Annotated in this window: 53 protein-coding genes; 13 read left to right on the forward strand and 40 right to left on the reverse strand. The window is 57.9% G+C overall.

Going from position 1 to position 55150, the window contains the following annotated elements; all coding sequences use genetic code 11:
* Nucleotides 1-749 precede the first annotated feature (749 nt).
* Both CL546_RS03090 and CL546_RS03095 read right to left on the reverse strand, forming a co-directional pair.
* Nucleotides 750-1394, reverse strand: coding sequence for an esterase/lipase family protein (locus CL546_RS03090; RefSeq protein ID WP_290492970.1), 645 nt, complete (start codon nucleotides 1392-1394; stop codon nucleotides 750-752).
* A gap of 82 nt (nucleotides 1395-1476) precedes the next feature.
* Entirely contained in the window at nucleotides 1477-2604 is a 1128-nt protein-coding gene (locus CL546_RS03095) for an aminotransferase class V-fold PLP-dependent enzyme (RefSeq protein ID WP_290492971.1), read from the reverse strand.
* Between the two features lie 285 nt (nucleotides 2605-2889).
* On the opposite strand from CL546_RS03095, the gene rsxA reads away from it, so the two are divergent.
* The 6 genes from rsxA to CL546_RS03125 all read left to right on the forward strand — a co-directional run bounded on the left by rsxA (nucleotide 2890) and on the right by CL546_RS03125 (nucleotide 9642).
* Entirely contained in the window at nucleotides 2890-3474 is a 585-nt protein-coding gene (rsxA, locus tag CL546_RS03100) for an electron transport complex subunit RsxA (protein WP_007150071.1), read from the forward strand.
* Between the two features lie 58 nt (nucleotides 3475-3532).
* Nucleotides 3533-4117 (forward strand): electron transport complex subunit RsxB, encoded by a 585-nt coding sequence (gene rsxB / locus CL546_RS03105; protein WP_290492972.1) that lies wholly within the window; start codon nucleotides 3533-3535, stop codon nucleotides 4115-4117.
* A gap of 82 nt (nucleotides 4118-4199) precedes the next feature.
* Nucleotides 4200-7166 (forward strand): electron transport complex subunit RsxC, encoded by a 2967-nt coding sequence (gene rsxC, locus CL546_RS03110; protein ID WP_290492973.1) that lies wholly within the window; start codon nucleotides 4200-4202, stop codon nucleotides 7164-7166.
* Nucleotides 7167-7260: 94 nt separating this feature from the next.
* Nucleotides 7261-8289, forward strand: a complete 1029-nt coding sequence (gene rsxD / locus CL546_RS03115; protein WP_290492974.1) for an electron transport complex subunit RsxD — start codon at nucleotides 7261-7263, stop codon at nucleotides 8287-8289.
* Nucleotides 8289-8936, forward strand: coding sequence for an electron transport complex subunit RsxG (gene rsxG, locus CL546_RS03120; RefSeq protein WP_290492975.1), 648 nt, complete (start codon nucleotides 8289-8291; stop codon nucleotides 8934-8936). Before rsxD ends, rsxG begins: the two co-directional genes overlap by 1 nt.
* Entirely contained in the window at nucleotides 8929-9642 is a 714-nt protein-coding gene (locus CL546_RS03125; RefSeq protein ID WP_290492976.1) for an electron transport complex subunit E, read from the forward strand. The genes rsxG and CL546_RS03125 overlap by 8 nt, the downstream gene beginning before the upstream one ends.
* A gap of 189 nt (nucleotides 9643-9831) precedes the next feature.
* Here CL546_RS03125 and CL546_RS03130 read toward each other — a convergent pair whose 3' ends face one another.
* The gene (locus CL546_RS03130) at nucleotides 9832-10296 is read right to left on the reverse strand and encodes a hypothetical protein (protein ID WP_290492977.1); all 465 of its coding nucleotides are present in this window, start codon (nucleotides 10294-10296) and stop codon (nucleotides 9832-9834) included.
* 264 nt (nucleotides 10297-10560) lie between these two features.
* On the opposite strand from CL546_RS03130, the gene CL546_RS03135 reads away from it, so the two are divergent.
* Complete coding sequence (locus CL546_RS03135) at nucleotides 10561-11091, forward strand: glycine zipper 2TM domain-containing protein (RefSeq protein ID WP_290492978.1); 531 nt, start codon at nucleotides 10561-10563, stop codon at nucleotides 11089-11091.
* Between the two features lie 83 nt (nucleotides 11092-11174).
* Here the strand turns inward: CL546_RS03135 and gltS are convergent, their stop codons facing one another.
* Nucleotides 11175-12359, reverse strand: a complete 1185-nt coding sequence (gene gltS / locus CL546_RS03140; protein ID WP_290492979.1) for a sodium/glutamate symporter — start codon at nucleotides 12357-12359, stop codon at nucleotides 11175-11177.
* Nucleotides 12360-12475: 116 nt separating this feature from the next.
* Between gltS and nth the strand changes: the two genes are divergently transcribed.
* Complete coding sequence (gene nth, locus CL546_RS03145) at nucleotides 12476-13114, forward strand: endonuclease III (RefSeq protein WP_290492980.1); 639 nt, start codon at nucleotides 12476-12478, stop codon at nucleotides 13112-13114.
* A 59-nt stretch (nucleotides 13115-13173) separates the two neighbouring features.
* On the forward strand, nucleotides 13174-13617 hold the full coding sequence (locus CL546_RS03150) for a DUF3617 domain-containing protein (RefSeq protein WP_290492981.1): 444 nt from the start codon (nucleotides 13174-13176) through the stop codon (nucleotides 13615-13617).
* Nucleotides 13618-13728: 111 nt separating this feature from the next.
* On the opposite strand, the gene CL546_RS03155 is transcribed toward CL546_RS03150, so the two are convergent.
* The 3 genes from CL546_RS03155 to CL546_RS03165 all read right to left on the reverse strand — a co-directional run bounded on the left by CL546_RS03155 (nucleotide 13729) and on the right by CL546_RS03165 (nucleotide 15725).
* The gene (locus CL546_RS03155; protein ID WP_290492982.1) at nucleotides 13729-14478 is read right to left on the reverse strand and encodes a dienelactone hydrolase family protein; all 750 of its coding nucleotides are present in this window, start codon (nucleotides 14476-14478) and stop codon (nucleotides 13729-13731) included.
* Nucleotides 14479-14604: 126 nt separating this feature from the next.
* Nucleotides 14605-15012, reverse strand: a complete 408-nt coding sequence (locus CL546_RS03160; protein ID WP_290492983.1) for a DUF1330 domain-containing protein — start codon at nucleotides 15010-15012, stop codon at nucleotides 14605-14607.
* Nucleotides 15013-15101: 89 nt separating this feature from the next.
* Nucleotides 15102-15725, reverse strand: coding sequence for an IMPACT family protein (locus CL546_RS03165; RefSeq protein ID WP_290492984.1), 624 nt, complete (start codon nucleotides 15723-15725; stop codon nucleotides 15102-15104).
* Nucleotides 15726-15753: 28 nt separating this feature from the next.
* On the opposite strand from CL546_RS03165, the gene CL546_RS03170 reads away from it, so the two are divergent.
* Entirely contained in the window at nucleotides 15754-16047 is a 294-nt protein-coding gene (locus tag CL546_RS03170; protein ID WP_290492985.1) for a hypothetical protein, read from the forward strand.
* On the opposite strand, the gene CL546_RS03175 is transcribed toward CL546_RS03170, so the two are convergent.
* The 11 genes from CL546_RS03175 to cysM form a co-directional block, all read right to left on the reverse strand.
* On the reverse strand, nucleotides 16041-17168 hold the full coding sequence (locus CL546_RS03175) for an HlyD family secretion protein (RefSeq protein ID WP_290492986.1): 1128 nt from the start codon (nucleotides 17166-17168) through the stop codon (nucleotides 16041-16043). The two genes, CL546_RS03170 and CL546_RS03175, sit on opposite strands and share 7 nt — an antisense overlap.
* Nucleotides 17168-17539 (reverse strand): DUF3302 domain-containing protein, encoded by a 372-nt coding sequence (locus tag CL546_RS16525; protein ID WP_366603467.1) that lies wholly within the window; start codon nucleotides 17537-17539, stop codon nucleotides 17168-17170. The genes CL546_RS03175 and CL546_RS16525 overlap by 1 nt, the downstream gene beginning before the upstream one ends.
* A gap of 72 nt (nucleotides 17540-17611) precedes the next feature.
* Nucleotides 17612-18427 (reverse strand): YbaY family lipoprotein, encoded by an 816-nt coding sequence (locus CL546_RS03185; protein ID WP_290492987.1) that lies wholly within the window; start codon nucleotides 18425-18427, stop codon nucleotides 17612-17614.
* Nucleotides 18428-18593: 166 nt separating this feature from the next.
* Nucleotides 18594-19022 carry an organic hydroperoxide resistance protein gene (locus CL546_RS03190; RefSeq protein ID WP_290492988.1) on the reverse strand — a complete coding sequence of 143 codons (429 nt, stop codon included), beginning with the start codon at nucleotides 19020-19022 and terminating at the stop codon, nucleotides 18594-18596.
* 99 nt (nucleotides 19023-19121) lie between these two features.
* Nucleotides 19122-19583 (reverse strand): MarR family winged helix-turn-helix transcriptional regulator, encoded by a 462-nt coding sequence (locus CL546_RS03195; RefSeq protein WP_290492989.1) that lies wholly within the window; start codon nucleotides 19581-19583, stop codon nucleotides 19122-19124.
* A 421-nt stretch (nucleotides 19584-20004) separates the two neighbouring features.
* On the reverse strand, nucleotides 20005-21009 hold the full coding sequence (locus CL546_RS03200) for a porin (protein ID WP_290492990.1): 1005 nt from the start codon (nucleotides 21007-21009) through the stop codon (nucleotides 20005-20007).
* Between the two features lie 177 nt (nucleotides 21010-21186).
* Nucleotides 21187-21969 (reverse strand): nucleoside triphosphate pyrophosphohydrolase, encoded by a 783-nt coding sequence (gene mazG / locus CL546_RS03205; protein ID WP_290492991.1) that lies wholly within the window; start codon nucleotides 21967-21969, stop codon nucleotides 21187-21189.
* 138 nt (nucleotides 21970-22107) lie between these two features.
* Entirely contained in the window at nucleotides 22108-24348 is a 2241-nt protein-coding gene (relA, locus tag CL546_RS03210) for a GTP diphosphokinase (protein ID WP_290492992.1), read from the reverse strand.
* A gap of 11 nt (nucleotides 24349-24359) precedes the next feature.
* Nucleotides 24360-25697 (reverse strand): 23S rRNA (uracil(1939)-C(5))-methyltransferase RlmD, encoded by a 1338-nt coding sequence (gene rlmD / locus CL546_RS03215; protein WP_290492993.1) that lies wholly within the window; start codon nucleotides 25695-25697, stop codon nucleotides 24360-24362.
* 125 nt (nucleotides 25698-25822) lie between these two features.
* Nucleotides 25823-26605, reverse strand: coding sequence for a 3'-5' exonuclease (locus CL546_RS03220; protein ID WP_290492994.1), 783 nt, complete (start codon nucleotides 26603-26605; stop codon nucleotides 25823-25825).
* Nucleotides 26602-27516: a cysteine synthase CysM gene (gene cysM, locus CL546_RS03225; RefSeq protein ID WP_290492995.1), complete on the reverse strand. Its 915-nt coding sequence runs from the start codon at nucleotides 27514-27516 to the stop codon at nucleotides 26602-26604. Before cysM ends, CL546_RS03220 begins: the two co-directional genes overlap by 4 nt.
* Before the next feature lie 127 nt (nucleotides 27517-27643).
* Here cysM and CL546_RS03230 point away from each other — a divergent pair, with 127 nt between their 5' ends.
* Nucleotides 27644-30370 (forward strand): response regulator, encoded by a 2727-nt coding sequence (locus CL546_RS03230; RefSeq protein WP_290492996.1) that lies wholly within the window; start codon nucleotides 27644-27646, stop codon nucleotides 30368-30370.
* A 7-nt stretch (nucleotides 30371-30377) separates the two neighbouring features.
* On the opposite strand, the gene pdxJ is transcribed toward CL546_RS03230, so the two are convergent.
* From pdxJ to CL546_RS03295, 13 genes are all read right to left on the reverse strand, one after another.
* Nucleotides 30378-31112, reverse strand: a complete 735-nt coding sequence (gene pdxJ, locus CL546_RS03235; protein ID WP_290492997.1) for a pyridoxine 5'-phosphate synthase — start codon at nucleotides 31110-31112, stop codon at nucleotides 30378-30380.
* Nucleotides 31113-31272: 160 nt separating this feature from the next.
* A complete protein-coding gene (gene recO / locus CL546_RS03240; protein WP_290492998.1) occupies nucleotides 31273-31950 on the reverse strand; it encodes a DNA repair protein RecO in 678 nt (225 codons plus the stop codon).
* Nucleotides 31937-32869 carry a GTPase Era gene (era, locus tag CL546_RS03245; RefSeq protein ID WP_290492999.1) on the reverse strand — a complete coding sequence of 311 codons (933 nt, stop codon included), beginning with the start codon at nucleotides 32867-32869 and terminating at the stop codon, nucleotides 31937-31939. Before era ends, recO begins: the two co-directional genes overlap by 14 nt.
* Nucleotides 32862-33548 (reverse strand): ribonuclease III, encoded by a 687-nt coding sequence (gene rnc, locus CL546_RS03250; protein ID WP_007150385.1) that lies wholly within the window; start codon nucleotides 33546-33548, stop codon nucleotides 32862-32864. The genes era and rnc overlap by 8 nt, the downstream gene beginning before the upstream one ends.
* Nucleotides 33545-33895, reverse strand: coding sequence for a DUF4845 domain-containing protein (locus tag CL546_RS03255; protein WP_290493000.1), 351 nt, complete (start codon nucleotides 33893-33895; stop codon nucleotides 33545-33547). The genes rnc and CL546_RS03255 overlap by 4 nt, the downstream gene beginning before the upstream one ends.
* Before the next feature lie 34 nt (nucleotides 33896-33929).
* The gene (lepB, locus tag CL546_RS03260) at nucleotides 33930-34721 is read right to left on the reverse strand and encodes a signal peptidase I (RefSeq protein WP_290493001.1); all 792 of its coding nucleotides are present in this window, start codon (nucleotides 34719-34721) and stop codon (nucleotides 33930-33932) included.
* A 172-nt stretch (nucleotides 34722-34893) separates the two neighbouring features.
* Nucleotides 34894-36693 (reverse strand): translation elongation factor 4, encoded by a 1800-nt coding sequence (gene lepA, locus CL546_RS03265; RefSeq protein ID WP_290493002.1) that lies wholly within the window; start codon nucleotides 36691-36693, stop codon nucleotides 34894-34896.
* Between the two features lie 225 nt (nucleotides 36694-36918).
* Nucleotides 36919-38367, reverse strand: a complete 1449-nt coding sequence (locus CL546_RS03270; protein WP_290493003.1) for a DegQ family serine endoprotease — start codon at nucleotides 38365-38367, stop codon at nucleotides 36919-36921.
* 36 nt (nucleotides 38368-38403) lie between these two features.
* A complete protein-coding gene (locus CL546_RS03275) occupies nucleotides 38404-38853 on the reverse strand; it encodes a SoxR reducing system RseC family protein (protein WP_290493004.1) in 450 nt (149 codons plus the stop codon).
* 23 nt (nucleotides 38854-38876) lie between these two features.
* Nucleotides 38877-39857 (reverse strand): MucB/RseB C-terminal domain-containing protein, encoded by a 981-nt coding sequence (locus CL546_RS03280; RefSeq protein ID WP_290493005.1) that lies wholly within the window; start codon nucleotides 39855-39857, stop codon nucleotides 38877-38879.
* A gap of 3 nt (nucleotides 39858-39860) precedes the next feature.
* On the reverse strand, nucleotides 39861-40445 hold the full coding sequence (locus CL546_RS03285; protein ID WP_007150750.1) for a sigma-E factor negative regulatory protein: 585 nt from the start codon (nucleotides 40443-40445) through the stop codon (nucleotides 39861-39863).
* 4 nt (nucleotides 40446-40449) lie between these two features.
* Nucleotides 40450-41034 (reverse strand): RNA polymerase sigma factor RpoE, encoded by a 585-nt coding sequence (gene rpoE / locus CL546_RS03290; RefSeq protein WP_007150383.1) that lies wholly within the window; start codon nucleotides 41032-41034, stop codon nucleotides 40450-40452.
* A 309-nt stretch (nucleotides 41035-41343) separates the two neighbouring features.
* The gene (locus CL546_RS03295) at nucleotides 41344-42555 is read right to left on the reverse strand and encodes a hypothetical protein (protein WP_290493006.1); all 1212 of its coding nucleotides are present in this window, start codon (nucleotides 42553-42555) and stop codon (nucleotides 41344-41346) included.
* Between the two features lie 272 nt (nucleotides 42556-42827).
* On the opposite strand from CL546_RS03295, the gene nadB reads away from it, so the two are divergent.
* Nucleotides 42828-44450: an L-aspartate oxidase gene (gene nadB, locus CL546_RS03300; protein ID WP_290493007.1), complete on the forward strand. Its 1623-nt coding sequence runs from the start codon at nucleotides 42828-42830 to the stop codon at nucleotides 44448-44450.
* Between the two features lie 145 nt (nucleotides 44451-44595).
* On the opposite strand, the gene CL546_RS03305 is transcribed toward nadB, so the two are convergent.
* Both CL546_RS03305 and CL546_RS03310 read right to left on the reverse strand, forming a co-directional pair.
* A complete protein-coding gene (locus tag CL546_RS03305) occupies nucleotides 44596-44991 on the reverse strand; it encodes a hypothetical protein (protein ID WP_290493008.1) in 396 nt (131 codons plus the stop codon).
* Nucleotides 44957-45217, reverse strand: coding sequence for an FAD assembly factor SdhE (locus tag CL546_RS03310; protein ID WP_007148457.1), 261 nt, complete (start codon nucleotides 45215-45217; stop codon nucleotides 44957-44959). The genes CL546_RS03305 and CL546_RS03310 overlap by 35 nt, the downstream gene beginning before the upstream one ends.
* Before the next feature lie 152 nt (nucleotides 45218-45369).
* Between CL546_RS03310 and ygfZ the strand changes: the two genes are divergently transcribed.
* Entirely contained in the window at nucleotides 45370-46317 is a 948-nt protein-coding gene (ygfZ, locus tag CL546_RS03315; RefSeq protein ID WP_290493009.1) for a CAF17-like 4Fe-4S cluster assembly/insertion protein YgfZ, read from the forward strand.
* 201 nt (nucleotides 46318-46518) lie between these two features.
* On the opposite strand, the gene CL546_RS03320 is transcribed toward ygfZ, so the two are convergent.
* The 7 genes from CL546_RS03320 to recJ all read right to left on the reverse strand — a co-directional run bounded on the left by CL546_RS03320 (nucleotide 46519) and on the right by recJ (nucleotide 54745).
* Entirely contained in the window at nucleotides 46519-47637 is a 1119-nt protein-coding gene (locus CL546_RS03320; RefSeq protein WP_290493010.1) for an enoyl-CoA hydratase/isomerase family protein, read from the reverse strand.
* A 171-nt stretch (nucleotides 47638-47808) separates the two neighbouring features.
* A complete protein-coding gene (ung, locus tag CL546_RS03325) occupies nucleotides 47809-48525 on the reverse strand; it encodes a uracil-DNA glycosylase (RefSeq protein ID WP_290493011.1) in 717 nt (238 codons plus the stop codon).
* Nucleotides 48518-49189, reverse strand: a complete 672-nt coding sequence (locus tag CL546_RS03330; RefSeq protein ID WP_290493012.1) for a TetR/AcrR family transcriptional regulator — start codon at nucleotides 49187-49189, stop codon at nucleotides 48518-48520. Before CL546_RS03330 ends, ung begins: the two co-directional genes overlap by 8 nt.
* 101 nt (nucleotides 49190-49290) lie before the next feature.
* Nucleotides 49291-50805: a lysine--tRNA ligase gene (gene lysS / locus CL546_RS03335; protein ID WP_290493013.1), complete on the reverse strand. Its 1515-nt coding sequence runs from the start codon at nucleotides 50803-50805 to the stop codon at nucleotides 49291-49293.
* A gap of 54 nt (nucleotides 50806-50859) precedes the next feature.
* Nucleotides 50860-51976 (reverse strand): peptide chain release factor 2 gene (prfB, locus tag CL546_RS03340; RefSeq protein ID WP_290493014.1). Its coding sequence is split into 2 segments (ribosomal slippage): nucleotides 50860-51903 and nucleotides 51905-51976, totalling 1116 coding nucleotides; the frame shifts between segments, so codons are not numbered across the junction.
* A 413-nt stretch (nucleotides 51977-52389) separates the two neighbouring features.
* The gene (locus tag CL546_RS03345) at nucleotides 52390-52674 is read right to left on the reverse strand and encodes a DUF7352 domain-containing protein (protein WP_007148998.1); all 285 of its coding nucleotides are present in this window, start codon (nucleotides 52672-52674) and stop codon (nucleotides 52390-52392) included.
* A 346-nt stretch (nucleotides 52675-53020) separates the two neighbouring features.
* Entirely contained in the window at nucleotides 53021-54745 is a 1725-nt protein-coding gene (gene recJ, locus CL546_RS03350) for a single-stranded-DNA-specific exonuclease RecJ (protein ID WP_463671029.1), read from the reverse strand.
* Between the last annotated feature and the right edge of the window lie 405 nt (nucleotides 54746-55150).

Here is a 55150-nt window from a genome sequence, read left to right on the forward strand (position 1 = left end):
CAAACCTAATATCTGGCTTCCAGACTGGACATTGCGCCAGAACCTTAAGCGGCAACAGACAGAGCAGAATAAGCGTGACTGTTTTCATATTCACCTAACGCCCGGCGCAGCGGACAAGTTGTAGCGACGAAGGAGCGGAAACTTGATCCGCCTGCCGCCGCTTGTTATGTGCTCGACCCTTCGAAGAATTCACGAAGCTCCTCGAAGAAACTATTTGTCCCAGACAGAAACCCTGTTTTGGCCTTGACTCCATCTCGCTCCAGTGCAACGGCATTTACCAATAAGAGCCTCCCGTCCACCAGCTTAACGCCCATACGCTGAGGCTGCCCGCCACCGCCGACCACTCTTACGTTCTTTATATCGCTGTGGGTATACCTACTATTTTTATAGTAAAAGCAATCATCTTCGATCGTGACCAGAGGCCTAGAGAAGATGCCTAAATGACGGTGATTATAAGTTATGCCCATAGCCCCTTACCGCACATAACAGCGTATTAGTTAGAACGTTCCACATAACTCGGTTCCTCATAACTCTGAAACCAAGGAGTGCAACCCCGAGGAAAATCCTGCCATAACAATAGGTTAAGATGCTATAGCCAATCTCCTACACGGAGTTATGCGGAACGTTCCTTATAACTCTTTTCCTTTGAACTCTGAGACAGAAAAATCAAAGATCCACCAAATCAACATGTTGGCATTTCCCTTTCCGGGTTCAGCGGAAGCTTCCGCTGAAAAGGGGAATCGCAATCCCTACTTGCTGAACGCACCCGTCGCCAAAAACACCTTCACCTGCTCAATCACGTCCCTATTCCGCATCATGAACGGATGCGTCACCGGCAGGACCAGATGATCCTGCATGCCTTCGACTTTGGTCCTTTCTACGGTGACCTTGCCATCGTTCGGGCCGGGTAATTGTGTGGAGAGCAGGAAGTTGATGGTCTGATTGCCGGCGATGATGCCGACAGGGAAATCCACCGGACCGAGCTGAGTGGGAACGCTGTCCGCGCCGGTGCCCATCTGGCTGCCGGCGGGACCGTTGAACCATTGAAATGGTGCCCAGGCACCCAAACGATCCACCACTTCGCTGCCCTGATTTGGCGGGCCGAGCATCACGGTTCGGCCAAGGCGGGGAATGGTGTGTTCGCTGAGGTACTGGCGCAGCAGGATGCCGCCCATGGAGTGGGTAACGAAATGGACGCTGCCTTCGTCGGGGCATTGCGCTAACGCAGCGGGAAGGGTCTCCGCCGCGAGGGTTTGAATAGGGTGTTTTGTCGAGGGGTAACCCTGGTTCACCACCGTATAACCGGTTTTATCCAGGGCGGTTTCCATTTTCTTCATGGCATGGGCGGTTCTGGCCAGGCCATGAAGCAGCACAACACACTGCGGTTCTTTCATGTTTTCCTCCGCCTGTGCTGCGGGCCAGGCCAGCAGGCACGCAAGCGAAAACGCCAGCGCCCCTGCCCGGCCACTCACGGGTCTAACCTAGCTGTTCCAGCGCAGTCTTGAGGCGGGCAACCGCTGCATCCACATCACCGAGCTTATCCAGGCCGAACAAGCCCACGCGGAAGGTCTTGAAGTCCGCCGGTTCGTCGCACATGAGCGGCACACCGCCGGCGGTCTGCAGGCCTTGCGCGATAAACGCCGCACCGCTTTTGATGCCATCGTCACCGGTGTAGGACACCACCACACCCGGGGCTTCAAAACCCGGGGCGGCCACGCTGGCAAAGCCGTGCTCGGCCATCAGGGCGCGTACGGCCTTGCCCAGCTGCCACTGTTCGGCTTTAACGGTCTCCAGGCCGCGCTCCACGGTTTCCATCATGGTGTCGCGGAAACCGGTCAACGCATCAGTAGGCATGGTGGCGTGGTAGGCGTGGCCACCGTTTTCATAAGCAATCATGATGTCGCGCCATTTGCGTAGGTCGCAGGCGAAGCTGGTGCTGGTGGTTTCGTGCAGGCGCTTTTCTGCGGCCTCACTGAGCATGACCAGGGCGCTGCAGGGCGAGCTGCTCCAGCCTTTTTGTGGCGCGCTGATCAGCACGTCGACGCCACAAGCCTGCATATCCACCCAAATGGTGCCGGAAGCGATACAGTCGAGCACGAACAAGCCACCTACACTATGCACTGCCTCCGCCACTTGCTTGATGTAGTCATCGGGCAAAATGATGCCGGAGGCCGTTTCCACATGGGGCGCAAACACCATGGCCGGCTTTTCAGCCTTAATAGTTGCGACCACCTCTTCAATGGGCGCCGGAGCGAACGCGGCTTGCGGCTGGTCATTGACCGGGGAAGCCTTGAGGACGGTTTCCTTCGAAGGGATCTTGCCCATCTCGAAGATCTGGCTCCAGCGGAAGCTGAAGAAACCATTGCGAATCACCAGGCAGGACTGATCGGTGGCGAACTGACGGGCCACCGCTTCCATGCCATAGCTGCCGCCACCGGGCACCACCGCCACTGAATGCGCGTTATAGACCTGCTTCAGGGTCGACGAGATATCCCGCATCACTTGCTGGAAACGCTGTGACATATGGTTCAGGGAACGGTCGGTGAAAACCACGGAGTATTCGAGCAGACCGTCACGGTCAAAATCGCGGGGTAAAGCGGGCACGGGTCTCTCCCAATCAGCCAGGTTACGGGTACGGGGTTTTTCGTCTGTCTTGGATACTGGATTGACCGGCGCACCGCAACCGTTTGCCCGCCTTCAACCGCAAAATAGTGGCAAAAGCCGGCTCAACTGTTCAAAAGACGGCCAATGACCTGTACTCCCTTGTCTATTAAGCTTATTCGCTATCATTCTTGAGCGTATACAGGCGCTGCCTCATACTATGCGCCCTTGATGACATGTAAACATGGCGTCTACTCCTATTTTTTCGGCAAGCGAGCCTGCGATCACATGACTGAGTACGTCCTGATTCTGATCAGCGCTGTGCTGGTAAACAATTTCGTGCTGGTGCAGTTCCTCGGGCTGTGTCCGTTTATGGGGGTGTCCAATAAAGTGGAAACCGCCATGGGCATGTCCTTGGCCACCACTTTCGTGCTGACGCTGTCCTCGGTGCTTGCCTACCTGACCTGGGCCTACATTCTGGTGCCCTTTGAGCTGGAATACCTGCGCACCATCAGCTTTATTCTGGTGATTGCGGTGGCCGTGCAGTTCACCGAAATGTTCGTGAAAAAAGCCAGCCCGCTGCTCTACCGGGTGCTCGGGGTCTTTTTGCCGCTGATCACTTCCAACTGTGCAGTGCTGGGCGTCGCCCTGCTGAATGTGCGCCAGGAAGATGCCACCTTTATGTCCTCTCTGACCTACGGTTTCGGGGCCGCGCTGGGCTTTTCCCTGGTGCTGATCCTGTTTGCCGCCATGCGCGAACGCATTGCCGTGGCCGATGTACCCGAAGCCTTTCGCGGCCCCAGCATCGGCCTGATCACCGCCGGTCTCATGTCACTGGCATTCATGGGCTTTTCCGGGTTGATCAAGTTATGAGAAGCCGCTTGCATGCAAACACGCATCACGCCTGCACGCAGATAAATGGAGTGCGCCCATGACCGCTGTGTTAATCGCTGTGGCAGCGTTGTTGGCTTTGGCGGCCGTGTTCGGTGCCGTGCTCGGCTTTGCTTCGGAAAAATTCAAGGTAGAAGGCGACCCGATCGTCGAGCAGATTGATTCGCTGCTGCCGCAAACCCAGTGCGGTCAGTGTGGCCACCCGGGCTGCCGCCCCTACGCGGAAGCCATTGCCGAGGGCGAAGAACACAACCGCTGCCCACCCGGCGGGCAGGACACCGTGGTGGCACTATCCGACCTGCTGGGTCGTGAAGAGCTAACCCTGGATGACGAAGGCGCCGAAGATGCCAACGTGGCCAAGGTCGCCTACATCCGCGAAGACGAGTGCATTGGTTGCACCAAATGCATCCAGGCCTGCCCGGTGGATGCCATCGTCGGCGCCGCCAAGTTGATGCACACCGTCATTGTTGATGAATGCACCGGCTGCGACCTCTGTGTGGAACCCTGTCCGGTGGACTGTATCGATATGCTGGAAGTGAAGCCGACCTTGCAAACCTGGGGCTGGCAGCGCCCGGCCGGGATTGGTGAGCGCCCGGACAGCCGCATTGAGGTGGTGAATTTATGAGACGCTTCACGCCACACGCAGCACGCCAGACGCTTGCACCGTGCAGCCTGCGAACGTTGAACGCCAAGGCCGGGGTTCGAAAATGAGCCAAGCGCAAACAAACAAAACCCGAAAAACGCGCTCTGTTTTTGCGCGTCTGACATCGGGCATTCGGCGTCCGGCGAAGATTCATGACTTCCATGGCGGCATCCACCCGCCGGAAATGAAGCACCTGTCCAACGGCACGCCCATCACCGCCGGCCCGCTACCGCAACAGCTGATATTACCGCTGAACATGCACATCGGCGCACCGGCTAAACCGCTGGTGGCACCCGGTGACAAGGTTCTCAAAGGGCAGATGATTGCCGAGCCCATCGGTGCCGTAAGCGCCGCGATCCATGCGCCAACCTCCGGTACGGTCAGCGCCATCGGTCCGCGCCCCATTCAACACCCCTCAGGCATGGATGCGGTCTGTATCGTCATCGACACCGATGGCGAAGATCAGTGGATTGAGCATCAGGGCACCATCGACTACACCGAAAAAAGCCCGGCTGAGCTGGTCGATCTGATTCGCCACGCCGGCATTGCCGGTATGGGCGGCGCAGGCTTTCCTACCAGCATCAAGGTAAACCTTGGCGACCATCAGCGCGTCGAGCAGCTAATCATCAATGCGGTGGAGTGCGAACCCTACATCACCGCCGACGATCGCCTGATGCGCGAGCGCGCCGAGCAAATCATCACCGGCATCCATATTCTTCAGTATTTGCTCAACCCCCGTCGCACCTTAATCGGGATCGAAGACAACAAGCCCGAGGCCATTTCCGCGATCAAGCGGGCCTGCAAGGGCTGCGATATCGAAGTGCGCGTAGTGCCCACCAAATACCCCTCCGGCGGCGAGAAGCAGCTGATTCAGTTGCTCACCGGCAAGGAAGTCGCCAGTGGTCAATTGCCCGCCCAAGTCGGTGTGGTCTGCCAGAACGTGGGCACCGCCTATGCCATCAAGCGGGCCGTATGTGATGGCGAACCATTGATTTCCCGGGTCACCACCCTCACCGGCGACGGCGTCAGCCAGCCCGGTAACTACGAGGTGCTGCTGGGAACCCCGGTGCGCGACTTACTGGCACACGGCAATCTGGCGGGGCTGGACATCGGCCGGCTGGTCATGGGTGGGCCAATGATGGGCTTCACCCTGCACAACCCGGGCGTGCCCGTGGTGAAAACCACAAACTGCATCATCGCCGCCAGCCCGGAAGAACTGCCGGAACCGCCACCGGAGCAACCCTGCATTCGCTGTGGCTCCTGCGCGGAAGTGTGCCCGGCCAACCTGCTACCCCAGCAACTGTACTGGCACGCCAAAAATGACGATCTGGAAAAAGCGCAGCATCACAATCTCATGGACTGCATCGAATGCGGTGCCTGCGCCTATGTCTGCCCCAGCCATATCCCGTTGGTGCAGTACTATCGCTATGCCAAGGCCGAAGTCCGTCAGCAGGCGGCGGATCAGGTAAAAGCCGACAAGGCCCGCCAGCGCTTCGAAGCGCGCCAGGCACGCATTGAACAGGAGCAGGCGGAAAAAGAAGCCCGCCGGCAGGCGCGCCTGGAAGCCAACCGCAAGAAGAAAGAAGCCGGTCCGACGGCGGCCAGCACCGTGGATGTGGCCGCGCTGAAGCAAGCTTCACTGGACGCTTCCAAAGCCTACAAAGCGGCGGTGAAAGCGGCCAAGGCTGCTGAGGCGGAAGGCGCCGACAACCTGGCTGAGCTGAAAGCCGAAGCGGACCGCCTTAAAGCCGTGGCAGACAAGGCCAAAGCGGCTGTGCGTGATGCCAAAGACGGCGCCCCCGTTGCGGCAGCTCCCGCAGAAGATACGGTGGCCAAGCTCAAGAAACAGGTCGGTGATGCCTCCAGCGCTTATAAGGCGGCAGTGAAAGTGGCCAAGGCCGCCGAAGCGGAAGGCGCTGACAATGTGGCTGAGTTGAAAGCCGAAGCAGACCAACTAAAAGCCGCCGCCGATGCACTCAAGGCGGAACTGCGCGAGGCCAAGACCAATGCCCCCGCCTCTGCCGCTCCGGTCACTCAGGCGGATCCGGTAGCCGAGTTGAAGAAACAGGTCGGTGACGCCTCCTCCGCCTACAAGGCCGCCGTCAAAACCGCCAAGCAAGCAGACGAAGACGGCGCTGATAATGCGGCGGACCTGCGTGCCGAAGCGGATCGCCTGAAAGCAGTGGCGGATCAATTGAAAGCCGATCTGCGTGACGCCAAGGCCAACGCACCGGCATCCCCTGCTCCTGTCGCACCCACAGCCTCTACCGCAGCGGCGGCCGAACAACCGGATCCGGTAGCCGCGTTGAAGAAGCAAGTTGGTGATGCCTCACTGGCCTACAAGGCGGCGGTAAAAGCGGCCAAGCAAGCCGACGAAGACGGCGCCGGCAACGCGGCAGACCTGCACAGCGAAGCCGGCCGGCTGAAAGCCATCGCGGATCAGCTAAAGGTAGAGCTGCGCGATGCCAAGGCCGCAGCACCGCCCACGCCGAAAGCGGCGCCGGCAACAACCGCCACCACGGATAGCCCCGCCGTGCCGGAAGAACAGGCACCGCAATCATTGGCCGAGGTGGATCCAGAGCAGGCAGCCAAGCGCCAGAAACGGCTGAAGGGCCTGAAAACCGCCTATAACATGGCGCACAAACAATACAAGGAAGCCCACGCTGCCTACGAGCGCGCCGAGCGTAATGAAACCGCCAGCGCCGACGAACTTCAGGCTATGCAAGGCAAGATCGACAAGCTCAAGGCCAAGGCGGACAACGCCCGCGATGCGCTGGACGCACTCGTCGAAGAAGCCAAGGCGGATATCCGCGCCCACACCGGCAAGGATTTGAAAACCCTGAAGCTGGAAGCTGCGCGTGCAGAAAGCGCCCTGGCCGACAAGCAGCAGGAACTGGAACAACAACGCAGCAGCGCATCAGAAGACACTCTGGAAGCCCTTAGCTCGGAACTCCAGGCCCTTGAAAGCGAAACCCAGATTGCCCGCAAGGCGCTCAAGCAGGCGGTAGAAGAACAAGGATTGGCAGAATGACACAACGCTGGCACGCCATCACGCAACAGGCTTCACGGGGAAAAGCACTAGGGCGAAAATTCTCCGCCGTCAGAACGGCAAGGGCTGAACCGGCATGAGCCTGATTACGTCCACCTCCCCCCATGCCACGGTGAAAAACAACACCGGTGCCTTCATGCGCCAGGTGATCTACGCCACCCTGCCTGGCCTTGCCGTCCTCACCTGGCAGTTCGGCTGGGGTTCGGTGATCAATGTGCTGTGGGCGGTCATCGTTGCGCTGGTCAGCGAGGCACTGTTCCTGAAAGCCCGAGGGCGCAACATCGCCTTCTACCTGAAAGACTACAGTGCCGTGGTCACCGCCGTTTTGCTCGGGCTCGCCCTGCCGCCCACCGCCCCCTGGTGGCTGACCCTGATCGGCGTGAGCTTTGCCATCATCGTGGCCAAGCAACTCTATGGCGGGCTGGGCATGAACCCCTTCAACCCGGCCATGGTCGGTTATGTGCTGCTGCTGATTTCCTTCCCGGTGGCCATGACCCAGTGGCTGGCGCCCGGTGAGCCACTATCGTTTGTGCAAAGCTGGCAGCTGTTCACCGGGCAGCTTCCGGTGGATGGCCTTAGCGGCGCCACTCCCCTGGACACGTTCCGCACGGTCCAGAGTTCTGCCACTGACACCGCAAACGCGCTGGCTAACCAGGGCATTCTGCATGGCCAGTTTGCCGGGCTGGGCTGGGAATGGGTCAATCTGGCGTTTCTGCTGGGCGGCCTGTATCTGATCAGCCGCAAGATCATCACCTGGCACATTCCTGTCGGCTTTCTCGCCGGCCTGGGCCTGCCTGCCCTGCTGGCCTGGCTGATTGATCCGGTGCGCTTTGCGGATCCCCTCTTCCAGCTGTTTTCCGGCGGCGCCATGCTGGGCGCGTTCTTTATCGCCACCGACCCGGTCAGCGCCGCCACCAGCCGCACGGGCCGCCTGATCTATGCACTGCTGATCGGCGTGCTGATCTGGGTGATTCGCAGCTTTGGCGGCTACCCGGACGCGGTGGCGTTTTCGGTATTGCTGTTGAACTTGTCTGCGCCCTTTATTGATTACTACACCCAGCCGCGAACCTACGGGCACAAGTCATCCAATCGAGGGGTCAGCTGATGATGCGCCATGCCATCACCAAGAACGCGGTCATCCTCGGGCTGTTTGCCATCGGTACCGCCGCCACCCTGGCCATTACCAACGAAGCCACGCTGGATCAGGTCCGTTGCAATAAACAACAAGCACTGATGACATCGCTGAACCAGGTCATGCCTCACGACCAGCACGACAACGATTTGCTCACCGACCGCATCACCGTGAGCGACCCGCTGCTGGGCCGCAACGAGCACCACCTCTATCGGGCCCGCCTCAATGGCGAGGACAACGGCGCCGTACTGGAAGCCACCGCGCCAGACGGTTACGGTGGCGCCATTGCCTTGATTGTTGGCGTGGATACGCAAGGGCAGGTCCAGGGCGTTCGTGTGGTGCCGCCACACAATGAAACCCCGGGTCTGGGCGACAGCATCGAAACCAAGAAATCCGACTGGATTCTGGGTTTCAACGGCCATTCTCTGGATAACCCCGGCCCATCGGGCTGGGCCGTGAAAAAAGATGGCGGCAACTTCGACAGCTTTACCGGCGCCACCATTACCCCTCGGGCGGTGGTCGGTGCAGTGCACCGTGCGTTGCAGTATTTTGCGGCCAACCAAAACAATCTCTTCAGTGCCCCTGCGGACACCACCCCGGTGGAGACCTGTGATGAGTGATGTGAACTACAAAAAAATCAGCATGGATGGCTTGTGGAATAACAACCCGGCCACCGTGCAGATTCTTGGCCTGTGTCCATTGCTTGCGGTCACCGGTTCCGTGGTGAATGCCATGGGCCTGGGCTTGGCAACGCTAGTGGTGCTGATGGGCTCCAACGCCTGTGTCTCGCTGATTCGCAATTACGTCACTGATGCGGTGCGTCTACCCGCCTTTGTGATGATTATCGCCGCCATGGTCACGGTGATCGAAATGCTGATGCAGGCCTACACGTTCGAGCTGTACGAAATCCTCGGCATCTTCATTCCGCTGATCGTGACCAACTGCGCCGTGCTCGGCCGCGCCGATGCCTTTGCCAGCAAGAATGCCATCCTGCCCTCCATGGTGGACGGTTTCATGATGGGCTTGGGCTTCCTGGTAATCCTGCTGATTCTGGGCGGCATGCGTGAACTGGTTGGCCAGGGCACCCTGTTCACCAACATGCAGCTGCTGTTCGGGCCCATGGCGGCCAACTGGGAACTCACTGTCATCGACAACTACGGTGGTTTCCTGCTGGCCGTCCTGCCTCCCGGGGCCTTCCTGGGCCTGGGCCTGATCATCGCCGGCAAGAACGTGATCGACAAACACCTGAAAGAAGTCCAAAAACGTAAAGCCAGCGACGAACCCAAAGTCAGCCGCCGGGTACGCACCACCGGTAAAGTCAGTTAAGCGCACCACTGCACCCGCGTAGGAGCGTCGCCGGCGGCGCGATAAAGTCGTTCCGGGTCGCGAAAGCCTGAAACGTCTGCTCTTTGAGATTCTGCTTTTCGAAACTCGCTTCTCGCAACTCGCCGCTGTTGTTATCGCGCCGCCAGCGACACTCCTACGGCAACCGTTTTCGCGGCTCAAGCGCCGCTCCTACAGCACCAACGCTACTACCAATAACGCCACCGCCACCAGCCCGTGCGGCAGAAACACGTGGCGCCAGCGCAGGATGCGCAGCAGTTCTTTCATGCCACCAGCGCGGCGGCTGCGTTCCCAGCTATCGGCGCTCTGGAAGGGGGCTATTTCGTCAACCTCGCCACGAAAATGCGCCTCGATTTTTTCGATACGCGCATAATGGGCAGACTGAAATGCCTTCCAGTGCCCTTCCACCAACCAGAACAGCAAGCTTCCCACTACCCCAACCCACAGCAGTGCCGGGCGGTCAAAAAACGCCCCTGACCCCGCCAGAATTCCAGCCAGGGTCACACTCCAGGCCTTGATGGTCAGCGACTTCTGATCAAACGAATCAATCAAGCTGGTGAGGTGGAAATATTCTGCCTGCAACTGCGCATCCAGTTGCGCAGCGTCAGTGGCTATTGCCCCCACACTCTGTTCCATACGTCCCCCCGTATGCACCTTTGTGACGGTGAATAATCATGAATCCCGGCGATAAAATACCCAATAAGAGTACTAACCAGTACGCCAGAATTGTTCCCGATCCTGGCACTGCAAACCGCTGCACAGGCGGACAATAGCATAACGCTGCGGTGATTTTTTACCTATCTTTTACCTTCACACTCTTTTGCAATTGTTCTCCGTCTCAAGACGAACTCTCTATGTCAGACTGGCTCTAACTGGCAAATAACGGAAAAGGAGTGAGCCATGAAAAGCGCAGCAATTGCCGCCCTGAGTATTGTGGGTGCCGTGGCCGTCGCAGGCGTGGGCTATGGAGCCTATCAGGCAGTAACCCCACAAAAATCAGGCTATGCCAAAGTGGTAGACGTGGAACCCATTGTGAAAACCTGGCAGGAACCGCGCGAGGTTTGTCAGCAGGTTAATGTTGAGCGCAAGAAACCCGTCAAGGATCAACACCGGGTTACCGGCAGCGTGGTCGGTGCGGTTATCGGTGGTGTGGTTGGTCACCAATTTGGTGGCGGTAGCGGCAAGGATGCCGCAACTGCGGGTGGCGCGATTGCCGGCGGTGTCGCCGGTAACCAGATCCAGAAAGGGATGCAGGAAAAAAATACCTACACCACCACGGAACAGCGTTGTAACACGGTGATGGAAAACAAAAGCCGCACTGAAGGCTACGACGTGACCTACACCTTCAATGACAGTGAAGAAACCATTCGCATGGACAAAAAACCCGGCGACCGCCTGCGCATCGAAGACGGTGACGTGGTAATTCAGTAACCCTCATCCGCGCACAAAAAAGCCCGCAACCGCGGGCTTTTTTGTGCCTTATCGGCACGCCACAAGAGCCAGTCTGCTGGCGATCAGCCAGACAACACAGATACAAACGTCTGTATAATCGTGGCATTGGCAATATCCACGATAAAGCCCCCCACAACCGGCACAATAATAAACGCTAACGGCGACGGGCCATGGTGTTGCGTCACCGCCTGAATATTCGCCACAGCGGTTGGCGTCGCGCCCATGGCAAAGCCGCAATGACCGGCACACAACACCGCCGAATCATAGTTGCGCCCCATCAGGCGGAAAGTCACGAAGGTGATAAACGTGAGCGCCAACAACACTTGCCCGATCAGCATCGCCAGCATAGGCAGTGCCAGATCCACCAACTGCAGCAACTGCAAACTCATCAGGGTAATGGCCAGGAAAATGCCCAGTGCGGTATTACCCACCACATCAATGGTTGCATCGTTAACGCGCCACAAGCGGCGTGCGGTATTGCCCAACAGGATACAGACAAACAACACCCATACGAACGTCGGCAGGCGGAACACGGAAGCGAACTCTTCCGCTGCCACCTTACCGACCACCACGCCCACCGAAAGCAGCATGAGAATGCGGATCACGCTGCCCGCTGAAATGGGGTGTGGCCGTTCAGCCTTGTCGTAGGCCGCGTCATCTTCGGCTGCCCCATGGGCCGGCGCGGCAATGCGGTAGCGACGAATCAGGAACATGGCCAGCGGGCCGCCCAGCAAGGCCCCGAATACCAAACCAAATGTGGCCGACGCCGCTGCCAGCTCAGACACACCGGTGAGCCCAAAATCCTTCTCGAATACACTGGCCCAGGCCGCGCCGGTTCCATGGCCACCGGTCATGGTGACCGAACCGCCAATCAGCCCGTAGTAGGGTTCAAGCCCCATTAACTTGGCCATGCCAACCCCGGCCAGGTCCTGCAAGGCGACCAGCACAATCACCAGCACCGCAAACAGCAGCATGGCCCAGCCTCCCTGCTTGAGAAGGCGGAAATCGGCGGCCAACCCGACGGCCCCGAAGAAAAACAGCATGGAGGGCACTTTCATGCTTTCATCGAATGTCAGGGAAACACCACCTATTTGAAGCCCCGTTACGATGATGGTGGCCAGCAAGCCACCCACCACGGGCTCCGGCATATTCAGCCGGGAAAGGATGGAAATCCGGTGCACCAGCCACTGACCTGTGCCCAGTACCAGCAGGGCAATCATCAGGGTTTCCATGGCGGAAAACTGCATCTAACTCTCCTTCTTTGGCCCCTCTATGAGGGCCTGACAAGCCGCAGCATCGAGGGAGCCTCCCTCACACTCGGCGCTTCATCCGCTATACTGCCTCGCGAACACAGGAAGATGCTATGAATCGCGAAAAACGTACCGAAATTTTTTCCCGCCTGCGTGCCCAGAACCCGCACCCGACCACTGAACTGGAGTACCAGTCGGACTTTGAACTGCTGGTTGCCGTAGTGCTTTCGGCCCAGGCCACGGATGTTGGCGTCAATAAAGCCACCGCACGCCTGTATCCGGTGGCGAATACGCCGCAAGCCATCTTTGCTCTGGGCGTCGACGGGCTTAAAGAGTACATCAAGACCATCGGCCTGTTTAACTCCAAGGCCGAAAACATCATCCAGTTGTGCCGAATTTTGATCGAACAGCACGACAGCCAGGTCCCGCGCACCCGTGAGGAGCTGGAAGCGCTACCCGGCGTGGGGCGAAAAACCGCCAATGTGGTGCTTAACACCGCCTATGGCTACCCCACCATGGCAGTGGATACCCACATCTTTCGGGTATCCAACCGCACCCGTATTGCCCCGGGCAAAAACGTACTGGAGGTCGAAAAACGACTGGTACGACTGGTGCCGGAGGAATTTCTGCGCGATGCTCATCACTGGCTGATTCTGCATGGCCGCTATGTCTGCATGGCCCGCAAGCCCAAATGCGGTGATTGCCTGATCGCGGATCTGTGCGAATACCCCCTCAGCCAGCGCCCCGCCTGAACCGGCGCTGGCGCGAGCTCGGGGAGCAGCCTTAACCTGTACTCGCGAAGGGAATCGTTATGAATACTGTTACCCGATTTGGCCTGTGCTTGCTGACTGCCCTCCCTCTGAGCCTTGCCTCGCTGGCAACCCAGGCCAATGAACTCACCCCCGGCCTCTGGGAGATTACCGCCAAACTGAATTCACCTGCAGTACCCGACGCCATGCGCAATCAGGTCCGCAAGGAATGCCTGACACAAGCCCAGGCGGCCGATCCGGAAATGGCCATGCGCGACACGTGGAAACAGGAAGGCTGTGGGGCCGGCGAAGTGACCCGTAGCGGCAAGACTCTGCACTGGAGCACCAGCTGCAAAATGCCCGGCAGCAACAGCCCCACCAAAATCCGCGGTGAAATGGTGCTGCATAATGCCAAACACTACAGCACCAGTATCACGGTCACCGGCAACAAGCAGTCCATGACCACCCACAGCGAAGCCAAATGGCTCGGTGCCTGCGATAAGTAAGGCTCATCGCGGTATTGAGGGACAGGGAGGCGAAGTTGCCTGATGCCGAATGCCTGACGGCCGACTAAACAAAACCGGCCGGGCAACTTGAGCGGCTTTTGGCGTCAGGCATCATCCCTCAGGCGCAGCACTCAGCTCACCGCTGAAGACTTTCTCGAAGAACGCCAGCACACGTTGCCAGCTGTCCTCTGAGGCGCCTGCGTCGAATTTTGATCGTAGCGGCGGCAAGGGACCCAGCTTCTTAAACGTGAAGGTCTGGTGGTCGTTCATGAAGGAATGGCCTACGTCGTCATAGCTACGGATATCGTGGGGAACACCGAGCGCCTCCATATGGCTAGCCAATCGCTCACCGTGATCACCGTAAAGCATATCCTGCTTGCCCCAGCCACCCACAGCGGGGCAAATGCCACGCAACGTCTCGGCCTTTTTGGGCATACCGCCGTAAAAGGGCGCGACGACTTGCACAGGCGCCTGGCTGGCATACAGCACAGCGAATCGCCCCCCCATGCAAAACCCCATTACCCCCACCTGGGTCACTGGCTCTTCGCTTTGGGCCAGCAACCATTCACGACAAGCTTCCAGCTGGGCAAAGGCTGGGCCTTTGCCTGTTTCATGGGCTTTCAGGGTCTTGACCACACACAACGCCTTGCTGCCAGGCAGATCATAAAGATCCGGGACCAACACCGGATAACCATTATCCGCCAGGCGTTGGGCAATGCGTTCAATATCATCGGTATAACCGAAGATATCGTGGATGGCGATCACCGCCGCCTTGTGCGGGTGAGGGTTGTCAGGGCGCAGCCAGCGGGCACGCATGGTATGGCCGCCGGGAATGGGAATGCCTACAGGTTGGTTGGACATGACAACACCATTGAATAGTGAATAACGAAACAGTGAGACTACTACTAACGCTCAGGGCCTCCCCTGTCCAACCGGGCCACTCGACCCGCGTTTTTCGTTATCTATTCATCACGGAATAACGGAACGTCAGCTTTCCTGCATGGCCACCAACCGGGCTTCCCGCAGGGCGGCAGTGCGATGTCGAGTTGCTTCCTTGTATTCCGGGTCCGCCAACATGGCGGCAAAGGCGTCTTTGGAGGGGTAGCGAACCAGTAACACATCATCCCACTGCTCACCCTCTGGCGCGATCACCCCCGCCAGTGCCTTGCCCTTCCACACCATCTCACCGCCCACACCACGCACCTTGCCAAAAGCCACGTCGGAATATTTCTGATAAGCCTCGCGGCCACTGTAATCCGCCTCGCCATCCTTGTAGACAGCCGTGTCCTTAAAACGCAGCAGGTTGAGCATCACAATGGGCGTATCTGCCGGAAGAGACGCAAAGATTTCCGGCAATTTTTTAGGGTTTGGATCAATGACAGGTTTATCACTCATAACAAGGCTCCTTTTCTTTCCAGCCTGCCGGGTCAGGCCGGCAAGGAAAAGGGCGGATTACGACATAACAACCGACAAAGTAGTCAGTATCATGAGCTGATCACGGTTATCTGTTCTGCAGCGCACAACGCAAGCAGGTCTTCACGATCCGCTGCCAGACAAAGCACCGTCATGCGTACCTGCTGCCCGTATATCACCTCTTCGACCTGCGCAGCGTTTTGCCCTGCCCAAAGCCGAATGCGCTGCTCCAATGCAAACGGCACGTCGAGCTGCACGGATGTCTGCGGAGCATGCTCCACAGGTTCCACCGCCGACAACACAGATTCCGCCGCTGCCGCATAGGCTCGCACCAGGCCACCCGCTCCCAACTTTACGCCACCGAAATATCGGATCACTACCACCAGCACATCGCTCATGCCTTTGTGCTGGATGACATTAAAAATGGGCTTTCCCGCCGTACCGGAAGGCTCACCATCGTCATTCATTGCAGCCTGTGCGGAGGCGGGATTGCCCAGCAAATAGGCATAACAATGATGGGAAGCATCCGGGTAACGCTGACGGGCCTCGTCAACAATCGCCATGGCGTCTTCACGGTGAGTAACCGGTCTCAGCCAGGTAATAAAACGGCTTTTATTGATGACGATTTCGCGATCAATCGGCGATGCAGGAACTGGGTAACCGTCGATGGGCAGCCTCCGGGACAGATAGAACACAGGACGGTATGGTAAGGTAATTCCCCCTGTGACCGAACCGCTCATTACCATGCCCATGCGCCCCCAAACGTCCCTCGACAGCCTGCGCCGACGCCGGCAGCTAGCCATTTTCATGGCCTTGCTGGTCAGCGGCATTGTGTTCGGGCCGCTCACCCACGCGCTCTACAACGATGGCAGCGTTTTCTTTCTTATCCTCAACCTGCTGCTCTGGCTAGGCGTGGGCCGGTTTATCTACCATTTACTCGCCCCCGCAACGAAAACGGGCGGCCCAAAGGCCGCCCGCACTGCAACATCACAGGATCATAACGACAAGTATCAGTGATCCAGATAAAGATAATGCTGCCAGCTCATCATTCTCAACAAGATCTGCCGCATGATCGCCACGTGGTGGAAGTGCTCTGAGTACACCGCCGCCTGAGCACTTACCCCCAACGGCAACGCTTCAACGGCCTCGTTCTTCTCAATCTCGATCATTGTCAGGGTCTCGTTATCCATGCGCTGAAACGCTTCCCCACCAACCAGCTGCTGTCCTGCAGCCAGTTGCGATTCGGCGATGGTCGGCAACACCTCAACCAGTTTCGCGCTAAAGACCTGGCCCGGCAAAGATGTGAAGGTCAGCTCCGCTTCAGAGCCCGGTTGCAGCCGCAACAACGACTGCTGGCGAAACGCCGCCACAAAACGCCGCTCTTGATCACTAACGAAGTTGGCCAGAGGTTTCAGGGGCAAAGGCACCGCCATCATCCCCGGCAATACGGCCAATTGCGTGACAAAACCATCGGTCGGCGCCCTAATGATAGTGTTTTCCAGATTGAATCTGGCCTCTTCAAGCTGCGCTTTAACCGCAGCCACAGAGGGATCATCACCATCCACTTCACCGCTCAGTTCTGTCTCAGCCTTGGCCAGCGCCGCTTTCGTCGCATCAAGATCGGCATTGGTGGCAACGACACGTTCACGTTGGGTATCGATCTGTTGCTTGCTGAATGCGGAGGCCGCGCCCTCGTAGCGCCGCAGAGTACGCACGGCCTGGTCCCGTTTCGCGGTTGCCTGGGCAACTTTGGCCCGCGCCTGTGCCACTGCGGCCACATTACCCTGAGCCAGTTGGCCCATGTCTGCCAATTGCGCCTCAAGTTGAGCCACGCGGGCTTCAAACCGGGTGCTGTCCAGCACCACCAGTGCCTCGCCTTTCTTCACCCGCGTGTTCGCTTTTACCGGTACATCCAGCACGCGAGCGCGCACTTCCGACACCAGTGGTGTAACCACATATACCTGGCGCACTTTATCGGTGAACGGATGGTTATAGTTCATGAACAACACCAACCCACCGACCAACACAATGCCACCCAGAACCGCAGTAGGAACGGTCCACTTGTTCAACGGAACCTTGAATACCTTGAAGATAAAAATACAGATAGCGGCGTAGGTAAGGAGCAATAAGGTTTCCATCAGAGAGTCCCCTCCCCGCTCTGGCCTGTCTTCTGCGCCAGTGCCTGCTCAAGCCGAGCTAACCGCTCGGACTGGGCGTCCAGTTTTTCCTGTAGCGCAGCCAACTGGGCTTCATCGGTGCGTTGATTTTCTTCTATCTGCTGAAACCCCCAACCTCGCTCAGGTCGATAGAGCGTGGCCCAGATCCATAAAAACGGCCACATCACATGCAAGGTGAAAAGACTGACCCAGCCCGCCACGTGGATCGCATCCTGGTGGGGATGGTTACGGCTTTTGGCAATGTCGTAAGGGATATCGTGAATGGCGATGATGCCGTAAAACAGCACCAACGCCACAAAAAACAGCAGGCCCAGGGCCACATAACTCAACATTCCGGCCGTCCTTTTTTCGTTATGAACGCGGCCCCTTCCGGCCACCCGTGCTAATGCTAGCAGATATCCGTGTTACAGATCCTGGCCACAACCGCTGTACAAGGTACTGTTGCGAGTCACTTTCACTTGATAGGGAAAGGCTTCACCACTCATCACGTCTTCACAGTCCTGCTCACTGATTTCCACTTTCAGGGCACCGGTCTCCGTGGTAGCCATGTAAATAGTTTCCGCGCCCTCGGTTTTGGCACCCGGGTTCGGGGTCGTCATGCTGCTATTGCCGTAGTCCCACACGAAGACCAGCCGCTCCTCCGGGTAAACCGCCAAGTGCCAACCCGGTTCGTTACCGGTAGCCCAGAAACTGGCCCCATCCGCTTTAGCTTGTGCTTTATCGGTGACGGGTTGGGCTGATGCACTGTCTGCTACACGCTCCAGCATCACGGTAATATTCCGGTTCGCTTCCTTGTCGCCAAGCTCCACTGTGTGGCGCTGAGTGGTCGTCCAGAGCAAACGCCCATCACCATCACGAATCTCCGCACGCACTGCATACGCCATCGGATGATCGTTATCGGCAAAGGACTTGTCATAGCGCAATGCGAAAGGCACCGGCACATTGCCCGGGTTATCAATCTGCTGTTCAGCGATCATTCTGGCCGGAGCATCCATTCGGGATACATCTGCCAACGTGACCGTCACTGTTGCTTGCGGTGGCATTGCCATCCGCTCGCGATACATGACCTTCCCGGCGAGCACTCGCTGTTGGGCGTTTTCCTGTTTCGCCCGATCATCCGGCAAACCTTGCGCATCCGATTCTGGCTGATCACAACCGGCAAGGGCCAAAGCAGCCCCAAGCAACAATGAAGAAAAGAGAGCATGGGTTCTGGTCATCATGGGCGTGTCCTCAAGTTGGGCTTTATCATCAGACTCAACGGCAGAAGCCCGGTTCCACCGCTTTTCACACCAGTAAAACGAAGCGAGCACAAAAAAGCAGCCCTCAGGCTGCTTCTTTTACGCTTTATTGAAAACACCTACGCAAGCAGGCGCTTTCAGAGGCGTCCTAGACCGTCACCACCAGCTCCACATCAATGTTACCGCGAGTGGCATTGGAGTACGGGCAAACCTGATGTGCATTTTCCACCAGGGCCTGCGCTTCGTTTTTTTCCAGGCCCGGAATATGGACATTGAGTGTCGCTTGAATGCCGAAGCCGCCACCCAGCGGGCCAATGCCGACCTGCCCGGTAATCGCCGTGTCCTCCGGCAATGCGACCTTGGCCTTCCCGGCAACCAGCTTCAAGGCGCCGAGAAAACAGGCGGAATAGCCCGCCGCAAACAACTGCTCCGGGTTTGTGCCTTCACCGCCTGAACCGCCCAACGCCTTCGGGGTGGCAAGCTTCACACTCAACTGGCCATCATCACTGTTGGCCTTGCCATCTCGACCGCCGGTCGCTGTGGCTGTCGCTTCGTACAATACTTTTTCCAAGCTCATCATCATTCTCCTTTCACTTAAAGTGCACTATTAAATAGTGCACTATTTATTTGTCAGTAAAAAAAATACCAAAAATATTACCCAATGAATTTTGCCAACCTAGTTCAGGTCGCTACTCGCCAGGCGGCGACGCAATGAATGCAAGTCATTGCGCAACTGCAGCAATTGGTCAGGCTCACACTGGGTAGAGCAGAGTACGGCTTCAGGAACGGCCTCGGCCGATTTCCGCAGTTTCTTGCCCTGCCCGGTCAGACGTATCTCCACCTGCCTTTCATCCGCCCGGGAGCGAGCACGCTTCACCAACTCGGCGCTCTCCAGACGCTTCAACAGGGGTGTCAGCGTGGCGGAATCCAGATACAGGCGATCGCCGATTTCCGACACGGACTGACCATCTTTCTCCCACAGCACCATCATCACCAAGTATTGGGGGTACGTCAGCCCAAGCGTCTTCAGCAGCTTGCGGTAGACCTTGTTCATCGCCAACTGGGCGGAATACAGGGCAAAACAGACCTGCATATCCAGATCGAGCAGTGAATTTTCTGATTTAGCGTCGTCACTCATAGCGCCATAATAAATAGCGCACTATTTAATTGCAAGCTTCCCAAGAAATCATCATTTACCCAGCGTGAGGCTACTGGGCGCCTGAACGCCAAGGCGCCTAACGCCTTTATCAAGACACGCTCTTCGACTTTCTCTCGCTGAAAAACCGTTGGCAGGGAATTATTGTTCGTCCCTCCAGAGGAAACGCCTACAGCGGCGTTGGAGCAGGTTTTTTCCTGTTTGTGTGGTTTTCTCGTTTGGCGTTCGACGTTGAGCGTCATGCAAAGTGCGAGAGGTTCGCGGCAATCCTGTTAAAAGACTAGAACGTATTTTTCACTCTAATCCGCGATGAACTCAAAAAAAGCCCGCCAAAAGGCGGGCAACTGTTACTTGCGTCGAGGAACATCTACTCAGGCAGTCGATGCTGCCTGAGCTTTTTTCTTTAGAACTTGTGTTCCATACCGATACCGAAGATGGTTTCTTCGGTGTCAGCCAGATCAAACTCAAGCTGCGTACCGTAAGCGTAGACTTTGCTGGCTTTGGCCAGTTTGTAGTCTGCACCCAGGCTTACCTGAGTCGCTTCTTCGTCGGATACGTCACCTTCAGTCATGCCGTACTGGGCTTTCAGCTTCACGCGATCAATCTTGAAAGCACCGCTCAGGATGTAGGAGGTTTCTTCGCCGTCCGCTTCAGTTTCTTCAGCAGTCTGGAACAGTGCGCCGATTTCGAAGTTGCCCGGCTTCAGACCAAGAGCTACACGAGTGATGTCGATGGCCGGGCTGGTACCGGTTTCATCGGTGATCAGCTCGTCGGTCATGTCCGCATCGTGAGAGATGGCACCGTAGAACATGTCTTTTTCAGCAACCAGAGACACGGAGATGGTGTCCGCCAGGCCAGTTTCCGGATCGCCGTCGCCGTCGATGTCGTTGTTTTCTGCAGGAATGAATGCAGCGTTCAGGGTTACGAGGTCACCCAGGGCAGGAGTGCTGTACTGAATGATGTTGGAAACCCGGTTTTCGCCAGACAGAACGTTCTTGATATCGCCACCGATATCATTGAACTGGTCAATCTTGCCCTGGGCTTTCTTGGTGGGGGTATCGAATTTACCCGCCTTCAGGGTACCGAAGCCGCCTTTCAAACCACCGTAGATGTTACGTTGGGTGAAGGTCTGGCCGCTTTTGTCGCCGTCGTCTACGCTGATTTCAAATTCAGCCTGGTAAATGGCTTTCAGGCCAGCTACGTCCAGATCGAAATCACCTTTAACACCCAGACGAGAAGCATTGCTGTTCAGCTCCCATGCGTCGTCGCTGGGGTTCACACCATCGTCGAACTCGGCGTTTTCCAGGGAAACGTTCACTTTACCGTAAACAGTCGGGCCATCGGCCAGGGCCAGGCCAGGCATGGCTACGGCAGCCCCCACAGCGATCGCAAGCAAATTCTTCTTCATTCCAACACTCCTTCAATCAGGCAATATTTTGTATGCAAAGTAACAGCGTGACTGAAACCCCAACCAAGCGAGGTAACGTTTACTGCTTGGTGGCGCAGTATGGGGAGAGTGGATGACTGAAAAGTTTCTCTTATGTGAAGTTTTTATTTCACAGGAACAAGGAGGGGTTATTGAAGGTCAATCTGCAGATTTTTTCGCTTGTTTCCAGGCGGTTTCCAACGCGTTTTCATCTAATAATTTCAAAGAGTTGGGCTGCTGTCGCTCCATGGTGCGAAAGCGACGTTCAAACTTGTTGGTTGCTCGGCGAAGCGCTTGTTCCGGGTCGATTTTCAGGTGGCGGGACAGGTTTACAAGGGTAAAAAGCACATCGCCGAACTCATCTTCTATGGCCTCTTTGTGACCATTTGAGAGTGCTTCGTCCAGCTCCGCCAGCTCCCGGTCAACCTGTTCACGCACGGGTTCCGGTGCCTGCCAGTCAAAGCCAATCTTGGCGGCTTTCTTCTGAACCTTGCCGGCCCGTTGCAGTGCGGGCAGGCCCTCCGGTACGCCATCAATGGCGCTGGAGTGTTCGCGCCCCTTGCGGGCGCGTTCCTGTTGCTTGATCTGTTCCCAGTTAGCCTTTACCGCCTGCTCATCACCCGCTTCGGTATCCGCAAAGACATGAGGGTGGCGCCGTACCATCTTGTCACACAGCACCTGAACCACTTCATTGAAATCAAACAGCCCCTGCTCTCGCGCCATTTGCGAATGGAAAACCACTTGCAGCAACAGGTCGCCCAACTCTTCCTTCAATTCCGGATAGTCCCGCTGGGCAATGGCCTCGGCCACTTCGAAGGCTTCTTCAATGGTATAAGGCGCAATGGAATCGAAGTCCTGCTTGATGTCCCAAGGGCAGCCGGTTTCCGGGTCGCGCAGGCGGGACATGATGGAGAGGAGAGATTCGATGGGAGTTGTAGACATGCTTTCCCCTGCTGATAGTGGCATGGCTTGCGAATCATGCAGAACCGGAATGAATAATTAATAACGAAAGGCAAAATTCTTGGCGCGGGCATGCCCTTCGGTTTTCGTTATTAACTATTCATTATTAATTATTAATTGCTATTTCTTGTAGCGCCGCACTTCCAACACACCTTTCAGTTGATCCATCTTGGCAAGCACCTTGCCCAGGTTCCCCAGGGTGGCGATCTCCAGGGTGAGCAGCATGGTGGCGGTGTTATCATCCTGATGGGACTGGGTATGCACGGCGGTCACGTTGACCTTTTCATTGGCCAGCACGGCAATCACATCCTTGAGCAGGCCCTGACGATCCCAGGCGCGCAGGAACACATCCACCGGATAGGTAATCCGGTCGGCTTCGCCCCAGGTCACTTCGATTACCCGGTTAGGGTCATCGCCCTGCATGGCCAGCAACTTCTCACAGTCGGCTCGGTGAACGGTAACGCCCCGCCCCTGGGTAATAAAACCCATGACCTGATCGCCCGGCACCGGCTGGCAGCAGCCGGCCATATGAGTGAGCAGATTCCCCACCCCATGAATGGTGATATCGCCGCTGGTGGAGGCTTTCGGCTTGGCCGGAACGAACTCCATTTCCTGCTGGTTATGGTCCGGCTGCAGGGCCTGCACCTGATTGACCACATGCCCCGGGCGCAGGTCGCCCGCACCCAACGACGCCAATACATCGTCACCGGTTTTCAGATTGAGGTGCGGCGCCAGGGTATCCAGATCCACTTTTTCCAGCGCCAGCCGCGACATCTCCTTTTCCAGGATGGTCCGGCCCTGAACGATATGCACATCACGATCCTGACGTTTGAACCATTGCTGGATTCTCGCCCGGGCGGATGACGTGGCCACATAGCCCAATGACGGGGTCAGCCAGTCACGGCTGGGGCCGCCTTCCTTGGTGGTGAGGATAGTGACCTGCTCACCGGTATTGAGGCTGTAGTTCAACGGCACGATTTGACCGTTCACCTTGGCGCCCCGGCAGCGATGCCCTACTTCGGTATGGATGTGATAGGCGAAATCCACCGGCGTGGCCCCCGCTTCCAGATCTACCACATGGCCTTCCGGGGTGAAAACATACACCCGGTCGCTGACCAGGCCGTGGCGCAGCTCGTCGACCATGGCATCCGGACTGTCGTCACCAAGCTCTTCGTGCCATTCGAGCACCTGACGCAGCCAGGTAATCCGTTGCTCGTAATCGGTAACACCACTTTTGCCTTTCTTGGCGCCTTCCTTGTAGCGCCAATGGGCACAGACACCCAGCTCCGCTTCTTCATGCATATCGAAGGTACGAATTTGTACCTCCAGCATCTTGCGTTCCGGACCTACCACCGCCGTATGCAGGCTCTGGTAACCATTGCCCTTGGGGCTGGCGATGTAATCGTCGAATTCCTTGGGCACGTGTTGCCACAGAGAATGCACAACACCCAGCGCGGCATAGCAGTCGCGCACTTGCGGCACCAGAATACGCACCGCACGCACGTCATAGACTTCACCGAAGTCCAGGTGCTTTTTCTGCATTTTCCGCCAGATGCTGTAAATGTGCTTGGCGCGCCCATTGACCTCGGCGCCACTGATACCGTTCTTTTCCAGATAGCCGCGTAAGTGCTCCAGCACATTATCAATGTACTCTTCACGTACCAGACGCTTCTCATCCAGCAGCTTGGCAATTTTCTTGTAGGCGCCCGGTTGCAGGTAACGGAAGGACAGATCCTCCAGCTCCCACTTCAACTGGCCAACACCCAGCCGGTGAGCCAGCGGCGCGTAGATATCGAAGATTTCCTGGGCCACCTTGCGCTGGCGCTCCGGCTCCGACTCCTTGACCGCACGAATGATCACCGTTCGTTCCGCAAGCTTGACCAGGGCGACGCGCACGTCGTCGACCATGGCCACCAGCATCTTGCGCATGTTATCCAGCTGACCATCCTGCTGGCCCAGTACGGCCTTGCGGGTGGGGTTGAGCGAGGTACTGATCGCCGCCATGCGCAGCACGCCTTCGATCAGGTTGGCCACATCCGGGCCGAATTCCTTTTCCACTTCCAGCAAGGTGATTTGCCCTTCCCGGACTGCCCGGTAAAGGATAGCCGCAGGAAGAATATCGCTGTCGGCTCCCAGGTCCACCAGCACTTCGCCCATTTCCAGGCCGATATCCAGGCACCCTTTGCCGTAAGGCCATACCCGACCCGCAGCTTCACCGGCAAGCTGACATTGCTCAGCGCGTTCGCAGGCCTGTTCCAGCAATGCCCGCTCGCGGACAGGTGCACGGTTTTCCAACTGCGTTATCCAGTCACGCCAGTGAACTATGGAACCTTCTGAGGGCTGTCGCCTTACCGTTACCATGGCAGAACCTGCTACTTCTTCTTCGCTTTTTCGAATACAGCGATGGACTCAACGTGGGTGGTGTGAGGGAACATGTCCATGACACCGGCCGCTTTAAGACGGTAGCCCAGCGCCATCAGTTCCCCGGCATCACGGGCCAATGTGGCCGGGTTGCATGACACATAAACAATCTTCGATGCACCAAGCCGGGGCATCAGTTTCACCATCTCCAATGCCCCGGTACGCGGCGGGTCAATCAAGATACGATCATACGCCTGTCTGGCCCAGGCCTGCCCGCTAATGTCCTGACTCAAATCCCAGGCATGAAACTCCAGGTTTTCCAGGCCGTTGCGCCGGGCGTTCTCGTAACCACGCTCCACCATGGCCTGACTGACTTCCACACCGACCACCTTGCCGGCCCGCTTGGCGGCAGGAATGGTGAAATTCCCCAGACCGCAGAACAGATCCAGCACCGTGTGTTCTGGGGAGATATCCAGCAAGTCCAGTGCCAAAGGCACCATCTTGCGGTTTATGTCTGCATTCACCTGGGTGAAATCGGTGGGATGGAAAGCCAGCTCTACCCCGGCAGACGGGTGTTTATAGTACAGGCGCTGTTCGCCGCCTTCCGGCCAGATGCGATGCACGGTACTTTCGTTACCCGGTTGCAGATAGCAGTGCCAGCCCAGATTCTGGCAAAACCCCACCAGAGCCTGTTGATCTGCCTCAGGCAATGGGTCCAGGTGGCGAATAATCAGGGCCACATCGTCATCACCGGCCGCCAGTTCAATCTGCGGGATCCGGCTGCGACTTTCCAGGCCGTGCATCAGCGTGCGCAGCTCAGAGAGGCGATGCCCCACGTCCGGAATCAACACCTCACAGGTACGCAGCTGAGCAATGAAACTGTTGCGTTTTTCCCGGAAGCCCACCAGCGTTTCGCCTTTGGCTTCCACGTACTTCACGCCCAGGCGGGCCTTGCTGCGGTATCCCGTCACTGGCCCGGTCAACGGTGCCAGCCATTCTTCCGGTTCCAGACCACCAAAATGTTGCAGCTGCTCACGCAATACCGCTTCCTTGCGCGCTACCTGCACCTCCGGGCTCATATGCTGCAGGCTGCAGCCTCCGCACAGGGTGCTGTGCTCGCAAGGCGGGGTGACCCGGTCTGGGGATGCGGTGACGATTTCCACGGCTTTGCCTTCATCGAACTTGCGGCGCATGTAGGTGAATTTGAACATCACCTCTTCACCGGGAAGCGCATTATCAATAAAGGTGGTCTTGCCATCGCGGCGGGCGATGCCCCGGCCATCATGGCTCAGGGTTTCAATGCTGGCGGGCTCCGGGGTTTCCGGTAACTGCTTGCGACGTCGTGCCATGGAGAATCTCAATGCTCAGGGGATCAATCTGGGGATAGGCAGCCATGCGCTGGCTGCCAATGTGGTGCGGATTGTAGCGTTTCAGGCCGCTGACGTCAGATTTGTGACGCCTTTGCGGCATCCACTCAGCTCGCCGATGCTTTCTGCCAGGTGTCCAGGAACGCCAGGAAGTGCGGATGGCCTTCCTGTTTCAGGTAATCCTGTAGCAGCGTCAGCTCCTGATCATAGCCAGTCGCATCCAGCTCACCGCGCATCAGCTGAAAACGCAGGTAGACCAGCCAGGTATTAAGCACATCGGTTTCGCAGTAGTCCCGAATCCCCTTGAGATCGCCGTCCTGGAAAGCATCAAAGACCTTGCCGCCGCTCATGCCCATCTTGCCGGGAAAGCCCAGCAGCGTGGCGATCTGGTCCAGCGGCGCATTGGCGCGACCGTTATACATGGCCAGCACGTCCATCAGGTCCAGGTGACGCTGATGGTAACGGCTCAGGTAGTTGTTCCATTTGAAGCTGGTGTCTTCGTTGCCGGTTTCCCAATAACGGTGAGCGGCAACGCCATGCTTGAGCGCGCGATAGTGCAGTACTGGCAGGTCGAAACCGCCGCCGTTCCAGCTCACCAGGTTGGGTGTAAAACGGTCTATGCCATCGTAGAAGCGCTCGATCAGCTCCTTCTCCGTGCTGTTCTCATCGCCCAGGGACCACACCTTCACACCTTGCGCAGAGCGCAATACCACGGAAATGGCCACGATACGGTGCAGGTGCAGGCGCAGGAATTCGGTGCCATTTTCCTGTCGACGCAGGTTGAGCAAGGCACTGGCAGTGTCCTTGTCGCTCAGGCCGTCCAGATCATAGATACGGCGCCCGCCGTCCAGGTCTGGAATGGTTTCGATGTCGAATACCAGTACGTTCATCCCTGAGACTCTCCTTGTTGAGCTTGCTGAAACACACCGGTAGACAGATAGCGGTCGCCCCGGTCGCAGATAATCGCCACGATCACGGCATTTTCCAGCTCTTCGCTCAACCGTAGCGCCCCAGCCACCGCCCCGCCGGACGACACGCCGCAGCTGATGCCTTCCTCACGGGCCAACCTGCGCATGGTGCGCTCGGCCAGGTCCTGATCCATGTCCATGACACGGTCGACTCGGGAATCATCGTAGATGGAGGGCAGGTATGCCTTCGGCCAGCGGCGAATGCCGGGAATGGAGGCGCCGTCGGTGGGTTGCAGGCCAACAATCTGCACTGCCGGATTCTGCTCCTTCAGATACATGCTGCACCCCATTATGGTACCGGTGGTGCCCATGGAGCTGACGAAATGGGTAATGCCGCCATCCGTATCGCGCCAGATTTCCGGGCCAGTACTTTCATAATGGGCCAGCGGATTATCCGGGTTGGCGAACTGATCCAGCACTGTGCCCTCCCCACGAGCTTGCATGGCCTGGGCCAGGTCGCGGGCACCTTCCATGCCCTCTTCCTTGCTCACAGAAATCAGCTCGGCGCCATAAGCGGCCATGGCATCACGGCGCTCCTGACTCTGGTTCGCGGGCATGATCAGCTTCATGCGGTAACCGCGCATGGCAGCGGCCATGGCCAGCGCGATACCCGTGTTGCCACTAGTGGCTTCAATCAGGGTATCACCGGGCTGTATCTGCCCGCGCTGTTCGGCCTTGAGGATCATGTTCAATGCCGGGCGATCTTTTACCGAGCCGGCCGGGTTATTGCCCTCCAGCTTGACCAGAATGATATTGCTGGTCGCGCCAGGCATACGCTGCAGACGCACAAGAGGGGTATTGCCCACGGTCTGTTCAATGGTTTTATGATTCATGGCGCGTATTGTACCTAAAAAGCCGCTTCATGCTGCACGCTTCACGCAACAACACGGTTGCGTGCGACGTGCTGCATGTTGCTATCCTTCAGGCATAATGGGCAAAAATAACAGCAATCGGGGATTCATGGTCAACCAAAGCCTTCGCTCACGCCTGATGTTCATGGCCGCCCTGCCCGCCCTGCTGGCGGCGCTGGTGATTGGTGGCTATTCCATGGTCAACCGGATCGTGGATGTCCGTGATACCAATGCCCAGCGTCAGCAACTGGTCACCGATAGCTATGCCGCGCAATTGGAAACCCTGCCTCACAACAGCCAACGCAAACAGCAAACGTTGTTACGCCAATTGCTGGAGGAGCAGGACGTCCGGGCCGCCTCCCTGGTATTCAACGATGGCCGCCCCTCCCTGCATGCGGGGCCACGGCTACGCCCCGCCCCTGACGGCGCGACACCCGATGCACAGGGGCGGGTCACCACCGATACCAGCTGGCAGCTGGATCGGGATCTCAGCGGGGTGCTGCCCGCCCAGCTCACCGTGGAGTTTTCCCAGCAGGGGCAATATCTGTCCACGCTGGAAAATCTGCTCACCCTGTTTCTGGTGATGCTGGCACTGATCATGATCGCCATGGTTCCCGCCCTGCGCTTTTCCCGCCAGCTGACTCAGCCCATCAGCGACATGGTCAGTGCGGTGCAACGTATCCGCGATGGCGATCTCAGCATGGCCATTCACACCCAGGCCAAAGGTGAGTTATCAGAACTGGAAACCGCCCTGCGGCAGATGGTCGCGGCACTGGCCGACGCCCAAACCGAGCTACAGCAAAACGTGGATCAGGCCACTCAGGATCTACGTGAGACTCTGGAAACCATCGAAATCCAGAACATCGAACTGGACATGGCGCGCAAGGAAGCCCTGAAAGCCAGCCATATCAAATCCGAGTTCCTGGCCAACATGAGCCACGAGATCCGCACCCCGCTCAACGGCATTCTCGGCTTCACCAAATTGTTGGACCGCTCGCCCATGACCCCGCGGCAGGAAGATTACCTCTCCACCATTCACAAGAGCGCCGAATCCCTGCTGGCGATCATCAATGACGTACTCGATTTCTCCAAAATCGAGGCTGGCAAACTGTCCCTCGACCACACCCCTCTGAACCTTCATGACCTGATCGAAGACGTGCAGACCTTGCTCGCCCCCATGGCGCAGGAGCGGGGCCTGGAGCAGGCCGCCATTATCTACTCAGACGTCCCGGTCGCCTTGCTGGGCGATCCGCTGCGCATTCGCCAGGTCCTGACCAATCTGGTCAGCAATGCCATCAAGTTTACCGACCAGGGCTCCGTGGTAGTGCGTGCCATGCTGGAGGAAGACCGGGGTGCAGAAGCAATCATCAAGATTACCGTCACCGATACCGGCCCCGGCTTGAATCCGGAAGCCCAGAAAGACCTGTTCAGCGCTTTTACCCAGGCCGATCAGAGCGCCCGCCGGCAGGAAGGTGGAACCGGGCTGGGGCTGGCTATCAGCAAGCGCCTGGTAGAAGGCATGGGCGGCGAAATTGGTATCGACAGCAGTGAGGGCCGTGGCTCCACCTTCTGGTTCACTCTGCGCACCGAGCGGGATCCAAAACAGCCCCCCCAGCAGCCACCCCATGCGCTGGTAGGCTGCACCGCCACCTTGATCGAAAGTGATGAATACGGCCGGCTGGGCCTGTACCACATGCTCAGCCACTTGCAGCTTCGCATCCATGAACAGCACAACCTCAACGATCTCATGGCGACGCTGGATCAAGGTGCGCTGTCCCACAGTGATTTTCTGGTAGTCGGCCTGCCCAGCCAGGCACCGGGCATCGACCTGCAACAACTTCTGGATGACCTGGCTGCCCTTGGCACCCCGATTCTTGTGCTGTGCAATAACCCGGAAAGTGTTTCCCACTGGCTGGAGGACTACCCGCACTGCCAGGTTCAGGGAAAACCCGCCACCCGCCAGCGCCTGCATAGCGCTCTGCTCGCATTAAGCGGTAAGGATACCGCCGCACCCCGCCAACAACTGGCCGCACGACCGTTTACCCAACCGGTTTCCGTACTGCTTGTGGATGATCACCCGGGTAACCTGAAACTGGCCCGGGTCTTCCTGGAGGAACTCGGGGTCACGGTCACCGCCTGTGATGGTGGTCAAAGCGCCCTTGATGCCTTCCGCGAACAATCATTCGATCTGGTCTTCATGGACATCCAGATGCCCGGCATGGATGGTAAGGAAACCACCCAGCGGATGCGCGACAGCGAACCGGATGGCACCCATACACCGATTGTCGCGCTGACTGCCCACGCCCTGGAAAGCGAACGCCGGGAACTGCTGGATCGCGGGTTGGACGACTACCTGAGCAAACCCATCACCGAAGGGCAACTACGTCATACGCTGGACAAGTGGGTGCTGCAAAGCACCGCGGATGATCTGCCGCAAGCCCCTGACAGTAACGCCAACAGCGATCAGGTCTTCGATCCCGAATTGGCCCGCCGTCGTGCCGGGGGGCGGGATCATCTTGCCGACGAAATGCTGAAAATGCTGTTAGAAAGTCTGGAAACGGATCGGCCCGCTATCTCAGCCGCATTCGACCGGAACGATAACGATGACTTGCTGGAACGTGTACACAAGCTCCACGGCGCCACCCGCTACTGCGGCACGCCCCGCCTGGAACAGAGTGCTCGACAGCTGGAAGAAGCCCTGAAGACCGGCAGCGACCGCGCCGGCCTGGGGCCACGCGTCTCTGCCCTGTGTGATGAAATCTGCGCGCTGGAGCAGCTCTGGCAAGATCGGAGTGACACCATGACGCTGGGCCAGACTGACCGCCCCACGCAGTAAAAGTCGCCTAGATTTGGTCGAGCAAGGCCCGCATGCTGCGAACAGCTTCATCCAGACCGGTGATCGCAGCCCGGGCAATAATGCTGTGGCCAATATTCAGCTCGTTGATGCCCGGGATTTCCGCAATCGGCAAAGTATTGTGGTAATGCAGCCCATGGCCAGCATTGACCACCAACCCCTGCTCCAGTGCCAACGCCACGCCAGCACGAATGCGCGCCAACTCCTTCTGCTGTTCGTCCACCGTGTCTGCGTCGGCGTATCCACCGGTATGAATTTCGATTGCCGGAGCGCCACATTCACGGGCAGCCACAATCTGCGCTTTATCCGCATCAATAAACAGCGACACTTCGATGCCCGCTTGCCCTAGCCGCTGACAGCACTGAGCAATCCAAGCCTTGTTGCCCGCCACATCCAGGCCACCTTCGGTGGTCAGCTCCTCACGTTTTTCCGGTACCAGGCAGCAATGCGGTGGTTTAATTCGACAGGCAATGCCTACCATCTCTTCAGTGGCTGCCATTTCCAGATTCATGCGGGTTTGCAGCGTCTGCGCCAGCAGTTCCACATCCCGGTCATTGATATGCCGACGGTCTTCGCGCAGGTGCACGGTAATGCCATCCGCACCGGCCTGCTCCGCGACCAGCGCGGCCTGTACCGGCTCGGGGTAGCGGGTGCCACGGGCCTGGCGAAGAGTGGCGATATGATCAATGTTGACGCCCAGAAGGACGCGGGAAGAATTCGACATGTTCAAAACCCGGTTGAAAGTTCAAAGTTCAAAGTTGAAAACCCCGACCAACAGGAACCAACAGCGCCGTGTTTCGCTGCCGCAGGCAATTCCCCGGTATGGCAATGCCGTATCTGTCAGCCTGCCTCGCGCTTTCAACTTTGAACTTTAAACTTGTAACTCATTTCTCCCGAAACAGCTCCCGGCTTTTCAATGGCCGGTTGCCCAGATGCGGCGCCAATAAATGTCGACATAGACTCAATGCTGCCCTGCGCGAAGCGGGATGCCAATCACCCTGGGCAATGGCCAGCAAGTCTGCGCCAGCATAACCGGCCCCGGTTTCTGTCTTCGCCAAACCTTGCTCAGGATTTAACTGGTATAACGCCTCGGGATCCAGCCCGTGCCCATTAACATCCTGATCCAGAGCAATGCCGTAACCGATTTGCTCCAGCACCGCCAATTCGAATTGCCGCAGCGTGATGTCGAACGGTGTCGACGTCTGCAAGTCGGACAGAGCCTGTTCGTATAAAGGCCAAACCGACGGATTCGGATCGTCCCGGTGCAGCAGTCGCGTCAGTAGTTCGTTCAGGTAAAACCCGCAGTACAACGCCTTGCCGGTCAGCATAAGGCGATTGCCGCGCGGCTCGCACGCGCGCAGGGAATACATCTCGCCGGAGGGCTTTAACTCTACCCACAGGGGCGTAAACGGTGCCAGCAACGGGTCTTTGCGGCCACCGCGCACCACCGCACCAATGCGGCCTAGCGCGGGAAGAAACAGGTCTACCGTCAGGCTGGTATTACGAAAAGGCCGCCGGTGAATCAGCCAGGCGGCTTGCAGTGACGTCTCAGCGCGGCTCATCGTAGCCGAGCGAGCGCAGCGCACGGGCGTCATCGGACCACCCCGCCTTGATCTTCACCCACAGGTTGAGCATCACCTTGCGCTCGATCAGGCGTTCAATATCTTCACGGGCCTGAATGCCGATCTGCTTGATGCGCTCGCCCTTGTCACCAATAAGGATTTTTTTCTGGCCGCGGCGCTCCACCAGAATGGCGGCGGAAATTTCGGTGACGCGGGGGCCATCTTCCCACATCTCCACTTCCACACTCACCTGATGGGGTACTTCCTGCCCGAGCTGACGAACCACTTTTTCGCGAATGATTTCCGCTACCATAAAACGCAAGCTGCGGTCAGTAAGCTGATCTTCCTCGTACCAGAACTCACCTTCCGGCAAACGCTGAACCAGTGCTTTTTCAAGCTCCACCAGGTTTTGTTCGCGCAATGCAGAGACTGGAATCACCGCATCGAAGGGGTAACGTTCACTCAAAGTCTGGATATGCGGCAACAAGGCTGCCTTGTCATCCACGTTATCGACCTTGTTAATGATCAACAGTACCGGCACCTGATCCTTTTCCGGCAACAGGGACAGCACGTGCTCGTCCGCCGGCGTCCACTTCATGGCATCCACCATCATGCAGATCACGTCCACACCGAACAGGGTGGACACTGCGGCTTCATTCATGGCGCGGTTCAGCGCCTTTTCCTGACCGGTATGAATACCCGGCGTATCGGCAAAAATAATCTGATAGTTGTCCCGGCTGAGAATTCCGTGGATGCGGTGACGGGTGGTCTGCGGCTTGCGTGAAGTAATGCTGACTTTCTGGCCGATCAAGTGGTTCATCAACGTGGATTTGCCCACGTTGGGACGCCCGACGATGGACACCATGCCGCAACGGGTCGCGTGGGAGTCATCGGGTTGGGACGTTGGGATATCAGTCATACTGTTGCTCCAGCCATTCAAGCGCCAGGCTTGCGGCCTCCTGCTCGGCCTTGCGGCGGCTCGCGCCCTGGGCGATAAATATCTGCTGCACCTGATCCAGTGAGCACTGCACATCGAAGGTCTGTTTCGGGGCCAGCCCTTCCACTTGGGTCACTTCATAGGTCGGCAATTCAAATTTGCGCGCCTGCAGCCATTCCTGCAAACGGGTTTTGGCATCTTTCTGGGCACTTTGCGGGGAAATGGCGTCAAGGCGTGGCGCAAACCAGCAAAGCACAACCTCACGGCAACGGGACTCACCACCATCCAGCAACATGGCACCAATAATCGACTCCAGCGCATCCGCAAGAATGGAATCACGGCGGAAGCCGCCGCTTTTCAACTCACCGCCACCCAGCACCAGGTATTCCCCCAGGCCCAGCTCCCGGGCTACCAGAGCCAGCGTTTGGCCACGCACCAAAGACGCCCGCATTCGGGTCAACTGACCTTCGGCTGCTTCCGGGAACTGTTCAAACAGGGCAACGGAAATAATTTGCCCGAGCTGGGCATCACCGAGAAACTCCAGGCGTTCGTAATTACGGTGGCGGCTGACACTACGGTGTGTCAGCGCCAACTCGAGAAGGGAAATATCCTGGAACTGATAGCCCAGGCGGGCCATCAGCCGGTTAAGGTCACCGTTCACTGGCGAACGTCTTTCTTGAACTCGTCTTTGAAGGTCATCACGATGCTCACGTTGTAGAACATCGGTTCGCGCACTTCATAGTCTGTGGACACGGTCAGCACGCCGGCTTCCTTGGCGATAGCCAGGTCATCGACACGAATTACATCGACCTGGTTAATGGTGAAACGCTTGTCTATCCCTGCGCGAATTTCACTTGGGGACATGAGTGCTGTTTTGCTGTCCTGCAGCACGGAGCGGATGGTTGTCGAAATCGTGTTGTGCTCCATATAGGCCGGAACCATACGGAATGCTGCCGTCCCCAGAATAGCCACAACGATCAGCACGACTGCCCAGCTGATCAGTGACATCCCACGTTGCCGTGAGGGCGTTGTTGTCATCATTTTAGTTTGCCTCCACCTTATCAATGGCGCCATTACGAGAAAAACTGGGCAGAGAGAAAACCGGTTTCCAGTGCATCCAGATCATGAACGCTTCCCCCACGACCAGCCCCTCAGGGACTATACCCCAGAATCGGCTATCGTTACTGTTATCACGGTTGTCGCCCATCACAAAGTAGGCATCTTCCGGCACCGTCCATTCCCCCTGGGTGCGTGCCTGCGGCACCTGACGCCCGGTATAGGGGTTGGTTTTGCCTTCCTGCCAAATCAGGTGAGTCGCGTCACCCAACTGCTCAACATATTGCTTGCGCCACACACCCGGGCCAGCCCATTCATTCACCAGATCCCGGTCAACGATTTCCCCGTTAACCGTCAGAACGTTATCCTTCACCTGAACCGTGTCACCGGGCAACCCCACCACACGCTTGATGAAGTTCTGCTTCCGGTTTTCCGGGTACTTGAACACCATCACATCACCGCGTTCAGGCTCACCGGTTGCAATGATTTTGGTATTGGTTACGGGTAAACGCAGGCCATAGGCAAACTTGTTTACCAGAATAAAGTCATTCACCTTCAGCGTTGGCAGCATGGAGCCGGAGGGAATGGTAAACGGTTCAACAATAAATGAACGAATCACCAGCACCACGAAGAACACTGAAATCAGCGAGTTGGAGGTTTCCACTACACTGGCCACCGGGCCGCCCTTGCTCTTCAATTTCAGAGCCTTGTCGATCAGCCAGACGACAACGGTAATCGCCAGCGCCAGGGTCAACCAGAAACCGATATCAATATCCAACAGAAATCTCCATTAAAAGACGCAACAAGCTGCACGCCCCACGCATCACATCAAAAGCAAAAACACCTAATGTGAAAAGTTAAGTGCCAGAACTCCAGATCCAATAAAAGCCCGAAAGGCAGAACCGCAGATTCTCGCGTGTTGCGTGATGCGTGCGGCCTGCTGCGGCTCTTTAATCATCCACCTTCAGCACGGCCAGGAAGGCCTCCTGGGGGATTTCCACATTCCCCACCTGCTTCATGCGCTTCTTGCCTTCTTTCTGCTTCTGCAGCAGTTTTTTCTTACGCGATACGTCACCGCCATAACATTTCGCGGTCACGTTCTTGCGCAGGGCCTTTACGGTCTGGCGGGCAATAATCTTGCTGCCAATGGCCGCCTGAATGGCCACATCAAACATCTGGCGCGGCACCAGCTCTTTCATTTTTTCACACAGGGCACGGCCCCGGTAGGCAGACTGATCCAGGTGGCAGATCATCGCCAGCGCATCCACCTTATCGCCATTGATCAGCACATCGACGCGCACCAGCTTGGTGGCTTCGAATCGCTCGAAGGCATAATCCATGGAAGCAAAGCCCCGGCTCACTGACTTGATACGATCGAAGAAATCCAGCACCACTTCCGCCATGGGAATATCGTAGGTCAGGGCAACCTGTTTACCCAGATACTGCATATTGATCTGCGAACCACGCCGCTCCACGCAAAGAGTGATCACATTACCCACATATTCCTGCGGCACCAGGATATTGACCCGCGCAATCGGCTCACGGAACTCTTCGATCTTACCGCCTTCCGGCAGTTTGGACGGGTTATCCACGTGCAGGATGTCGCCGGACACCAGCGCCAGCTCATACACCACCGTGGGCGCCGTAGTGATCAGATCCAGGTCGTATTCACGCTCCAGCCGTTCCTGGATGATTTCCATGTGCAACATACCCAGGAAACCCACCCTGAAACCAAAACCCAACGCGTCTGACGTCTCCGGCTCATAGAACAGGGAGGCATCATTCAGCGTCAGCTTGGCCAGCGCATCACGGAAATCTTCATAATCATCGGCACTCACCGGGAACATGCCCGCGTACACCTGAGGCTTGACGTTCTTGAAGCCCGGCAAAGCTGGCACATTGGGGGTTTTCGCCAGGGTCAGGGTGTCACCCACCGGCGCCCCATGAATATCCTTGATGCTGCCGCTCACCCAGCCCACTTCGCCGGCTTCCAGCAATTTGGTCTCGGTGCGTTTGGGAGTAAAGATGCCAAGGCTGTCGACCACGTGGGTCTGCCCGGTGGATTTCACCAGAATCTTGTCACCTTTTTTCAGGCAGCCTTCTTTCACCCGCACCAGCGAGATCACACCCATGTAGTTGTCGAACCAGGAATCGATGATCAGGGCCTGCAGATCTGATTCGCGCTCACCTTCCGGGGAGGGGATACGCTCGACCAACTGTTCCAGCAGATCATCCACACCTACGCCGGTCTTCGCCGACACCCGGCAGGCATCATGAGCATCCAGACCAATAATTTCCTCGATCTCGTTGATCACCATTTCCGGCTCGGCCTGGGGCAGGTCGATCTTGTTCAGGACCGGCAGCACTTCCAGGTCCTGTTCGATGGCGGTGTAGCAATTAGCCACGGACTGGGCTTCCACACCCTGGGCAGCGTCCACCACCAGCAGCGCCCCTTCACAGGCCGACAGGGAGCGGGAGACCTCGTAGGAGAAATCCACGTGCCCCGGCGTATCAATAAAATTCAACTGGTAGGTTTCGCCATCACGGGCCTTGTAGTACAAGGTCACACTTTGGGCCTTGATGGTAATGCCCCTTTCCCGCTCAAGCTCCATGGAATCCAGCACCTGAGACTTCAGCTCACGGTCACTAAGGCCGCCGCAAACCTGGATAAAGCGGTCTGCCAACGTGGATTTGCCATGGTCGATATGGGCAATGATGGAAAAGTTGCGAATATTCTTGATGTCAGTCATAAGGCCTGTTGAACAAAAAGTCGTTGCCGCACCGATGCTTCCCACCCCCTGGTCACACCAAGGATCAGAAAGAACCGTCCTGCTGCCCAACCCTGCGCCGGACAACACACCGTGATACTCAAAACGACAAACAATGGGCCGCGATTCTAGCGGATATCGGGGGGGAGTTGCACGGCGCACCGTCCGGTGCGCCGAAAAACCCTGTGTCAGGCCCTGAAAAAGGGGTTATGGCAGCTTCAGTGCCAGAAAACGGGGGGTGCCATCACGGTTGACCAGTGCCGCCACCGTGCCCTCTTCCGGCAAGGCCGCCGCCGCATCGGCCAGATCCGCCGCGCTGTTGATCGGGGTATTGTGCAGGGTCACCAAAATATCCCCCGCCTGAATACCCGCCTGCCGGGCCGGGCCATCACTCACCTGGGTCACCACCACACCGGCCTTGAGGTCCAAACGGCTCAATTCCGACGCTGATGCTTCCCGCACGGCCAGTCCCAGTTTCACCGCGGGTGAAGCCTTATCGGATTCCGCCCCGCCCTTGAGAGCCATTTCCGGGTTATCCGGTAGCAGGCCGATGGTCACCGACAAGGTCTTTTTCTCGCCATCGCGGATCACCACCATGTCCACATCCGACTCGGGCTTCACCAGGCCAACCCAGCGCGGCAGCTCCGAGGAGCGGTAGATGGTTTCATCGTTGAAACGGGTAATCACGTCGCCCGGCTCCACCCCGGCTGCCTCGGCCGGAGAGCCCGCCAGCACCTGGGAAACCAGCGCACCGCGGGGCGAATCCAGGTCAAAGGACTCGGCCAGATCCCGGTCGACCTCCTGAATCAGCACTCCCAGCCAGCCTCGACTGACTTTACCGCCATCCTTGAGCTGACTGACCACATCCATGGCCATGTCCATGGGAATGGCAAAGCTCACTCCCATATAACCGCCAGAACGACTGAAAATCTGTGAGTTGATCCCAACCACTTCACCGCTCAGGTTGAACAACGGCCCGCCGCTGTTACCCGGGTTGATCGCCACATCGGTCTGAATAAAGGGTACATAGCTATCGCTGGGCAGGCTGCGCCCTTTGGCGCTGACGATACCGGCCGTCACGCTGCTGTCGAAGCCGAACGGGGCGCCAATGGCCAATACCCATTCGCCGACTTTCAAATCCGCAGAGGAACCGATATCCACCACCGGCAAGTCACCGGCATCCACTTTCAACAGGGCCAGATCGCTCTGCTCATCGGCACCGACCAATTCAGCGGGCAATTCCCGGCGATCCTGCAAACGCACCATGATTTCATCGGCTTCCGCCACCACATGGTTGTTGGTCAACACATAGCCATCGGCAGAAATGATGAAGCCTGAACCCAATGAGCGGGTGTCGTCCTGCTCCGGCAACGACGGCATATCGCCTTCACCGCCAAACTGTTCAAAGAAGTGCTGAAAGAACTCCGGCAACTGCTTGAGCTGATCCGCAGCGGAAGATTCATCCCGGTGTGTAACGGTGCTGATGTTCACCACCGCCGGGCCTTCCTTCTCCACCAGACGGGTAAAATCAGGCAGCCCGGTTACCAGGGGCTCACCGCGCTGGGCAGAGGGTTCAGAAGAAGGGTCGGAGCATGCCGCCAGTACGGCACTCAGCATTACAAGCCACACTGCTGCGAAACGATATCCTCGTCGCATTGAAGTCTCCTTTTGTCAGGCCTTTTTCACGGCCTTTTATTGCGATGCAGGCTTAATCACCACCGCCTGACAACTATCGTCCCCGGATGGCATCAGACGAGGCTGGTAAGCCAGAGTATGCCCCGCACGGCGGCTCATGACACGATTGACCGCGAAACCGAGAAACAGCCCCGCCATACCCAGCAAGGCAGACGTATCAACGGTTTCGACGGGAAGCACCGAGCCAAGCAAGGCACCGATAAACAACAACACCAGCGGCAACCCATATACCCACAAGGCACCACGCATCAGCGCGCCTTCGGGTAAGGCTAAATTAACGGTATCGCCAACCTGGTGAGAATCTTGAGAAGGGACGCGCAGGCGGGCACGCTGCCCGGACTGCTGTTCATTGATAAGGTGATGCCCGCAACCGGCTTTCGCCTTGCAGGCACCACAGGTGGACGCACGCACAGTTTCTACCCAGATAGCCCCGGGCTCTACCGCCACGACGACTCCCTGCTCCTGCAACATCAGGGTTGGCTGTCTCGCACGCTGATGCCTTCAATCACGCGCTCTGCGGTATTTTGCGGCACCTCGCCCACCAGCGTTACCAGGTACGCACCACTGGGGGCCGTGAGTCTGCGGCTAACGGCGACCGTAGGGCCTACACGGCTCACGCCTTCCTCCACGGTGCTGTCACCCACCGCTTCCACAAACACGGTAAAGGCCGCCAGACCGTCACTGTAGCCTTGTGCTGCCACCGGCTCGCGGTCGGAACCGCCCTGACGCCAGTCTTTATCCACGGAGGTAAACCCCGCCGGCATCCACTTCGCATCCACCGACAACTGGTGAGACGGGTGAGAATCCGCCAGTTGTTTAAGATCGCTTTCTTTCACGGTTTCCGGGATGGCGAAATCCTGCTCGGTGAGCGGCGGCGCCAGCGTCAGGGTGACAAACTCCACCCGCTCCAGCGCCACACCACTGCCATCAACCACTTCCGATTTCAGCAGCAGATTACTGTCGTTATCCAGCCACAGGCGGTAACCGTAACGGTGATTATCCAAGGGCGCCACACGCATACGCGTGGCCGCACGGCCGGCAACGCGACCATCACCATCCACCAGAATGTTGTACTGCTCCGGCACATCACTGGCGATCCGATCGCCCAGCGCCAAGGGGCCACCCTTCTCACGGTTAATGCGAGTCAGGGTGCCGTTCGGGTGCAGACACACCACCTCGTCGCCCCGGCGCAGCACCTCCACCAGGCGACCATCCAGATGGGTCAGCCGCTGGAACTCACGGCCACCGATCACCGCATGGCTCACTTCCATGGTGCTGACTTCGGCACCAAACTGATAAAGGAAACGGCCAGTGTAATCGAGGGATCGATTGGCCTGTGCCATGGACTGGAGCTGATCCTGCGCCGGCGAGGGGTTCGCCAGCGCCACTTCAGACAGCGCCACCATTGGCGAGCAGAGGGTCAGAGAGAAGGCAAGAGCTCGAAGCATCATCCGTTAGCGGGCCCCGTGACGGGCATCCATGCTGACCAGGCGAGCAAAGGGCATCATGCCCTGGCCGCTATGGCGCGCTGCGAAATCGCTATGACGCAACAGCATGTTGTTCACACGGGGCTGGGAGACCGGCACCGCAGTAGCGGGGGTCGCCGTCACATTGCTGGTCTTGAACGCCTGGGATACCAGGGAGGTTTCACCAAACGGACGGCTGATGCGGTTATCCGGCGCCGCAGCGGCCAGAGCCGGGGCCGCCGAACCATTCACCGCCTGACTGCCTTCCCAGGTCTGCCAGCCAACCACCGTGGCCGCCGCCACAGAAGCGGCCACAGCCAGACGTGCCATGCCACCCAGCCATGCTGGACGACGCGCCGGTACCGCTTCGTCCGCCAACGCAGCAGACAGGCTGGCATTAAAACCCGCGGGCACTGCCATGGACGCCTGACCATGCATAACATCACTGGCCAGCTGCCAACGTGCCAGCGTATCCAGCTCGCTATCATCGATATCACGCATTACCCGGCGGGTTTCCAGCTCGCTGGTTTCACCGTCGAGGAACGCGGACAACGTTTCCAAATCCCTGTTCATACTCTCACCCTTTATCGCCGCGCTGTGAGCCCAATAGCGGGCGGACAGCTGTGTCAATTGCTTCCCTGGCCCGGAAAATCCGGGACCGAACTGTGCCCACCGGGCATTCCATGACGACCGCAATGTCTTCGTAGCTAAGGCCCTCGAATTCACGCAGGGTCACCGCAGTCTTCAACTCCTGAGGCAGCTCGTTGATCGCTGCATGGATCACCGCCTCCAGTTCCTCTGACAACACAAGCGACTCCGGGGTTCCAATCTCGTGCAGCATTTCTGCACCGGCGTACTGTTCGGCTTCAGCAGCATCCAGATCAGACCCCGGCGGCCGACGGCTGGCAGACACCAGATGATTCTTGGCAGTATTGACCGCAATACGGTAAAGCCAGGTATAAAAGGCGCTGTCTCCACGGAATCGGGGCAGCGCGCGCCAGGCTTTGATAAAGGCTTCCTGGGCAACATCCTGGACCTCGTCCTGGTCACGCACATAACGGCTGATCAACGCAAAAAGGCGCTGTTGATACTTGTGCACCAACACCTCAAAGGCACGCTGATCGCCGGTTTTGGCTTTCTTGACCAACTCTTCGTCTGACACCGATCCCCCGGATCTATCGCGAAACGCGTGAAGTAACCATGGCCGCATGACGACCCGCTAAAGCGCGCCATTGTAGCAGTTGCCGACGCGGCGGCTACACCATGAGCGCGATTTCGCCACCTTTTCACATTGCTTGAACATTTGTTTGGCAATGCAGTGGCGTATTTATAGGACACAATCGGACAGGCGGGAGCCCTGATGGTTCCAGCAGCACTGAAAATCAGACGCATTCTCAAGGTAACACAGGGACAATCAGCCCCTCACAGGCGATAACGCCCCTGTGAGGAACCGTCGAAGGTCAGGGCCTGACTAGAAAATTGAGCAACCGCTACCGCCGAATTTCTTTTTCACCTGGGCCATACAGCCACGCATCAGCAAACCGAACGGGTCGCCTGGCAGCGTTTCGCAGACTTTCTTGGCCGCATAGGCCTTGGAACATTCCGTGGCGGTGGCTTCCAGGGTATTGCCTGCCACCGGTTGTGCGCCGGCCTGCCCGCCCGGCGCGGCCGCCGTCATCAAGCCAGGCGCCGCCTCCCCTGGTATCGTCTTCGGCTCACTGGTCTCGATCATCGCAGCCACCACGTCGGCAGGTACCCCCTCTTTGGTCAACCAACTGGATTCTTCAGGCGTAAACAGGGCATAGGGCTGGCCCGCGGCCTTGATACTGGCTGCCATAGCCGGTGCAGAACGCTTGCGGTAGGTCTGCTTGAGCACATCCATCACTCGCAAATCCGCGGGGCCGACAAACAGCAGCCGCTCATTGCCCTGAATGTTATCGGCAAATTCCGGGTGCTTGTCGACAATAGCGGCGTAGGCCTTGAGGCGTTCGTTGCGTTTCTGCCCCGCCAGCACCTCAGCCAGACGGTCAGAGACCAAAGGTCGGTAGAATTTCAGCTGCGGGTTATCCAGCGCAGCGGCCAGCTTGTCCGTATCCGTTGACTTCTTGAGTGAGTTGTAAAGGGGCTCTTCCGCAACAATATTGCGTGTCAGCTTTTCCTCGTGGGAAAAAAATGAGGCATACCAAGCCGCATCTGTAATTGTCTGCGTACCACGCAACTTGCCGAGGGGGATCCAGCTCATATAAACAGTGCCGCGATACTGCGCATTCGCGCTGTAGACCAACTCGCCTTCTGAACGCATTTCAATCGTCGTATCGAAATGCTCCGGAGCCACCATAGGCACGATACAAAGGCTGAAGACACAGCCAAACGTTGTGACCAGCACGGTAGCAACCCGTCCTACGCCCGCCCTCGGTCTGTGCCGCGTCACGGTAATATCCAGTGGCGGCATATCACCATCATGCAACCAATAATCCGCTACCAACCCCATTTCGTCATTAGCGCTGCTGCTCGGATCTGAATTTAACGATTTCTGGAATCTTTCACTGGCCCATGAATATGCGTTATAGGAAGCCTTGCCTTTGCTGTACGGAATAATCGGGTTGTTCGGATTGGTGTTGAAAAGATCAATCGTATCCTGCGTGATTGGCGTGCCCTGCTCGGTGTAGTAATTCGCGGTCATACAACCGCTCAACAGGCAAACACTGATAACGCTGACTGCCAGCCCTTTTAGTACCCTTCTCATAGTGTTCCCCGATACTGAGTGTCCGTACGCCACTTCCCCCAATGAAAGCAGCGCTATCCCAAGTCACAGGAAAATAACAACGCTGTCACAAAACCGCATCCCCCATTTGGGGGATGCGTGAGGATTGGTCATTTAGCCAGGAGCGGATTCACCGCTATACTGGCCAGCGCTGATGCCATCCCACAGGACCCGCCACAACAGGACTATCCATGGCCACCTACCGACACGATGTACTCATTATCGGCTCCGGCGCCGCAGGCCTGACTGCCGCACTACGCCTGCCGGATGAGTGTCAGGTTGCCCTGCTCTCCAAAGGGGAGCTCACCAGCGCCAGCACTTACTACGCTCAGGGCGGCGTAGCAGCGGTGCTGGACCAGGAAGATTCACTGGAAAGCCACGTGGCCGATACCCATGTGGCCGGCGCCGGCCTTTGCCACGACGATGCGGTGCGTTTTACCGTGGAGAATGGTCCGGATGCGATTCGCTGGCTGATTGATCTGGGCGTGGACTTCACCCGTTTTGACAGCGGCGATGGCAGCAAACTGCCCTACCACCTGACCCGCGAAGGCGGCCACAGCCACCGGCGCATCATTCATGCCGCTGACGCCACCGGCAAAGCCATTTCCGGCACCCTTATCGAACAGGTCTGCCGGAAGAACAACGTGACCCGTTTTGAACACCGGGTGGCCGTGGACCTGATCGTGCAGGAACACGACAGCCTCAACGGGGAACAAGGCAAAGAAAAACGCTGTTGCGGCGCCTACGTACACAATATTCAAACCGGGGAAACCGACGTTATCCTGGCTCGCTCCGTGGTACTGGCCACCGGCGGCGCCTCCAAGGTGTACCTGTATACCTCCAACCCGGATGTGGCCACCGGCGATGGCATCGCCATGGCCTGGCGAGCCGGTTGCCGGGTGGCGAACATGGAATTCATGCAGTTCCACCCCACTTGCCTCTACCACCCCAAGGCGAAAAGCTTCCTGATCACCGAAGCCATTCGCGGCGAAGGCGGGCACCTGCTGCTACCCAATGGCGAACGTTTCATGAACCGCTTTGATGAACGCGGCGAACTGGCCCCCCGAGATGTGGTAGCACGCGCCATTGACCATGAAATGAAGCGGCTGGGGGCAGATTGTTTGTACCTGGACATCAGCCACAAGCCAGCAGACTTCATCATCGAGCACTTCCCCACCGTGTACGCCAAGTGCCTGCAGCTGGGGCTGGATATCACCCGCGATCCGATCCCCGTGGTGCCTGCCGCCCACTACACCTGTGGCGGCGTAATGATCAACGAACACGGACAAACCGATGTGCCCGGCCTCTACGCCATCGGCGAAACCAGCTTCACCGGCCTGCACGGCGCCAACCGCATGGCCAGCAACTCCCTGCTGGAGTGCTTTGTCTATGGCAAAGCCGCCGCCGACCATATCGGCGCACACCTGCACAACCTCCCCACGCCCCGGGACGACAATGAATGGGACGATTCTCAGGTCACCGACTCCGACGAAGACGTGGTGATCAGCCACAACTGGGACGAGCTGCGCCGCTTCATGTGGGATTACGTGGGCATTGTGAGAACAGAAAAACGCCTGGAGCGAGCCTTGCACCGGGCCGAACTGCTGAAGAGCGAAATCGCCGAGTATTACAGCAACTACCACATCAGCAACGACCTGCTGGAGCTACGTAACCTGGTCGTCATCGCCGAACTTATCATCCGCTCCGCCATGCAACGCAAGGAAAGCCGCGGCCTGCATTTCATGCGTGATTTTCCCGGTGTGAATGAAGAAACCAGGGACACGATCCTGACGCCGGACACAATGAATAGTTAATAGTTAAAAATTAATAACGTCGCGAATGGAATGCCCCTTTCTGTTCTGAAAGGCAAGAGACCGCGCCCAGGAGCTGGGCGCGGTCTCTATGCGTTGAAATCTACATACGCTGCTCGCGCAACTATTAATCAGTCATTATTAGCTATTAATTGCTCTTCCTGTTGGTCCATAGCCACTGATAAAACGGCTGCAACTCTGCCACCGGCGCCTGATCCGCAAACACATGCAGCCAGCCCTTTGGCGTTTGCATGGCCAGCCAGGGGCCATGGCGAATGACCCTCAGGGGCTGCTCCATCACTTGGGTATGCTCCCCCATTACCGTCAACGTCTGCGCGTGCAATTCCAGCGCCTCCGGCTGTGGCAGGCGCCAGCCCAACAGCATCACCGGCAATACACCAAACAACACCAGCATGGCCCAGCCAGGCAAGGACGACAGCATAATGGCCGGCCACACCACCAACATCGCCAGCCAGCGCAGGCGCGCCGGATAGCGGGAAGCGCCGAGCTTAACCTTTCTTCGTGGAGACCAGGCCGAGGACATGACGTACATACTCGTTTAACAACGGGTCCGCAGGCTCGCTGCGATAGGTAAACCACTCGAACATGTCGGCGTCTTCACAGGCAAGCAAGGTGGCGAACTGGGCCTGGCGCTCGGCCGGCTCCGCGTCAAAATGGTCATCCAGATAGCCGTACAGCACTACCTCCACTTCGGAGGCGCCCCGGCGACACTGCCAGCGATATTTGCGTTTCAGGTCTTCATTACTCATTTCTGCACTATCCTGATCAGAAACTCCGGCGTCTTGCGCCAATTACCAGCCATGGCTTTCAGGCTGTGCGCGCATTATCTATCATGCCTGATGATTTCTCGACTCTTCGGCGTCACACGCCAAGACACACATGCCCAAACGACAGGAGCACCATGAGCTGGTCCCAGTTTATCGCCGCCCAACCCCTCGCAGACCATGCCGAGGCAAGCACCGCACCGGCATTAAGCCATTGCGATCACCTGGCCGTCATCCGCGCTCACGGCGAGGAAGCGGGCCATTACCTGCAAGGGCAGCTTTCCTGTGATCTCCATGAAGTGGACAACGGAGGCCACCTCACCGGCATGCACCTGAGTCTGAAAGGCCGTGGGCTGGTGAGCGTACGCATCGTGCGAGACGGGGACGACTATCTGATGCTCTGCCCCACCGGGCAAAGCGAGGCGGTGATCAAGTCACTGATGAAGTACCGTCTACGCGCCAAGGTGGAATTTCAGGTCGACGAGCAAGCGGTACTAATGGGACTGAGCGGCGCCTTGCCTGCCACCTCACCCGAACCCGGCCAGAGCGGACGTAACGGACAGGGCCTCTGGTTGCGCTACCCCAACACGGATCACGCCCTGCTGATCACTGACACCGAACAGGCCGAATCCGTCTGGACCGTGCTTGCCCAGGATCGTGCCGCCACCAATGCCAACGGCTGGCGGCAAGCCGACATCGACGCGGGCGAAGGCATGGTCTATCCCGGCGCAGAAGACCTGTTTCTACCCCAGGTGCTTAATTACGACGTCACCGCCGGAGTGAATTTCAAGAAAGGCTGCTACACCGGCCAGGAAGTCGTCGCGCGCATGCACTTCAAGGGTAAACTCAAGCAGCGCATGCAGCGCATTGACTACACCGCCGAGGTGGAGCTGGCACCCGGCGAGACTCTTCGCAACAGCGACGGCAAGGCTGCCGGTGAAGTAGTCAGCAGCGCCCGCAATCATGCCGGGCACAGCGCACTGGTGGTACTGCGCCGCGACACCGACGGCGTACTGTTCAAGGACGAGCAACCGCTAAACAGCCGGCTTGGCGCCCTACCCTATACATTGCCCTGGAAGGACTGAGCCCCACGGAGTCCGCGCCCGTAGGTCGAATTCACCCAAGGGCACAGAGAGCCTGAAAGGCGTAATCCGACACAGGGGTGGGCTCGATTGCCAGGTCGGCTGTCGGATTACGCCTTCGGCTAATTCGACCTACCCCAACCGCCCCCAGCTTTTCTACACAGAAAAGGCGCCGAAGCGCCTTTTTACTGTGTCTTTCTGGCCCTACCCAGCCTTACCCAAATCCGCCAGCGGATGCTTCGGCGCCGGGCAGCGGAAGAACCCGTCGATGTAGTCTTTCGGCACCGACGCCACATCACGGTGGCGGAAACCAGGCTTGCCGTCCTTGTCGATCAACAAGGCCCGCACCCCTTCGCGGAAGTCACCGTGCAGGGAACATTGCACAGCCAGGCACCACTCCATGCGGAACACTTCGGCCAGATCGTAATAGGTCGAGCGATCCAGCTGCTCCCACACCAGGTGGGCGGTTTGCGGGCAACCGCGCTCCAGGTTGCCCAGTGCCTTGTCCAGCCAGCGATCACGCTCTTTCACATTCAGCAGCTGCTCGGTAACCACCGCAATGCTTTCGCCATCACACAGACGGTTGATCAACGGCAAATGGTCGATCAACGGATGTGGAAGATCGCTCATGTCCGCCGCCTGCTGCTTGAACAAGCGGTAGATCACCGCGCGGTTTTCGGCTTCATCATCCGCAAAATCCTGCTCGGCCAGCGCATCCAGCAGGCTGTCGGCATCGGCGTCCACCATGCGATCCGCCATGCCGATTTCTACGGCTTCGCGACCGTTGATGTGCACCCCGGTGAGGCCAAGGAACAACCCGACCCGACCAGGCAGACGATTCAGGAACCAGCTGCCGCCCACATCCGGGAACAGGCCAATGGTGATTTCCGGCATAGCCATGCGCGAGCGCGGCGTCACCAGACGGAAATCGGCACCCTGCAACAAGCCCATACCGCCGCCCATGACAATGCCGTCACCAAAGACAATCACCGGAATGGCGCTGGTGTGCAGTCGATAATCCAGCACATATTCCGCTGCGAAATACTCTTCGGTAAACGGATTACGCCCTTCGCCCGCGTGTTTCACCATGGACTTGTGCATCTGCACGATATCACCGCCCGCACAGAGCGCCTTGCCACCCGCACCATCCAGCCAGATCGCCACCACATCAGAACGTTGCTCCCAGGCATCCAGCTTCTCGCTCAGCAACTGGATCATCTCCAGGCTTAGCGCGTTCAGGGATTTGGGGGCATTCAGGGTGGCGCGGGCAATCACACGGCCGCAGCGGGTTTCGATTTCGGAAAACAGCACGCAGTCAGACACAACAACTCCATAAAGCAGTGAATAGTTAATAATTAACAGTTAATCATTTGCGCGGGGCACACCACCAATTCAGCAACGTCTGAAGCCGCGTTCAAGCTATAGGCGCGGCCCCTGGGCTTGATGAGACCGAGGCGACCAACCGCGCAGCTATTAACTATTCATTATTAATTGTTAATTTTCAGGCACCGACCAATCGATAGCCGTTTTGCCCTGCTGCAGCAAATATTGATTGGCGCGCGAGAAATGGCCGCAGCCAAGGAACCCCCGGTAGGCGGACAACGGCGAAGGGTGCGGGGCAGAGAGCACACAATGCTTGTCGCGATCAATCAGGCGTCCTTTCTTCTGGGCATGGCTTCCCCAAAGCAGAAACACCAACCCTTCACGATCGCGGTTCAGATGCTCGATAGCTTCGTCGGTAAACCGCTCCCACCCCTGTTTCTGGTGCGAAGCAGCTTGCCCGGCCTCGACAGTCAGCACCGCATTGAGCAACAGCACACCCTGCTCAGCCCAATGGGTCAGGTTGCCATGGGAAGGAATGTCAAAACCCAGATCCCGGTGAATTTCTTTGTAGATATTCACCAGTGATGGCGGCGTTTTTACGCCGTGCTGCACGGAAAAGCACAGACCGTGAGCCTGGTTCGGACCGTGATAAGGATCCTGCCCCAGAATCACCACCTTTACCTGATCAAACGGCGTCAGATTGAAGGCATTGAAGATATCCGGCCCCGGCGGGAAAACCGTTTTCCCGGCGCGCTTCTGTTCCGCCAGGAAGGCCCGCAGTTGCGCCATGTACTCCTGCTCGAACTCACCCGCCAGATGCCGTTTCCAGCCCGGCTCTAACGGCACGGTCTTGCTGCCGGACGTGTTCGCGGCGTGCACATCAACCATGGAAGGGAATGACTTTATCCAACATGTTGTACATGCGCTTCTCCACAAACTCCTGGGAGATTTTTTCCGGGTGCACCAACAATCGCTGCTCGATGGTCAGGAAGGTCGCAAATATCAACTCCGCGTCCAGCTTCGGCTCTTTGCAGCCAAAGAGTTCGCAGGCCATGGTCAGCGTCTCCACATGCTGGCGCAGGTACATATCCGCCAGTTCACGCAGCCGGGCATCCAGAATCGCTTCCTGAATAAACGCCTGTTCAGCCACCACATGGTCACGACGATTCTGCAGTTCATCCACGATGAAGGCGGCCATCATTTGCGCCAGCATCCTCACCAGCCGATCCCGTTCTTGCGGGTTTTCCAGGCTATCGCGGGAAAACTGTGACATCAGCCCGAACGCCTGTTCCTTGAACGGCTCGATCACCTCCTTCATGGCCCGCTCAGCGAACAGCGTGAAGGTGTCTGCGATCAGATCGGAGATATCCTTGAAATAATAGGTGGTCGCCGACAGCGGCACTTCCGCTTCACGGGCTACCGCGCGGTGTCGAACGGCACGAATACCCTCGCGCACGATAATGCTCAGTGAGGCCTCAAGAATTGCTTGTCGGCGCTGCTCGCTACCGGTGCGGCGCGCTTTTCTTCCCTGGTACTGAATTGCACTTGTCATGGACACAGCCAGCCTTTGTTGTCAGCCCTGAATTTGTGTGTCGCTCTCCCGACCTCAAATCCGCAAACGGCGGGCGCAACATGCGCCCGAAAAAACCGTCATTACCGCCCCTGAGGGCGCATATGCGGGAATAGAATCACATCACGAATGGACGGAGCATCTGTAAACAACATTACCAGACGATCGATGCCGATGCCCTCTCCGGCCGTCGGCGGCAGCCCGTGCTCCAAGGCGACCACGTAATCTTCGTCGTAGAACATGGCTTCATCGTCACCCGCCGCTTTTTCTTCTACCTGCTGGCGGAAACGCTCGGCCTGATCTTCCGCATCGTTCAACTCGGAGAAACCATTGGCGATCTCACGGCCACCGACAAAGAACTCAAACCGCTCTGTCACAAAAGGGTTATCGTCCATGCGGCGCGCTAACGGCGACACCTCGGTGGGGTATTCGGTAATGAAGGTGGGATCTTTCAGGCGGTGTTCCACCGTCTTCTCAAAGATCTCGATCTGTACCTTGCCCAAGCCATAGCCGTCCTTGAGCGGAATGCCCAGGCCGGTGGCGATTTCGCGAGCGCCGTCCGGATCCGCCAATTTGGCGGCATCCATATCGGGATTAAAATGCAAAATGGAATCGAATACCGTCATCCGGGTAAACGGTTTACCAAAATCGTACACATCCCCCTGATAGGCCACATCCGTGGTGCCCAGTACCGTCTCGGCCAGGGTGCGCAGCATGTCCTCGGTCAGGTTCATCAGATCATGGTAATCACCGTATGCCTGATAGAACTCCAGCATGGTGAATTCCGGATTATGCCGGGTGGAGAGGCCTTCATTACGGAAGTTGCGGTTGATCTCGAACACCTTCTCGAAGCCGCCGACCACCAGCCGCTTCAGGTACAGTTCCGGCGCAATACGCAGGTACATGTCCAGGTCCAGGCTGTTGTGATGGGTGATGAAGGGGCGCGCGGTGGCGCCGCCGGGAATCACCTGCAGCATCGGAGTTTCAGCCTCCACAAAGTCTTTTTGCACCAGGAAGTTACGAATCCCGGCCACTATCTTGGCGCGAATCTGGAACGCCTTGCGCGTCTCCTCGTTGACGATCAGGTCCACATAACGTTGGCGGTATTTGGCCTCGGTGTCGGTCAGGCCCTTGTGCTTTTCAGGCAGCGGGCGCAGTGACTTGGTGAGCAGCAGGTACTCATCCATCATCACATACAGGTCGCCCTTGCCGGATTTACACAGCGTACCGCGTACCCCGATGATATCGCCCAGATCCCAGCTCTTGGTCTCTTTGCGCACATCGCGGGTCTCATCCTTGGGCGCAAAAATCTGGATGCGCCCGGACATATCCTGCAGCACCTTGAAGGCTTTGCGGTCCAACATCATGCGGCCGGCGACCGCCACCTGAATGTTCTTTTCTTCCAGCTCTTCCTTGGTGAACTCGCCATACTGCGCCTGCAAGTCGGCGGCCAGGGAATCCCGGCGGAAATGATTGGGGAACGGGTTGCCGCCCTCGCGCAGCTCGGCCAGCTTGGCGCGACGTTCTGCGATCAGACGGTTTTCGGCGGCAGCCTGTTGAGAGGCGTCGGCATTCGGTGTGGTTTCGTCTTGGCTCATAGCGTTAGGCTTCCGGTAAAGCGCCCGATGCCAGCAGTCTGGCATCCAGCATCATCACAATCCCGCTTTCAGGGAGGCTTCGATAAACTGATCCAGCGCGCCGTCCAATACCTGCTGGGTATTGTGGCTCTCTACGCCGGTGCGCAGATCCTTGATGCGGCCATCATCCAGTACATAGGAGCGAATCTGGCTGCCCCAGCCAATATCCGATTTGTTGCTTTCCTGGACCTGTTTTTCCGCGTTGCGGCGCTGCATTTCCACTTCGTAGACCTTGGCCTGCATCATCTTCAAGGCCTGATCCTTGTTCTGGTGCTGGCTACGTCCGCTCTGACACTGGGTCACCAGGGTGTGCTTTTCGCCACCCTCATCGGTGTATTCATAGGTCAGGCGCACCGCCGAATCCGTCCGGTTAACGTGCTGACCACCCGCACCAGAGGCCCGGTAGGTATCCACCCGCATGCTGCCCACGTCGATATCCACATCGATATCGTCATCCACTTCCGGGGACACGAACACCGAGCTGAACGAGGTATGACGGCGACCACCGGAGTCGAACGGGCTCTTGCGCACCAACCGGTGCACACCGGTTTCGGTACGCAGCCAACCGTAGGCGTACTCGCCTTCGAAACGGATGGTGGCAGACTTGATGCCCGCCACATCGCCGGCAGAGGCTTCCACCAGCTCGGTCTTGAAACCGTGGGCTTCACCCCAGCGCAGGTACATGCGCAGCATCATCTCGCCCCAGTCCTGAGCCTCGGTGCCACCGGAACCAGCCTGAATATCCAGATAGGCACTGCAGGCATCCATCTGCCCGGAGAACATGCGCCGGAATTCCAGATCCGCCACCATTTTTTCCAGATCACGCAGATCGCTTTCCACTTCCGTGAGGGTGTCCTCGTCCCCCTCTTCCACCACCAGATCCAACAGGGCGGAGGTGTCTTCCACTCCCTGGGAGGCATCGTTGATGGTGTTCACGACCATTTCCAGCTGGGCCCGTTCCTTGCCCAGGGCCCGGGCATAGTCCGGATCGCTCCAGACATCCGGGTTTTCAAGCTCGCGCTCGACTTCGGTCAGACGTTCACTCTTCTGATCGTAGTCAAAGATACCCCCTAAGCGCTTCGACACGCTCAGACAGGTCGGAAAGGTGGGTTCGCAGCGGATTGACTTCCATTACGTCTCTCTAGAATAAGTGCTTGGTAGAATTGATACGCGGAAAACAGCGCAGTTTACCGGTTTGCAGGTTGGCTGACGAGGGTCAGACCCTCCCCTCGACGCCAGGAGCGTCGACCCGCACGTTTATAACGAAGCCGCTGTAGGAGTTCCTCTTGAGGGACGAATCCGAGCCCTCGCGAGGAAACAGGCGATGCGGGGGTCACCTGATCATTCTGGAGGCCCCGGTTGCTCTGCTGCTCCGAACCGAATCCGGGGTAGGCTCTGCGGATGATTTTCACGCTGACGCGTGGTTCGTCCCTCAAGAGGAACTATTCGCTTCGCTCACCCTTCCGGCCGCACGGAAATACGTGCGTTACTCCGCTACGCTTCGTTCCTACAGCGGCTTCGTAGATGTAACGGATCGCTCCTACGTCAGTCTCTCAACTCGTAAACGTGGTGAGCTTCGCCCTTCATGTTATCAATGGTGGTACCGATATAGCTGGCATTGTTGGGAATGCCCGAGCCGGTGGTGAAAACCTTAAAAGTACGCACTTCTTTCGGAGTGTCGATCACGGTGTCCGCGTCCACTTCCACCCACATGAAAATCACCGCTTCCTGGGGGATGTAATCCACCCGCAGTACCTTACCTTCTTCGGGCAGGCGTAGCTCCTGCACTTCGTTGACCACCTTCAGGCGGTGCTTGTGTATGGTCTTCATTTGAGTCCCCTCCGTTAAGGACACAACACGGCGGTGGACGATAGCCACCCCGCGCAGTCAATGCCGGCACGGCCTTTTGGGCCGTACCCTGGTAAAACAGGCGCCCGATGGTGAGCGCGAGGCGCAATGCTAGCAAAAACCGGGGCCGCCGACAGCATTGTCGACAATTTTGCGGGAGTCGATGGGAGGAAGCCCCGGAGGTTCGCCACATTAAGCGGTTTCGATTTGAGGCCCAATGTTGGATTACGCCTTTCAGACTAATTCAACCTACACCGCCACGGGGGGCGGGTTTTGTAGGTCAGATTAGGCGTAGCCGTAATCCGACATCCCCACTCCATCGGACCGATCAGAGCGGAATCAGATGCTCGAACAGCAACTGGGGATTGCGCTGGCCACGGAATTCATTGACCTCCAGGCGATAGACTCCGCGCACCTTGTTGATCCGGCTGGGCAGCGCTTCCACCGCCACATTGAAATGAATGGCATCAATCACCCCGCTGACGCCCGGCAAGCCAAGCGTTAGTTTCAGGTGGCGCTCGCCGACGATGCGGTGCTTGAGCACCTCGAATTCGCCATCGAAACTGGGGGCCGGGAACCCCTGCCCCCAGGGGAAGCGGTGGCTGAGCAATTCTGCATTCGTCAGCGACAGCTCGTGATCCTCCAGCTCGCCGTCCGTTTCCACGACACGCTCCAGCGCTTTCGGAGACAGCAGCTCGCCCACCGCTTTTTCAAAGGCCGCTTTGAACGCATCCAGCTTTTCCAGCTCCAGCGACAGGCCCGCCGCCATGGCGTGGCCACCGAATTTGCTCAGCAGCCCGGGGTTCGCTGTGGCCACCGCGTCCAGCGCATCGCGCAGGTGCAAACCGGGAATCGACCGGCCCGAGCCTTTCAATTGGCCGCGCTGCTGGGCCGGAGCAAAGGCAATCACCGGCCGATGAATCGCTTCTTTTACTCGCGAAGCGAGAATCCCCACCACGCCTTCGTGCCACTCCTTGCCATACAGGCACAGGCCCGCGGGCAGGTTGTCTGCATCCAGCCGGGCCACCTCTTCCATGGCCGCATCGCGCATGCCGTGCTCGATAGAGCGGCGCTCGCGGTTGATGGTGTCCAGGTCCTGGGCCATCTCGGTGGCTTCAGCATCGGTTTCCGCCAGCAGGCAGGCGATGCCCTGGGTCATATCGGTGAGCCGCCCCGCTGCGTTCAGGCGAGGCCCCACTGCGAAGCCCATATCCGCCGCCAAGACCCGGCTGGGATCGCGCCCGGCCACTTGCAGCAACGCGCGGATGCCCGGGCACCCCTTACCCGCACGAATCCGCCTCAGGCCCTGCTCCACCAACACCCGATTGGCATCGTCCAGCACCACCACATCGGCCACCGTGCCCAGCGCCACCAGATCCAGCAGGTCGGTAATCGGGGCGCTGGCGCTAACGCCCTGCTCGCGCAGCGCCCGCTGCAGATCCATCAACAGATAAAATGCCACTCCGACCCCCGCCAAATTCGTGGCGGGGAAACCCTCACAACCGGGCAGACGCGGGTTCACCAGCGCATCCGCTTCCGGCAGCGTGTCACCAGGTAAATGATGATCGGTAATCAGCACCCGCATTCCCTGGGCCCGCGCAGCAGCCACGCCATCCACACTGGCGATGCCGTTGTCCACGGTGATGATCAGGTCCGGGTCATACAGTTCTTTGGCCAGGTCCACGATGGCCGGCGACAATCCATAGCCGTATTCAAAGCGGTCTGGCACCAGGAAATCCGGCCGGGCATAGCCCAACCGCTCCAGGCCACGCACCATCAAAGTAGTGGCCGTGGCGCCATCTGCGTCGTAGTCACCCACAATACAAATACGCCAATTGTCCGTTCGCCCTTGTAAAAGCAACGCCACAGCCCCACGCAAACCAGTGAACTGCTCGGGATGGGGCAGACGTTTCAGGCCCAGGTTCAGCTGGGCCGGATCGGTCACCCCCCGCCCGGCCAGAATCCGCGCCAGCATGGGCGGCACATCAGGCCAGTCTGGCGTGTGCTGCGGCCGGCGGGTGATCGTGGGCAAGCTGGGTTTGTCCATGGGCATGACAGTGCTCGGTGACTTGGGGGCGTGAGTTTTTGTAGGAACTCAAGCCCGGCAGTCTGCCACGACCTCGCCCGAACAGCACGAACACAGGGAGCAAGTGATGAAATTTTCGCCATACAGCACCCCGCAATCGCCAACCCGACCAGATAGTCACAAATTAGGGCTAAAAAAGTCATCCCGCTTCCCTATACTTGCGGGCCTACGAGTTTCGTTGTTTATGTAAGCAAACACTCACATGAATGCCATATAAACAACGCGCCCACCCCGGATTTCGGGGCTTGGGGCACACCAAAGCGGTCATTTAAACCGCGTACTTTGGGACTGGAGAGCAGAAGCTATGATCTATCAAGGCAACGCCGTAAGCGTACAACTGCTTGACGACGGCATCGCCGAACTGAAGTTTGA

This window comes from Alcanivorax sp., from assembly GCF_002726155.1.
In the GTDB taxonomy this organism is placed as follows: Bacteria; Pseudomonadota; Gammaproteobacteria; order Pseudomonadales; family Alcanivoracaceae; genus Alcanivorax.

Coding starts and splice junctions, on each gene's coding strand:
- CL546_RS03090 (WP_290492970.1), bottom strand. CDS start 1,394: ATGAAAGAACCGCAGTGTGTTGTGCTGCTTCATGGCCTGGCCAGAACC.
- rsxA (WP_007150071.1), top strand. CDS start 2,890: ATGACTGAGTACGTCCTGATTCTGATCAGCGCTGTGCTGGTAAACAAT.
- rsxB (WP_290492972.1), top strand. CDS start 3,533: ATGACCGCTGTGTTAATCGCTGTGGCAGCGTTGTTGGCTTTGGCGGCC.
- rsxC (WP_290492973.1), top strand. CDS start 4,200: ATGAGCCAAGCGCAAACAAACAAAACCCGAAAAACGCGCTCTGTTTTT.
- rsxD (WP_290492974.1), top strand. CDS start 7,261: ATGAGCCTGATTACGTCCACCTCCCCCCATGCCACGGTGAAAAACAAC.
- rsxG (WP_290492975.1), top strand. CDS start 8,289: ATGATGCGCCATGCCATCACCAAGAACGCGGTCATCCTCGGGCTGTTT.
- CL546_RS03125 (WP_290492976.1), top strand. CDS start 8,929: ATGAGTGATGTGAACTACAAAAAAATCAGCATGGATGGCTTGTGGAAT.
- CL546_RS03130 (WP_290492977.1), bottom strand. CDS start 10,296: ATGGAACAGAGTGTGGGGGCAATAGCCACTGACGCTGCGCAACTGGAT.
- CL546_RS03135 (WP_290492978.1), top strand. CDS start 10,561: ATGAAAAGCGCAGCAATTGCCGCCCTGAGTATTGTGGGTGCCGTGGCC.
- gltS (WP_290492979.1), bottom strand. CDS start 12,359: ATGCAGTTTTCCGCCATGGAAACCCTGATGATTGCCCTGCTGGTACTG.
- nth (WP_290492980.1), top strand. CDS start 12,476: ATGAATCGCGAAAAACGTACCGAAATTTTTTCCCGCCTGCGTGCCCAG.
- CL546_RS03150 (WP_290492981.1), top strand. CDS start 13,174: ATGAATACTGTTACCCGATTTGGCCTGTGCTTGCTGACTGCCCTCCCT.
- CL546_RS03155 (WP_290492982.1), bottom strand. CDS start 14,478: ATGTCCAACCAACCTGTAGGCATTCCCATTCCCGGCGGCCATACCATG.
- CL546_RS03160 (WP_290492983.1), bottom strand. CDS start 15,012: ATGAGTGATAAACCTGTCATTGATCCAAACCCTAAAAAATTGCCGGAA.
- CL546_RS03175 (WP_290492986.1), bottom strand. CDS start 17,168: ATGGAAACCTTATTGCTCCTTACCTACGCCGCTATCTGTATTTTTATC.
- CL546_RS16525 (WP_366603467.1), bottom strand. CDS start 17,539: ATGTTGAGTTATGTGGCCCTGGGCCTGCTGTTTTTTGTGGCGTTGGTG.
- CL546_RS03185 (WP_290492987.1), bottom strand. CDS start 18,427: ATGATGACCAGAACCCATGCTCTCTTTTCTTCATTGTTGCTTGGGGCT.
- CL546_RS03190 (WP_290492988.1), bottom strand. CDS start 19,022: ATGAGCTTGGAAAAAGTATTGTACGAAGCGACAGCCACAGCGACCGGC.
- CL546_RS03195 (WP_290492989.1), bottom strand. CDS start 19,583: ATGAGTGACGACGCTAAATCAGAAAATTCACTGCTCGATCTGGATATG.
- CL546_RS03200 (WP_290492990.1), bottom strand. CDS start 21,009: ATGAAGAAGAATTTGCTTGCGATCGCTGTGGGGGCTGCCGTAGCCATG.
- mazG (WP_290492991.1), bottom strand. CDS start 21,969: ATGTCTACAACTCCCATCGAATCTCTCCTCTCCATCATGTCCCGCCTG.
- relA (WP_290492992.1), bottom strand. CDS start 24,348: ATGGTAACGGTAAGGCGACAGCCCTCAGAAGGTTCCATAGTTCACTGG.
- rlmD (WP_290492993.1), bottom strand. CDS start 25,697: ATGGCACGACGTCGCAAGCAGTTACCGGAAACCCCGGAGCCCGCCAGC.
- CL546_RS03220 (WP_290492994.1), bottom strand. CDS start 26,605: ATGAACGTACTGGTATTCGACATCGAAACCATTCCAGACCTGGACGGC.
- cysM (WP_290492995.1), bottom strand. CDS start 27,516: ATGAATCATAAAACCATTGAACAGACCGTGGGCAATACCCCTCTTGTG.
- CL546_RS03230 (WP_290492996.1), top strand. CDS start 27,644: ATGGTCAACCAAAGCCTTCGCTCACGCCTGATGTTCATGGCCGCCCTG.
- pdxJ (WP_290492997.1), bottom strand. CDS start 31,112: ATGTCGAATTCTTCCCGCGTCCTTCTGGGCGTCAACATTGATCATATC.
- recO (WP_290492998.1), bottom strand. CDS start 31,950: ATGAGCCGCGCTGAGACGTCACTGCAAGCCGCCTGGCTGATTCACCGG.
- era (WP_290492999.1), bottom strand. CDS start 32,869: ATGACTGATATCCCAACGTCCCAACCCGATGACTCCCACGCGACCCGT.
- CL546_RS03255 (WP_290493000.1), bottom strand. CDS start 33,895: ATGTCACTGATCAGCTGGGCAGTCGTGCTGATCGTTGTGGCTATTCTG.
- lepA (WP_290493002.1), bottom strand. CDS start 36,693: ATGACTGACATCAAGAATATTCGCAACTTTTCCATCATTGCCCATATC.
- CL546_RS03270 (WP_290493003.1), bottom strand. CDS start 38,367: ATGCGACGAGGATATCGTTTCGCAGCAGTGTGGCTTGTAATGCTGAGT.
- CL546_RS03280 (WP_290493005.1), bottom strand. CDS start 39,857: ATGATGCTTCGAGCTCTTGCCTTCTCTCTGACCCTCTGCTCGCCAATG.
- CL546_RS03285 (WP_007150750.1), bottom strand. CDS start 40,445: ATGAACAGGGATTTGGAAACGTTGTCCGCGTTCCTCGACGGTGAAACC.
- CL546_RS03295 (WP_290493006.1), bottom strand. CDS start 42,555: ATGACCGCGAATTACTACACCGAGCAGGGCACGCCAATCACGCAGGAT.
- nadB (WP_290493007.1), top strand. CDS start 42,828: ATGGCCACCTACCGACACGATGTACTCATTATCGGCTCCGGCGCCGCA.
- CL546_RS03305 (WP_290493008.1), bottom strand. CDS start 44,991: ATGTCCTCGGCCTGGTCTCCACGAAGAAAGGTTAAGCTCGGCGCTTCC.
- CL546_RS03310 (WP_007148457.1), bottom strand. CDS start 45,217: ATGAGTAATGAAGACCTGAAACGCAAATATCGCTGGCAGTGTCGCCGG.
- ygfZ (WP_290493009.1), top strand. CDS start 45,370: ATGAGCTGGTCCCAGTTTATCGCCGCCCAACCCCTCGCAGACCATGCC.
- ung (WP_290493011.1), bottom strand. CDS start 48,525: ATGGTTGATGTGCACGCCGCGAACACGTCCGGCAGCAAGACCGTGCCG.
- CL546_RS03330 (WP_290493012.1), bottom strand. CDS start 49,189: ATGACAAGTGCAATTCAGTACCAGGGAAGAAAAGCGCGCCGCACCGGT.
- lysS (WP_290493013.1), bottom strand. CDS start 50,805: ATGAGCCAAGACGAAACCACACCGAATGCCGACGCCTCTCAACAGGCT.
- CL546_RS03345 (WP_007148998.1), bottom strand. CDS start 52,674: ATGAAGACCATACACAAGCACCGCCTGAAGGTGGTCAACGAAGTGCAG.
- recJ (WP_463671029.1), bottom strand. CDS start 54,745: ATGCCCATGGACAAACCCAGCTTGCCCACGATCACCCGCCGGCCGCAG.